The sequence below is a fragment of the Bacillales bacterium genome (assembly GCA_035700025.1).
Taxonomy (GTDB): Bacteria; Bacillota; Bacilli; order Bacillales; family DASSOY01; genus DASSOY01.
Genome location: DASSOY010000090.1, coordinates 1 through 56,758, shown reverse-complemented (window position 1 = coordinate 56,758; position 56,758 = coordinate 1). Strand labels below are relative to the sequence as shown.

Annotated in this window: 60 protein-coding genes and 1 other annotated feature (1 of these 61 cut by a window edge); of the genes, 16 read left to right on the top strand and 44 right to left on the bottom strand. The window is 49.0% G+C overall.

From position 1 onward, the window contains the following. The 5 genes from cls to VFK44_15235 form a co-directional block, all read right to left on the bottom strand. Positions 1-1,093: the 5' portion of a cardiolipin synthase gene (gene cls / locus VFK44_15255; protein HET7629730.1), read on the bottom strand. 425 nt of this gene lie to the left of the window's left edge; 1,093 of the gene's 1,518 nt are visible here — the first part of the coding sequence; it begins with the start codon at positions 1,091-1,093; the stop codon falls past the left edge of the window. Positions 1,094-1,227: 134 nt separating this feature from the next. Next, positions 1,228-1,932 carry an adaptor protein MecA gene (mecA, locus tag VFK44_15250; GenBank protein ID HET7629729.1) on the bottom strand — a complete coding sequence of 235 codons (705 nt, stop codon included), beginning with the start codon at positions 1,930-1,932 and terminating at the stop codon, positions 1,228-1,230. A 252-nt stretch (positions 1,933-2,184) separates the two neighbouring features. Further along, a complete protein-coding gene (spxA, locus tag VFK44_15245; GenBank protein HET7629728.1) occupies positions 2,185-2,580 on the bottom strand; it encodes a transcriptional regulator SpxA in 396 nt (131 codons plus the stop codon). 187 nt (positions 2,581-2,767) lie between these two features. Then, positions 2,768-2,896 carry a hypothetical protein gene (locus VFK44_15240; protein ID HET7629727.1) on the bottom strand — a complete coding sequence of 43 codons (129 nt, stop codon included), beginning with the start codon at positions 2,894-2,896 and terminating at the stop codon, positions 2,768-2,770. Between the two features lie 32 nt (positions 2,897-2,928). Then, positions 2,929-3,519 (bottom strand): GNAT family N-acetyltransferase, encoded by a 591-nt coding sequence (locus tag VFK44_15235; GenBank protein HET7629726.1) that lies wholly within the window; start codon positions 3,517-3,519, stop codon positions 2,929-2,931. 144 nt (positions 3,520-3,663) lie between these two features. Here VFK44_15235 and VFK44_15230 point away from each other — a divergent pair, with 144 nt between their 5' ends. Further along, on the top strand, positions 3,664-3,843 hold the full coding sequence (locus VFK44_15230) for a hypothetical protein (GenBank protein ID HET7629725.1): 180 nt from the start codon (positions 3,664-3,666) through the stop codon (positions 3,841-3,843). A gap of 140 nt (positions 3,844-3,983) precedes the next feature. Here the strand turns inward: VFK44_15230 and VFK44_15225 are convergent, their stop codons facing one another. Continuing rightward, positions 3,984-5,204: a putative glycoside hydrolase gene (locus tag VFK44_15225; protein ID HET7629724.1), complete on the bottom strand. Its 1,221-nt coding sequence runs from the start codon at positions 5,202-5,204 to the stop codon at positions 3,984-3,986. 100 nt (positions 5,205-5,304) lie between these two features. Next, on the bottom strand, positions 5,305-5,856 hold the full coding sequence (locus tag VFK44_15220; GenBank protein HET7629723.1) for a TlpA disulfide reductase family protein: 552 nt from the start codon (positions 5,854-5,856) through the stop codon (positions 5,305-5,307). Positions 5,857-5,917: 61 nt separating this feature from the next. Here VFK44_15220 and VFK44_15215 point away from each other — a divergent pair, with 61 nt between their 5' ends. Beyond that, entirely contained in the window at positions 5,918-6,088 is a 171-nt protein-coding gene (locus VFK44_15215; protein HET7629722.1) for a hypothetical protein, read from the top strand. 55 nt (positions 6,089-6,143) lie between these two features. Here the strand turns inward: VFK44_15215 and VFK44_15210 are convergent, their stop codons facing one another. The 5 genes from VFK44_15210 to VFK44_15190 all read right to left on the bottom strand — a co-directional run bounded on the left by VFK44_15210 (position 6,144) and on the right by VFK44_15190 (position 12,074). Further along, entirely contained in the window at positions 6,144-7,166 is a 1,023-nt protein-coding gene (locus tag VFK44_15210) for an oligopeptide/dipeptide ABC transporter ATP-binding protein (GenBank protein HET7629721.1), read from the bottom strand. Next, positions 7,166-8,185, bottom strand: a complete 1,020-nt coding sequence (locus VFK44_15205) for an ABC transporter ATP-binding protein (protein HET7629720.1) — start codon at positions 8,183-8,185, stop codon at positions 7,166-7,168. Before VFK44_15205 ends, VFK44_15210 begins: the two co-directional genes overlap by 1 nt. Positions 8,186-8,199: 14 nt before the next feature. Then, complete coding sequence (gene opp3C, locus VFK44_15200) at positions 8,200-9,216, bottom strand: oligopeptide ABC transporter permease (protein ID HET7629719.1); 1,017 nt, start codon at positions 9,214-9,216, stop codon at positions 8,200-8,202. A gap of 2 nt (positions 9,217-9,218) precedes the next feature. Then, complete coding sequence (locus tag VFK44_15195; GenBank protein ID HET7629718.1) at positions 9,219-10,148, bottom strand: ABC transporter permease; 930 nt, start codon at positions 10,146-10,148, stop codon at positions 9,219-9,221. 168 nt (positions 10,149-10,316) lie between these two features. Next, complete coding sequence (locus tag VFK44_15190; GenBank protein ID HET7629717.1) at positions 10,317-12,074, bottom strand: peptide ABC transporter substrate-binding protein; 1,758 nt, start codon at positions 12,072-12,074, stop codon at positions 10,317-10,319. 268 nt (positions 12,075-12,342) lie between these two features. On the opposite strand from VFK44_15190, the gene VFK44_15185 reads away from it, so the two are divergent. Continuing rightward, positions 12,343-12,708: a DUF3899 domain-containing protein gene (locus VFK44_15185; protein HET7629716.1), complete on the top strand. Its 366-nt coding sequence runs from the start codon at positions 12,343-12,345 to the stop codon at positions 12,706-12,708. Between the two features lie 48 nt (positions 12,709-12,756). Continuing rightward, positions 12,757-13,003 (top strand) — a binding site (T-box leader). Between the two features lie 47 nt (positions 13,004-13,050). Beyond that, positions 13,051-14,031 carry a tryptophan--tRNA ligase gene (trpS, locus tag VFK44_15180; GenBank protein ID HET7629715.1) on the top strand — a complete coding sequence of 327 codons (981 nt, stop codon included), beginning with the start codon at positions 13,051-13,053 and terminating at the stop codon, positions 14,029-14,031. A gap of 71 nt (positions 14,032-14,102) precedes the next feature. Here the strand turns inward: trpS and VFK44_15175 are convergent, their stop codons facing one another. The 5 genes from VFK44_15175 to VFK44_15155 form a co-directional block, all read right to left on the bottom strand. Further along, on the bottom strand, positions 14,103-15,677 hold the full coding sequence (locus tag VFK44_15175; GenBank protein HET7629714.1) for a hypothetical protein: 1,575 nt from the start codon (positions 15,675-15,677) through the stop codon (positions 14,103-14,105). A gap of 199 nt (positions 15,678-15,876) precedes the next feature. After that, complete coding sequence (locus VFK44_15170) at positions 15,877-16,635, bottom strand: YjbA family protein (GenBank protein HET7629713.1); 759 nt, start codon at positions 16,633-16,635, stop codon at positions 15,877-15,879. A 72-nt stretch (positions 16,636-16,707) separates the two neighbouring features. Beyond that, on the bottom strand, positions 16,708-16,917 hold the full coding sequence (locus VFK44_15165; GenBank protein ID HET7629712.1) for a hypothetical protein: 210 nt from the start codon (positions 16,915-16,917) through the stop codon (positions 16,708-16,710). Between the two features lie 116 nt (positions 16,918-17,033). After that, positions 17,034-18,278 carry a beta-ketoacyl-ACP synthase II gene (gene fabF, locus VFK44_15160; protein HET7629711.1) on the bottom strand — a complete coding sequence of 415 codons (1,245 nt, stop codon included), beginning with the start codon at positions 18,276-18,278 and terminating at the stop codon, positions 17,034-17,036. A gap of 15 nt (positions 18,279-18,293) precedes the next feature. After that, on the bottom strand, positions 18,294-19,226 hold the full coding sequence (locus tag VFK44_15155; protein ID HET7629710.1) for a beta-ketoacyl-ACP synthase III: 933 nt from the start codon (positions 19,224-19,226) through the stop codon (positions 18,294-18,296). Between the two features lie 198 nt (positions 19,227-19,424). Between VFK44_15155 and VFK44_15150 the strand changes: the two genes are divergently transcribed. Beyond that, the gene (locus VFK44_15150; GenBank protein ID HET7629709.1) at positions 19,425-19,724 is read left to right on the top strand and encodes a YppG family protein; all 300 of its coding nucleotides are present in this window, start codon (positions 19,425-19,427) and stop codon (positions 19,722-19,724) included. Between the two features lie 205 nt (positions 19,725-19,929). Here VFK44_15150 and VFK44_15145 read toward each other — a convergent pair whose 3' ends face one another. Continuing rightward, positions 19,930-20,670, bottom strand: coding sequence for a hypothetical protein (locus VFK44_15145; protein HET7629708.1), 741 nt, complete (start codon positions 20,668-20,670; stop codon positions 19,930-19,932). Between the two features lie 214 nt (positions 20,671-20,884). Continuing rightward, a complete protein-coding gene (locus VFK44_15140; protein ID HET7629707.1) occupies positions 20,885-21,742 on the bottom strand; it encodes a hypothetical protein in 858 nt (285 codons plus the stop codon). A 240-nt stretch (positions 21,743-21,982) separates the two neighbouring features. On the opposite strand from VFK44_15140, the gene VFK44_15135 reads away from it, so the two are divergent. Then, positions 21,983-22,795, top strand: coding sequence for an undecaprenyl-diphosphate phosphatase (locus tag VFK44_15135; GenBank protein ID HET7629706.1), 813 nt, complete (start codon positions 21,983-21,985; stop codon positions 22,793-22,795). Between the two features lie 38 nt (positions 22,796-22,833). On the opposite strand, the gene VFK44_15130 is transcribed toward VFK44_15135, so the two are convergent. The 6 genes from VFK44_15130 to argC all read right to left on the bottom strand — a co-directional run bounded on the left by VFK44_15130 (position 22,834) and on the right by argC (position 28,538). Further along, positions 22,834-23,082 carry a hypothetical protein gene (locus VFK44_15130; protein ID HET7629705.1) on the bottom strand — a complete coding sequence of 83 codons (249 nt, stop codon included), beginning with the start codon at positions 23,080-23,082 and terminating at the stop codon, positions 22,834-22,836. Positions 23,083-23,174: 92 nt separating this feature from the next. Continuing rightward, entirely contained in the window at positions 23,175-24,089 is a 915-nt protein-coding gene (gene argF / locus VFK44_15125; GenBank protein HET7629704.1) for an ornithine carbamoyltransferase, read from the bottom strand. A 203-nt stretch (positions 24,090-24,292) separates the two neighbouring features. Then, entirely contained in the window at positions 24,293-25,432 is a 1,140-nt protein-coding gene (locus VFK44_15120; GenBank protein ID HET7629703.1) for an acetylornithine transaminase, read from the bottom strand. After that, the gene (argB, locus tag VFK44_15115) at positions 25,429-26,262 is read right to left on the bottom strand and encodes an acetylglutamate kinase (protein HET7629702.1); all 834 of its coding nucleotides are present in this window, start codon (positions 26,260-26,262) and stop codon (positions 25,429-25,431) included. The genes VFK44_15120 and argB overlap by 4 nt, the downstream gene beginning before the upstream one ends. Further along, a complete protein-coding gene (gene argJ, locus VFK44_15110; GenBank protein ID HET7629701.1) occupies positions 26,225-27,460 on the bottom strand; it encodes a bifunctional glutamate N-acetyltransferase/amino-acid acetyltransferase ArgJ in 1,236 nt (411 codons plus the stop codon). The genes argB and argJ overlap by 38 nt, the downstream gene beginning before the upstream one ends. 40 nt (positions 27,461-27,500) lie before the next feature. Next, a complete protein-coding gene (gene argC / locus VFK44_15105) occupies positions 27,501-28,538 on the bottom strand; it encodes an N-acetyl-gamma-glutamyl-phosphate reductase (GenBank protein ID HET7629700.1) in 1,038 nt (345 codons plus the stop codon). 243 nt (positions 28,539-28,781) lie between these two features. Here argC and VFK44_15100 point away from each other — a divergent pair, with 243 nt between their 5' ends. Beyond that, positions 28,782-28,934, top strand: a complete 153-nt coding sequence (locus VFK44_15100) for a hypothetical protein (GenBank protein ID HET7629699.1) — start codon at positions 28,782-28,784, stop codon at positions 28,932-28,934. A 7-nt stretch (positions 28,935-28,941) separates the two neighbouring features. On the opposite strand, the gene VFK44_15095 is transcribed toward VFK44_15100, so the two are convergent. The 3 genes from VFK44_15095 to VFK44_15085 all read right to left on the bottom strand — a co-directional run bounded on the left by VFK44_15095 (position 28,942) and on the right by VFK44_15085 (position 30,148). Next, positions 28,942-29,178, bottom strand: a complete 237-nt coding sequence (locus tag VFK44_15095) for a MoaD/ThiS family protein (protein ID HET7629698.1) — start codon at positions 29,176-29,178, stop codon at positions 28,942-28,944. After that, positions 29,179-29,640 carry a molybdenum cofactor biosynthesis protein MoaE gene (locus tag VFK44_15090; GenBank protein HET7629697.1) on the bottom strand — a complete coding sequence of 154 codons (462 nt, stop codon included), beginning with the start codon at positions 29,638-29,640 and terminating at the stop codon, positions 29,179-29,181. 187 nt (positions 29,641-29,827) lie between these two features. Next, positions 29,828-30,148, bottom strand: a complete 321-nt coding sequence (locus VFK44_15085; GenBank protein ID HET7629696.1) for a metal-sulfur cluster assembly factor — start codon at positions 30,146-30,148, stop codon at positions 29,828-29,830. Positions 30,149-30,344: 196 nt separating this feature from the next. On the opposite strand from VFK44_15085, the gene VFK44_15080 reads away from it, so the two are divergent. Then, on the top strand, positions 30,345-31,148 hold the full coding sequence (locus VFK44_15080) for a Cof-type HAD-IIB family hydrolase (GenBank protein ID HET7629695.1): 804 nt from the start codon (positions 30,345-30,347) through the stop codon (positions 31,146-31,148). Here the strand turns inward: VFK44_15080 and VFK44_15075 are convergent. Next, positions 31,145-31,597 (bottom strand): DinB family protein, encoded by a 453-nt coding sequence (locus VFK44_15075; protein ID HET7629694.1) that lies wholly within the window; start codon positions 31,595-31,597, stop codon positions 31,145-31,147. The genes VFK44_15080 and VFK44_15075 overlap by 4 nt on opposite strands. 120 nt (positions 31,598-31,717) lie before the next feature. Here VFK44_15075 and VFK44_15070 point away from each other — a divergent pair, with 120 nt between their 5' ends. Then, complete coding sequence (locus tag VFK44_15070; protein ID HET7629693.1) at positions 31,718-31,849, top strand: hypothetical protein; 132 nt, start codon at positions 31,718-31,720, stop codon at positions 31,847-31,849. A 38-nt stretch (positions 31,850-31,887) separates the two neighbouring features. Beyond that, positions 31,888-32,463, top strand: a complete 576-nt coding sequence (locus VFK44_15065) for a spore coat protein (GenBank protein ID HET7629692.1) — start codon at positions 31,888-31,890, stop codon at positions 32,461-32,463. A gap of 45 nt (positions 32,464-32,508) precedes the next feature. On the opposite strand, the gene VFK44_15060 is transcribed toward VFK44_15065, so the two are convergent. After that, positions 32,509-33,168 carry a diphthine--ammonia ligase gene (locus tag VFK44_15060; GenBank protein ID HET7629691.1) on the bottom strand — a complete coding sequence of 220 codons (660 nt, stop codon included), beginning with the start codon at positions 33,166-33,168 and terminating at the stop codon, positions 32,509-32,511. A gap of 81 nt (positions 33,169-33,249) precedes the next feature. Here VFK44_15060 and VFK44_15055 point away from each other — a divergent pair, with 81 nt between their 5' ends. Continuing rightward, positions 33,250-33,717, top strand: coding sequence for a GNAT family N-acetyltransferase (locus tag VFK44_15055; GenBank protein HET7629690.1), 468 nt, complete (start codon positions 33,250-33,252; stop codon positions 33,715-33,717). Positions 33,718-33,754: 37 nt separating this feature from the next. Next, entirely contained in the window at positions 33,755-34,018 is a 264-nt protein-coding gene (locus VFK44_15050) for a NifU N-terminal domain-containing protein (GenBank protein ID HET7629689.1), read from the top strand. A gap of 107 nt (positions 34,019-34,125) precedes the next feature. On the opposite strand, the gene VFK44_15045 is transcribed toward VFK44_15050, so the two are convergent. After that, a complete protein-coding gene (locus tag VFK44_15045) occupies positions 34,126-34,977 on the bottom strand; it encodes a YitT family protein (GenBank protein ID HET7629688.1) in 852 nt (283 codons plus the stop codon). A 147-nt stretch (positions 34,978-35,124) separates the two neighbouring features. Here VFK44_15045 and VFK44_15040 point away from each other — a divergent pair, with 147 nt between their 5' ends. Next, positions 35,125-35,976 (top strand): DegV family protein, encoded by an 852-nt coding sequence (locus VFK44_15040; protein ID HET7629687.1) that lies wholly within the window; start codon positions 35,125-35,127, stop codon positions 35,974-35,976. A gap of 22 nt (positions 35,977-35,998) precedes the next feature. Here VFK44_15040 and VFK44_15035 read toward each other — a convergent pair whose 3' ends face one another. Then, the gene (locus VFK44_15035) at positions 35,999-37,120 is read right to left on the bottom strand and encodes a histidine kinase N-terminal domain-containing protein (GenBank protein HET7629686.1); all 1,122 of its coding nucleotides are present in this window, start codon (positions 37,118-37,120) and stop codon (positions 35,999-36,001) included. A 100-nt stretch (positions 37,121-37,220) separates the two neighbouring features. Here VFK44_15035 and VFK44_15030 point away from each other — a divergent pair, with 100 nt between their 5' ends. Continuing rightward, entirely contained in the window at positions 37,221-38,054 is an 834-nt protein-coding gene (locus tag VFK44_15030; protein HET7629685.1) for a Ku protein, read from the top strand. 59 nt (positions 38,055-38,113) lie between these two features. Then, complete coding sequence (gene ligD / locus VFK44_15025; protein HET7629684.1) at positions 38,114-39,034, top strand: non-homologous end-joining DNA ligase; 921 nt, start codon at positions 38,114-38,116, stop codon at positions 39,032-39,034. Between the two features lie 44 nt (positions 39,035-39,078). Here the strand turns inward: ligD and VFK44_15020 are convergent, their stop codons facing one another. From VFK44_15020 to VFK44_15005, 4 genes are all read right to left on the bottom strand, one after another. Beyond that, on the bottom strand, positions 39,079-39,981 hold the full coding sequence (locus tag VFK44_15020) for a cation diffusion facilitator family transporter (protein HET7629683.1): 903 nt from the start codon (positions 39,979-39,981) through the stop codon (positions 39,079-39,081). A gap of 291 nt (positions 39,982-40,272) precedes the next feature. Next, positions 40,273-42,123: an asparagine synthase (glutamine-hydrolyzing) gene (asnB, locus tag VFK44_15015; protein ID HET7629682.1), complete on the bottom strand. Its 1,851-nt coding sequence runs from the start codon at positions 42,121-42,123 to the stop codon at positions 40,273-40,275. Positions 42,124-42,426: 303 nt separating this feature from the next. Then, positions 42,427-44,391 (bottom strand): EAL domain-containing protein, encoded by a 1,965-nt coding sequence (locus VFK44_15010; protein HET7629681.1) that lies wholly within the window; start codon positions 44,389-44,391, stop codon positions 42,427-42,429. A 137-nt stretch (positions 44,392-44,528) separates the two neighbouring features. Continuing rightward, complete coding sequence (locus VFK44_15005; GenBank protein HET7629680.1) at positions 44,529-44,876, bottom strand: DUF1516 family protein; 348 nt, start codon at positions 44,874-44,876, stop codon at positions 44,529-44,531. 182 nt (positions 44,877-45,058) lie between these two features. Here VFK44_15005 and VFK44_15000 point away from each other — a divergent pair, with 182 nt between their 5' ends. Continuing rightward, positions 45,059-46,261, top strand: a complete 1,203-nt coding sequence (locus VFK44_15000) for an ornithine--oxo-acid transaminase (protein HET7629679.1) — start codon at positions 45,059-45,061, stop codon at positions 46,259-46,261. Positions 46,262-46,357: 96 nt separating this feature from the next. On the opposite strand, the gene VFK44_14995 is transcribed toward VFK44_15000, so the two are convergent. The 8 genes from VFK44_14995 to VFK44_14960 form a co-directional block, all read right to left on the bottom strand. Next, positions 46,358-46,534 (bottom strand): hypothetical protein, encoded by a 177-nt coding sequence (locus VFK44_14995; protein ID HET7629678.1) that lies wholly within the window; start codon positions 46,532-46,534, stop codon positions 46,358-46,360. A gap of 67 nt (positions 46,535-46,601) precedes the next feature. After that, positions 46,602-48,023 carry an NAD-dependent succinate-semialdehyde dehydrogenase gene (locus tag VFK44_14990; protein HET7629677.1) on the bottom strand — a complete coding sequence of 474 codons (1,422 nt, stop codon included), beginning with the start codon at positions 48,021-48,023 and terminating at the stop codon, positions 46,602-46,604. Between the two features lie 112 nt (positions 48,024-48,135). Further along, the gene (locus tag VFK44_14985) at positions 48,136-49,047 is read right to left on the bottom strand and encodes a fumarylacetoacetate hydrolase family protein (protein HET7629676.1); all 912 of its coding nucleotides are present in this window, start codon (positions 49,045-49,047) and stop codon (positions 48,136-48,138) included. A 76-nt stretch (positions 49,048-49,123) separates the two neighbouring features. After that, positions 49,124-49,897, bottom strand: coding sequence for a TatD family hydrolase (locus tag VFK44_14980; GenBank protein ID HET7629675.1), 774 nt, complete (start codon positions 49,895-49,897; stop codon positions 49,124-49,126). A 24-nt stretch (positions 49,898-49,921) separates the two neighbouring features. Continuing rightward, on the bottom strand, positions 49,922-50,638 hold the full coding sequence (locus VFK44_14975; GenBank protein HET7629674.1) for a hypothetical protein: 717 nt from the start codon (positions 50,636-50,638) through the stop codon (positions 49,922-49,924). A 4-nt stretch (positions 50,639-50,642) separates the two neighbouring features. Beyond that, entirely contained in the window at positions 50,643-51,797 is a 1,155-nt protein-coding gene (locus tag VFK44_14970) for an efflux RND transporter periplasmic adaptor subunit (GenBank protein ID HET7629673.1), read from the bottom strand. Between the two features lie 155 nt (positions 51,798-51,952). After that, entirely contained in the window at positions 51,953-54,058 is a 2,106-nt protein-coding gene (locus VFK44_14965; protein ID HET7629672.1) for an FTR1 family protein, read from the bottom strand. 147 nt (positions 54,059-54,205) lie between these two features. Further along, positions 54,206-56,758, bottom strand: a 2,553-nt coding sequence (locus VFK44_14960) for an SbcC/MukB-like Walker B domain-containing protein (protein ID HET7629671.1), incomplete at its 5' end; no start/stop codon positions are given.

The window sequence follows — 56,758 nt, the reverse complement described above, 5'->3', positions numbered from 1 at the left end:
GAATGAAATACGGGGATGCAATCCAAATCGATTTTTTTGCGGAAACGATCATTGAAAAGAACAAATGCTTAATCGATTCCCATTCTTCGTCAGGGCCGCTCGCCACCATTTGTACACCACCGAGGTTTGCTTCCTTCACGGGCCGCGCCGGCATATAGGCGGGAGACATGATCGATTCCCCAGTCATATAATACCAATCTTGCAGAAAAATAAGTTGCAAACTGTGCACAGCTTCGCCTTTCACCATCAAATGCGTATCCCGCCAAAACGGAAATCCGTTCTTCTTTTGCCCGAGGTATTCGTCGCCGATGTTCAGCCCGCCGATAAACCCGACATTGCCGTCAATGACAACGATTTTTCGGTGGTTTCGGTAGTTCACTTTATGATTCAAAAACGGAAGCTTTACGGGAAAAAAAGAAACGACTTGCGCACCAGCGGCTTCAAGTTCCTTCCGGTAGCCTTTCGAAAGCAGCCAACTGCCAACAGCGTCGTACAAAAAGCGAACTTCCACCCCTTCGCGCGCTTTTTCAATCAGCAAATCTTTAAATTTCGTGCCGACCGTATCGTCGCGAACGATGTAATACTCGAGATGGATATGGTGACGGGCCTCTTTAATGGCGCGGTAAATCGCCTCGTACGTAACCTTACCGTTCGTCAACACTTTCGTTTCCGTAGTAAACGAGATCGGACTTTTCCCTAGGCGTTTCGAAAGTTTTAAAAACGTTTGTTGATGCTCGCCGAGCAAGGCTAAATGCGCGTGATGATTCTCGCCTTCAGTCTCATATAATTGTTGCATGACATGATCGTCAAAAAACGTTCGCTTGCGAAATAACCGCCGCTTACGATAGCTCTGACCGAAAACGATATAAAAAATAAATCCAACGATCGGAAAGCTGGCCAAGACGATTAACCAAGAAATGGTTTTTGACGGATCGCGATTTTCGAAAAAAATGACTACGCCAATTAACAGCACCGTCAACGAGATAATGATGTTTAACATCTCAAGCACCCAACGGTCCCAATACCCTCTTACGAAAATCACGAGCAACAGAACGATGATAACGACCGCCAAAAGCTGCAAATTTTTCTTCATCCGACCCCCCCTTCCACTCCTCCATTGCTACTATACAAGATGACCGTGATCGATTCAATCTTTTCTGCATGAAGGGATAATCCTGATGTTTTTTTCACAAAAAAACAATCGATCTCCTGATTGGAAACCGATTGTCAAGATTGAAGCGGGAATTGCTCGCGCAACGTTTCAACCGCATGGTCTTCGATAATTTGTTTCCCGTATTCTTGCAAACGATGAATCGTTAAGTCCGTTTCAAATCCGTATTCGAGCAAGACACTTAACTGATTGTCTTGAAGATCCTCGTCCTCATCCCAATCATCGCCGGGAAAAACAACGTTCATGTAATACCGATTTTCGAAAGAATAAAGACTGGTCCGCAGCCGTTCAGATTGAAAACGGTGACTCAATTGAATCGCGTCTTCAAAATCATTGAATCCGACAAGAAAGGAGAGGTCGGCATCTTCTTCGGGATCGACGTTCACCGCCGAGATTGCCTGCAGCTTTCTTTTCTTCTTGTAAGTCATATGCTCAATCAAACTCTCCATCTTCTCATCGACTGGAATATCGATATGCTTATCGTCATTAATCGGCAATTCGAGTTTCGAACCGTCCTTGGACAGCTGCGCCTTCGTTACGATAATTTCGAGTCCCTTTTCCATTGCTTGCACTTGAATCCATAGCGGACCTTCCATCGAAAACTCTTCTTCGTTATGCGCCTCATCCATCATTTCCCAAAACAGCTCTTCGCCGCGTTCTCGATTATACCAGATTTCTTCGCGGTCAAATCCGCGTTTCTCCATGTCCATGTAAGTGATGAAAAATTTCAGCGTGTTTTCGTTCACTCGTTCAATTTTCATCGCGTTGACTCCTTTCTTAATGAGAATCACGAAAGGGGTTTTTGCAATTCTATCTTACCATGAATGGTTATGCAAGAGAAAACCATCGAAAAATCCCTTGTACATGTAGTTTATGACAAAGGAAAAAGGAGTGACATCAATACGCTCAAGGTTTTCCATCTTGTACTGTTACCTATCCTATGAGAACCTTAGAATAAAGATGTAAAAAAGCACCTTCCGAACCGGAAAAGTGCTTCGTTGAGTTGTAGTGTTCTAATTGACGATCTTTTGCGCTTCTCGCAGTTGAAACGTACGTACCTTTCTCGGTAAGAAGCGTCGAATTTCATCCTCGTTGTAACCGACTTGCAGTCGTTTTTCGTCTAAAATAATCGGTCTGCGTAACAGCCCAGGATTATCGCTGATCAACTGGAACAACTGTTGAAGCGGCATCGTTTCAAGGTGAATATCAAGTTCTTGAAACGCTTTCGATCGAGTTGAAATAATTTCGTCCGTGCCGTCCTCAGTCATTCGAAAAATTTCTTTTATCTCTTCAACCGTTAACGGTTCGGAAAAAATATTTCGTTCTTCGTAAGGAATTTCATGTTCGTCGAGCCATGCCCTCGCTTTACGGCAAGAAGTACAGCTCGGAGAAGTATAAAGCGTAATCATTCGGTCTCACTCCTTTCGGTGACATCCGTTACACTAGTTTTATTATATAATAACTTTTCTAATTTGGATAGTGGGTATTTATGTATCCTCTGTGAACATTGTGCTTGATCGATTTGGCGAGTTATAGTGTATTTACCCTAAATGTTAAATTCTAATCACAAAAAAGGAGATTTTTTAAAAATCTCCTTTAAGCGGACGTTTTCGTATTTGACGAAGGGGATTTCGGCAATTCCGGATTCCACCTTTTCAATTTCTCTTTAAGAACATCCTTTAACAAATTCTTTTTCTTCTTTTTCGCTTTATCTTTCTCTTTCATGGCCGTTCACCTTCCTTTCGTGATGGTCGACCTTACGAGGGTTTCTTCTCTTGATCAAATTCCAAAATGTTTTCGTCCTTTTCTTTCTCGATGCTAAGCACTTTCTCGACGTCTTCGTATGTTTCTCCGTACAGTTCTTCGTCTTTGTAAGTATGAATTTCTTCGTACGTTTTTTTCATCTTCTCGAGGATGCTTTCTTCGGATTCATTTTGCGGAGACCAATATAAGATTTCCATCTGGTTAATTTCGTTCGTCGCTAACGAACGGCGGCGGTATCCGATCGAAATCGCATGTTCAAAACCTTCACGTTTGTAGAAATGCAATCTCTTTTCCGTATCGCTGTCGTCGTAATCGACCGGCTCAACTTCGAGAATGATCGGTTTGTTTTTCTTTTTCAGCTTCTCGATGAGTTTATGACCGAGCCCTTGCCCTCTCGCTTTGCTCGAGACGTAAACGTAATCGACAAACACGAAATCTTTCGTTTCCGCATACATCAACACATGGTTCGGACCCTCGTCTTTATGGTACATATGACCTTTTTCTTTCAACAACAATTCCATGTGTTCCTTCGATTTCATTTCTTCGACTGGAAAATACTCATTCAACTTTTCATACCAATTCATTGAAGGACATCACCTTTTTGTTATGATTATTATACCACACGAAGTATTCCGCCATGACACTTTAAATCGTGCGAATATTTCCCATGTTCAATCTGCCGGCGGTTTGCTACAATAATAAGAAGAACGCGTTTGGAGGGAACGGTCGTGTCATCATTCATCGTTGACTTTGTCGTCATGGCTGCGGCGATCATTGGGTTGACCGCTATGCTCGGCGTCCTATCCGCCGGAATCGGCTTGCGGTTGTTCGGACGAAAACGAGGTAACCACTTTTCGGACCAAACAGCGCGATCCCAAGAAGGATGGCGAAAAATGACGCGAGAGTAATCATCACGCGCTTTAGAAATGAAGCCGTCCAAATTTGAGTTCCAACAGAGAATGCAAGACGAAAATCCTTCACTTTAAAGTGAAGGATTTTTTCGCTTTATTATTTTATAGGATTCGCTTCTAAAAGTCAATTTATTCGCTCAATTGCCAGGTGTATAATCGACGCCTGGCGTATAAGTGTTTGCCGCGTCCCAAACAAGAAACTCATGTATGCCGTTGTCTTCAAGAGCTTTGACTTGTGCTTCGACTTCCGCTTTGCCGTAATTCAAGTGGTGAGGCAGCCAAGTGGCCGTAAAGTCTTGAATCCATGGACGTGAGATCGGCGGATTTTCCAATTTCGACAGCTTTTCAGTCTCCGCTTTTGCATACGCATCTGTCAATTCATAAGGATGCAAGTCGGGATAGCGAATGCCGAAATAAGAAGTCCAATGACTCGGATAGATCATCGCCGAAATAACATCGACGTGCTGCGAGATTCTCGACATGTTTTGGCCGATTCCTGGAGCTGCCGGAAGTGTCGCGGTATAGCCGAAAATATCAACGGATACATCAACGTCAAACCGATCCAGTTGTTCGTGTGCATACGCTACGAAGTCCGTTACCGCATTCACTCGCTGTTTCACATCAAGTTTCTTGTTTTCTTCATTGTAGGCGGGGTAGGTTCCCGTCGTATAGGTCAATTTTCCGGCGCGTCTTTCAAACCCTTCGGGGAATCGGACGTAATCGAATTGTATTTCCTGAAACCCGAGTTTTACAGCTGCTTTTGCAACGCTTACGTTATAGTCCCACGTCTGTTTCAGAAAAGGATTAATGAAAGCTTCCCCGTTGCCGTTCGTCCAAATTTCTCCATTCGGCTTTTTGAATGTTGCCTCTGGGTGCTTCTCGGCATACACCGCATCCTTGAAACAAACAATACGGGCGATCGGCCAAATGTGATGCTGTTCCAGCTTTTTCATTAATGCTTCCGGATCGCCGATGATCGATTTCGAAGCAAAGGCGTACGGTGCGTTTTTGTCTTCCGGTGTGAAAGTGACTGTGCCGTGATCGTCTTTAATGTCGATGACGATTGCGTTCAAGTCGTTCGAATCAATGTAGTTAATGAGTTTGTCTAAACGCGAACCTCCGGCTGACCAGGCCGTGGAATAAATACCCCGGACATGCTTCGGCCGCTGAAAATCGTATCCCGAATCGAAAACGAAACGCGGAATCGGATCGGGCAAAACCAATGGATGTAATTGAAAATGCGCGGTACTCAGCCATTGAACCAGTTTTACGTTTTCTTTTGCACTACTCGTATCCGCTTTGAAAACGATGAATAAAAGTAAGGATGCGACGAACGACAAGACCCACTTTCTCCCCATGCAAGAACCCCCGTATGTAACATATTCATGTCTTTCTTTTCATTATAGTGTCAAAATGCAACATTTTGAAGGACGTTCCGACAAGTTTTTTAATAAAATTTTATCCAGTTCGCGCTAATGTGTTCTTAAGATCATCAAGTGTCATTTCGCCTCGGAACTTTTCGAGGATTTGTCCGCTGCGTCCGACAAGAAATGTTGTTGGTACAGCAACAATGTGATAACGTTTCATGACGGTTCCTGTCCGGTCGAGAAGAACAGGGAATTGCAAATCGTACCGTTTTACAAACTGTTTCACGTCCTTAACGCTTAACTCTTGAGACGTCATGTTGACGCCAATGATTTTCACGCGTCCCGAAAATTGTTTGTGCATCTTGTTAAGCACGGGCGCTTCATGTCGGCACGGTCCACACCACGATGCCCAAAAATTCAACAGTACGAGAGACCCGCGGTAATCGCTGAGAGATACGGGTTGTCCTGATAATGACGGTAAGGAGAATGACGGGGCGGTTTGTTCAGCTTGCTTCGCTTTCGTCGATGCAGCATCCGCCTGCGGAAATGGCGTCGTCGAAGGAAGTGGAGGCGTCTTCAAAAGCAAGAAACAACTAACAACGCCAATCCCCGCCATCCATAATCCGATCGCGGCTCTCTTCATGTTCAGTCCTCCGATCTTTTTGCGTGAATCGTGTTATAATTAAGGATTAAGGAGGGACATGATGCAAATCACCCAGGTGCTTCTCGCCGTTTGTATATTTGTACTGCTCGGCATGATTTTTTATTCTTATTCTTTGGATCAAAATCTCGGCTGGATCCTCAAAGGGTGGCTGTTCGTTTGCTTTGGCGTTTATGCTGCGAGATTGGTCATAATCATACGGAACAAAAAATAAAAAAATCGGGCATGCATGAAAAAAACCTTCTGTGATTCACAGAAGGTTTTTTACGTTACACTTCGATTTTCGGAGGCTCGGGTGGTTTCTTGCCTTCATTGAATTCCTCGTCATACAAATGACAAGCGACCCAATGGTTGTCCCGATATTCTTGCCATCTTGGTATTTCCTTTGCGCAAACGTCCATCGCGAACGGGCAGCGCGTACGGAAACGACAGCCGCTCGGAGGAGAAATCGGGCTGGGCACATCTCCTTCGATGATGATCCGCTCACGATTTCTTTCCACTTCGGGATCCGGTACCGGAATTGCCGACAGCAGTGCCTGCGTATACGGATGGAGCGGTTCGGCATAAAGATCGTCGGAAGTAGCCACTTCGGCCATATTTCCAAGATACATCACGCCGACACGGTCGCTGATATGCTTGACCATCGACAAGTCATGCGCAATAAACAAGTAAGTTAACCCGCGTTCTCTTTGCAATTTCTGCAACAAGTTCACGACTTGCGCTTGAATGGAAACGTCAAGAGCAGAAATGGGTTCATCGGCGATAATGAAGTCGGGATCGACCGCAAGAGCACGAGCAATTCCAATTCTCTGCCGCTGTCCGCCGCTGAATTCGTGCGGGTACCGGCTCGCGTGGTCGCGGTTCAACCCGACGGTTTCCAACAATTCATATACACGATCAAGACGTTCTTTACTGTTTTTTGCTAAACCATGAATGTCGATCCCTTCGGCGATGATGTCCTTAACGGTCATCCGAGGGTTCAAGGAAGCGTAAGGGTCCTGAAAAATCATTTGCATTTTGCGGCTGAACGTTTTCAACTCGCTTTTCGTCTTTTTTCCATGAACCTTCTTGCCGTCAAACGTAATTTCTCCCTCAGTTGCATTATATAAGCGAATAATCGTCCGACCGGCGGTAGATTTCCCGCACCCGGACTCGCCGACAAGTCCGAATGTTTCGCCTTTGTTTATATGAAAGCTGATATTGTCTACGGCTTTCAGCACTTGTTTTCGGCCTACTTTGAAATATTTCTTCAAATTTTTGATTTCCAGCAATCTTTCTTCCGACATCGCCATTATTCCGAACCTCCTACAACTGCGGCTTCAGGGGGCTCCACTTCCGGTGCCCGTTCATCAAGCAGCCAGCAAGCGGCCTGATGCGTTTCGGAAACGTCCGTATATTCCGGCATGTATTCCGTACACACTTTCATGGCGTGCGGACAGCGCGGGGCAAACGGACATCCTTTCGGAGGTTTTGCCAAATCCGGCGGTGTTCCCGGAATCGCCAATAATTGTTCCGATTTCGTATGCAATTTCGGCATCGAAGCCAACAGTCCCCACGTATAAGGATGTTTCGGTTGGTAAAAAATATCGTCAATGTCGCCGCGTTCGATAATTTTACCGGCATACATAACCGCCACTTTTTGCGCAAGGTTGGATACGACTCCAAGATCGTGCGTAATTAAAATAATGGCTGTCCCGGTTTGTTTCTGAAGGTCTCTCATCAAATCGAGAATCTGTGCCTGAATGGTCACGTCAAGCGCCGTTGTCGGTTCATCGGCAATCAACACTTTTGGATTACAAGCCAAAGCAATCGCAATGACGACACGCTGCCGCATTCCGCCTGAAAACTGATGCGGATACTGTTTGAATCGAGCTTCGGCATTCGGAATCTTAACCATTTTCAAAATTTCGATCGCTCGTTTTTTCGCTTCGCTTCGGCTCATATTTTGGTGCTTGCGCAACCCTTCCACAATTTGCTGTCCGACTCTCATGGTAGGGTTCAAAGATGTCATCGGGTCCTGAAAAATCATCGAAATTTCCGAACCGCGCATTTTTTCCATTTGTTTTTCACTAAGTTTCGTCAAGTCTTTGCCTTCGAACAAAATTTCTCCATTCTTGAAACGACCTGGAGGGCTTGGGATCAGCTTCATGATCGCCTTGGAGGTCACGGATTTACCGGAACCGGATTCACCGACGATTGCAAGCGCTTCCCCTTTTTCCAACTCTAAATTCACCCCGCGGACGGCCTGAACTTCAGCACCGTACGTATCAAAGGAGATTTCCAGATCTTTGACTTCCAATAACTTTGACATTCGTTACAGACCCCCTATCTACGCATTTTCGGATCAAAAGCGTCCCGCATACCGTCTGCAAGCAGGTTAAAGCTTATCATTAACAAACTGATCACTGCGGCCGGAAAGAAACAAAGGTACGGATAAATTTGCAAACTTTCATATCCCTCTCTCGTTAAGGAACCTAATGAAGCTTCCGGAGGCGCGATTCCGAGACCAATGAAACTTAAGAAAGCTTCGAAGAAGATCGCATTAGGAATCGTAAACATTGAGGTGATGATAATTTGACCAAGTGTATTTGGAACCAAGTGTTTAAAAATGATACGCGGACCATCGCCTCCCAATGTTCGGGCAGACAAAACAAATTCGTCGCTTTTCAATTTAAGAATTTGCCCGCGGACAATTCTCGCTTGACTTACCCATCCTGTTATTACGAGCGCTAATGTAATGGATAATATCCCTGGTTGCAGCCATAGGATGAACAAGATGATTACGATAAGATTCGGAATGCCGATGAGAACTTCGATAATTCGTTGCATGACGTTATCGACTTTTCCGCCGTAATACGCAGAGACGCCGCCGTAAACAACGCCGATAAGAAGGTCAATCGCTGCAGCCAAAAAGGCGATGTACAATGAAATTCTCGTTCCGCGCCATACTCGCGTCCAAACGTCGCGGCCTAACGAATCAGTACCGAACCAAAAGTAGGAATCTTCAAAGCCTCCGCGCGTTAAATACGGACTTTCGCCGCTGAAATCGACACCGTCCAACCCAAGCCAATGAATATTTTCCAGCACCGGTACGCGCGGCGGCAAGTATTGTCTGACCGGGTTTTGATCGTTGAAGCCATAATCGTTCATCGAAGGTCCGAAAATGGCCATGAAAATGGAAAAGATAATAAGAATCAACCCGACGACAGACCCTTTGTTTTTAAAGAGACGTCTCCAAGCATCACGCCAAAAACCGATGGATGGCCGTGAAATATTCTCCAAATCATATTCACTTTTTTCGACAGGCTGGAACATGTCTTTCGTCAAATGCTCTTCCTTCATGCTCACTTGTCATCGCCCCCTGCCAGTCGAATTCTCGGATCTATGACGCCGTACATCAAGTCGACCACCAATATCGAACTGATAAACAGCATGCTGTAGAATAGCGTAACGCCCATAATCATTGGGTAATCACGTTTACTAATCGAATCAACGAATTCGCTGCCCAAGCCGGGTACGGCGAATATCGCTTCGATTACAAGGGAACCGGTCATTAACGCCACGATCAGCGGACCAATAATCGTAACCACCGGTATGAGAGCGTTACGTACCGTATGTTTAAATATGACTTGCACTCGCGACAACCCTTTTGCCGTTGCGGTCATAATGTAATCTTGCCCGAGCACGTCAAGCATTTCCGTTCTCATGAAACGGGCCACCGTCGCGATTACGAGAACCGCAAGTGAAAAGACCGGCAATATATGGCCTTCGATACTGTCATGAAACGTGACGGGAAACAATCGCCATTTCACCGCAAAGTAATATTGCAAGAGCGCCCCGAGCACAAAAGCTGGAACTGATATACCGAGTACGGCAATGACCATCGCTGAATAGTCGATAATCGTATTCCGTTTTAAGGCAGCGATGATCCCTAACAATAAACCTAATATCGTCCCAAAGACAATCGCTTCCCCGCCAATGGTCGCACTCGGTCCGATCCGGTTCGAAATGATTTGCGAAACCGGTCGTCCGTCCAATGCGAACGAAACACCTAAATCTCCTTGAACAAGGCCGACCATATATTTGACGAACCTTTGCGGAACCGGCTCATCCAAATCGTATGCTTTTTTCAAGATTTCAATTTGCTCATCTGTCAATTTTTCGGAATTGAAAGGTGAACCGGGCAATAACTGCATCATCATAAACGTCATCGCAGCAATGACGAAAAATGTGACGAGCATATATCCGATTCTTGACAACGTATATTTAAGCATACTACACCTCCTCCATAAATTCGGCTCTCATTATGATAGTTTAGAGGACAATTAAATTTCAGGCAAGCGTTATAGTAATCTTCCAATTATTTTCAACTCATTAAGAAGGAGAGTACATGTCAGGACGACACATACTCTCCTGAAGACAAAGCTCAGAAGCACGTGAATTTATTCTTCGATTTCCCAATACTTCCAAGTGTAGTCTGGGCCGAACGGATGGTTCGCAAAGTTTTTCACTTTCTTGCTCAAAAGATAGGCCGATCCTTCTTGATACATCGGAATGATGGCTTGATCTTCGAACAAGATCTTCTCAGCCTCTTGCATTTTCGTCCAACGGCCTTCGGCATCTTGCGGATGCGTTTTCGCATATTCGATCCGCTTGTCGTACTCCGGATTCGAGTAACCGATGTCGTTATGACCGCCGCCCGTTACCCACAGATCCATGAAAGTCATCGGATCTTGATAGTCCGGACCCCAGCCAGCGTAAGCAATCTGATACTGACCGCTGTTTTCTTTTTCGAGCATGACTTTAAATTCTTGCTGGTTCAAAGTGGCTTCGAACCCAGGCAAGTTTTGCTCCCACTGGTTGATAACGAACGAAATGTTATCTTTAACCGTCTTACCCGGATACGCGAGTACTTCGAGTTTGATCGAATCAACGCCGAGTTCATCCAACCCTTTTTGCCAATACTCTTTCGCTTTTTCAGGGTTAAACTCGCCAAAGTTCCCGTATTTCGCACGGAAGTCTTTTCCGTCAGGACCCATTGCAAAGTCTTTCGGTACAAGGAACCATGCCGGAATCGAACCGTCGTTCAACAACACGTCGGTGAACTGCTTTTTGTTCCAAGACAATGCAAGCGCTTTGCGGATGTTAACGTTGTCCAAGAACTTGTTGTCTTCGTTCAACATGAAGTAGAACACGGCAGTTCCGAGAGCCGTATGGAACTCAGGATTGTCTTGATATTTCTTAACATATTGCGAGCTGAGACCGACGATATCGAGTTTGCCGACTTCGTAAAGATTCACGCGAGTCGACTGTTCTTTAACTACTTTGTAGTGGATTTCCTCGAGATCGACATTTTCTTTGTCCCAATACTTATCGTTCTTCTTGTACGTCCAACCTTCGTTATGCTTCCATTCGGTCATCACGTAAGGACCGTTGAACAGAAGGTTTTCAGGTTCGAGCGCATATTGGTCGCCTTGCTCTTCGGCAAAATCTTTCGGGATCGGGAAGAAGCTCGGGAATTGCATCAAGCTGAGGAGCATCTTGTCCGGTACCTTTTTCACCAAAGTCATTTGCAACGTCTTGTCGTCAACTGCTTTGACGCCAAGCTTGTCAAGCTTCCCGTAAAGATCGCTGTCTTCGTTCATGATCTCAGCGGCATTTACGAGTCCGAGCGTCGGTGCCAAATACGAATAAGTCGCGCCGCGCTTCGGATCGATCAATCTTTGCCATGCGTATACGTAATCTTCTGCCGTAACCGGTTCGCCATTGCTCCAAACGATGCCGTCACGCAGGTGGAACGTATACTGGTAGTATGTTTTCTCAACTTCTTTTCCTTTGTCGTCCTTAACCTTCACTTTAACCGGTTTAACTTCCGGCATGCCCGTTGCTTCGGCAGGCACGATTTCACCTTTCGAGTTCATCGTGAACAAGCCTTCGAAAGCAGCCGAGAATTGGTTAAACGAAACTTCGTCGTCGCCTTTGGACGTATCCATCGTCGGGATCTCCGAAGCGACCGCGATGTTGAACGTTTCAACCTTGTTTTCATCGCCACCGGTTTTATTTTCGGTACCCGAATCGCCTTCATTTCCGCTGCTGCCTTCATTGGTTGTTTCGCCACCGCCGCCGCTACATGCGGAAAGGAACAGGCTCAACACGAAAACGAGCGCGAGTAACAGGGACCATTTTGATTTGCCCTTCATGCAGGTATGACCTCCCTTAAAGGTTATGATAATTTCGTAGATTCCGGTTTCACGAACTGTCAGATTTGTTGTGCAACGGATCTACAAACAGTATTATACTAGTTTCTTCACACTTTTGCATTATTTTTTCCATGTATTTTTCAAAAAACCCTTTGTTCATTACGTTCCGATAACAGAAATTAGGTCCAAAGACCCAGTTTAACCGCGCGTAAACATTCATCTTAAATGTGTTACACTTGTAGACAAAGGACTTCTGTTGGAGGTTATTATGCAGTTTCGACAAATTTGGATATATTCGGCAATTGTTTTATTCAGCTTGATATTGGCAGCAATGTTTGCAACCGTTAATTCTTCCGAATGGAGCCTTCTTTCGGTGATCAATGCTGCCTTTCTTGCGTCGTTGTTGCTGCTCATCGTCGGCGCATCGTTGTTCGTTATTTCCGGAGGCTTTTTCAATGCGATCGTATACAGTTTCCGACGGTTTTTCAGAAAAGGAACGAAGATGGGGAAACTGCTGGAAGGCGACGATGAAGACGACATTCCGAAACCCGTTTCATTTTCGATTACTTATCCGCTTTTGATTGTCGGCGGGATCTTATTCATTGTTACGATGATACTTTCTTACATTGTTTGATTTTCCAGCGAAACTTTTGTATACTTCTTTCAAGTTAAAAACACGTTCAATTCGGCGATGATGAAGAAAGTACGCATTCAAAAGCTTGCAGAGAGCCCGTGGTTGGTGCGAACGGGAAGCGGACGGTGCGGAATGGGCTTCGGAGCTCCGAACCGAAACGATAAGGAGTAGGCTTCGGCGTCATTTTCAGGCGTTACAAAGAAAACCGGGGAAGCTCGTCGGCCTCCTCGGACTCAAGCGGTTCCGTCAAAGGACGGGACTATAAGGGTGGTACCGCGGTTCATTCGTCCCGATGTGGATGGATGAACTTTTTTATTTTGATAAGAGAAAGGACGATGACCTATGGCTGTGATTTTTTCCGGAATTCAACCAACGGCAACGCTTACGCTCGGCAATTATCTCGGCGCTTTGCAACATTTCCCCCCTATGCAGGACGATAACGAATGTTACTTTTGCATCGTCGATCAGCATGCGATTACTTTGCCTCAAGATCCTGCTGAATTGCGAAACTACATCCGGCAACTGGCAGCCCTCTATTTGGCAGCCGGAATCGATCCCGACCGATCTGCGCTTTTCATTCAGTCGGAAGTGCCCGCACACGCCCAGCTGGCGTGGATCATGCAATGTGTCGCTTATATCGGCGAACTGGAACGCATGACTCAGTTTAAAGACAAGTCGCAAAACAGAGAGGCGGTTTCGGCAGGCTTGCTTACGTATCCACCGTTGATGGCGGCCGACATCTTGTTATACAATACCGAGATCGTTCCGGTCGGCGACGACCAAAAGCAGCACATTGAACTGACGCGAGATATCGCGGAACGTTTCAATCGCCGTTTCAGCGAAATCTTTACGATGCCGGAAGGACAAATTCCGAAAATCGGGTCGCGAATCATGTCACTTGTCGAACCGACGAAAAAAATGAGCAAGTCTGACGCGAACGAAAAAGCGACGATCTATTTGCTCGACGATGAAAAAAGTATCATCAAAAAAATCAAGAGCGCAACAACGGATTCTGACATGGCCGTGCGATTCGATCCGGAGAAGAAGCCGGGAATCAGCAACTTGATGTCCATTTACTCGCTCTGTTCCGGAAAAACGATCGAAGAAATCGAAACAGCGTACGAAGGAAAAGGATACGGAGCATTTAAGACAGACGTGGCGGAGGCGGTAGTGGAAAAATTGCGGCCGTTGCAAAAACGGTATTACGAAATCATCGAATCGAGCCTGGTCGATGAGGCGCTCGACCGCGGGGCGGCAAAAGCCGGCAAAACGGCGCAAAAAACCTTGAAAAAAGTTGAAAAAGCCGTCGGGCTCGGTCGATGAAACAACCGTAAACGAAAAGCGAAAAAAAGCAAAACACCCTCGGGAGGAAACAACGAGGGTGTTTTTGTGTCTTAAATCATGTAAGGACCCATTAGAAACGCGAGCATGAGACCGTCGATACCGATAAAATAGCTCGTTCGTGCAATGACTCCCCAGTCTTCTGTCCCAACCGCGCGTAAAATAAACCATGAAGCTGCCGCCAAAATGACCGGAACGATATAGATCCCTCCGGGGAAAGTTAAATATTCGGGCGCATACCGGAAAAATGTTTCCGTCAGAAGGGTTTGGATGAAATACAACTGCATGCCTAAATATAAGGCGATCGAGACATACAGAATCCAGGACGGATTTCGTTCCATCATCGTAATGCTCGTAATCATTAAAATGACTAGAAAAAGTCCGACCGGCAATGCCCAGAGAAAACTCGCATAAAAGAACATGAGCAAAGACCCTGTTAACGTGGGCAGCATATGGTTGAACGCATTTGCCCAATCCTCGCTGCGCAGCTGCAAACTCTCCGATATGACTTCAGGATCTTGACTTGCGCCCTCTAGTCGGTACCGTTCGTAATCGTCAAAATCAAACCATAACACCGTCTGGTCGTTCAGCCAGAAAGGGTTTTCCGAAGGTCCGTTCGTGGAACTGATCCGCGACGCTGTCCATTGACCGTTTTCATTTACCGCTCGGAATACGCTGTCCGCTTCGACGCCTGTCGGCAAAATCCCTCGTCCGGTGAGCAAAATGACCGGTTCCCCTTTTACATATGAAATTCGGCTGAAGGCGGCCTCCGGAATCGCTGCCTTCGTCTCTTCATCGTGAATCGATCGAATAAGATTTACCGAAGTTTTCGGTTTCGGGCTTTGCAAGACGGCGCTGCCGAGATAATTGTCTCTCCGCGCTCCGCCTGCCCCCGCTACGTAGGCTGAATAGGAAACTTTCACTTCCTTTCCGTTGACGGCGAAATCGAAACCTGCAACACTGGTATTCGGAGATGTTGGGATCGTAAACAGCGGAAAGCGTTTATAGTTCTTCCCGGTTTTCTTGAAAAATACAGTTTGCATATGTTCGCCGTCGGGAACGGAGACGACAAGAAACGAGTCTTTTTCTTTATCCAGAACGACATGTTTGATCCAATGTTGTGTCTCACCAATTTTGTTTAATTGAAAGCTCGACACATCGACTTTGTACAATTTCGTCCCTTTCCATAGGATCAGATTGTCTCCAGCAGCTTGCATGCCGTCAACACTTGACGCCAAAACCGAATTTTTCCCTTCGTCGTTGAGCATCAATTGATCTTTTTTCAAATAAACAACCTTGTGGTTTCCTGCCCAAAACGGTTTGTCGGCGGCGATCTTCACCGCGAGTTTCGAATCGTTGACGACGTTCAGTTCAGAATCTACCACAAGACGGTGGAGTTCGGTTTTTCCTCGTGTGTAAATTTCAAATTTCCCGTCCGCTTCCCTTAAGAAGGGATAGTCCCTTCCGGATGCTATTGCGGGTAATTGGATTGAGCGGCTCCACCCCTCACTCGGAAGCACTTGTTGCAGTTGAAGATTGCGGAACAATAACAAAGCACTTAAAATCAACAGCATGGCGATCGGTATCCCGATCGTTCCCCACTTCCTGCTTTTCATGAATTTCGCCAAGTAAAAACCCCCTTTATTTGTATGACACTTGGCGTTTGCCATAACGAATCGGCTTCCCTCTCGACTCATGATACTATAAATTTATCCACTTTTCCTTCATTTTTGAAAAACCACGCATTTTTGTTTTACAGATGCGTACTTAAAAATGAGCTGAGGGCAGCAAATAAAAAAGAGCAACCGCCATTTCCGCGGCCGCTCATTAATGATTTTGTTCATTGACTCGTTTTCCGTGTTCCGCTTCCCAAAGATTTTCGAAAAAAGGTTGTCCCTTAATGATTCGCTCGCAAATGTCGTAATGGTGATCGGACCACCCGATTTGTAATTCCGCGTACAATTGGTGCCACGCTTCTTCGAAATGCATCGTCTGGATTTCAAAATACTTTTTCGGCACCCACTCGGTATACCAATACCGTACTTCGGCTGTTGTTCCCGATGCGTGAAGCTGATCGAGCGCCATGAACAACAATTGTTTCAACTTCCGTTCTCGTCTCGTCAACCCTCTCATCCAGCGGGGATCGGGAGAAAGAATGTGAAAATTCTTCAAAGCCCGGTCATTATCGAAACGATAGACGCTCGTTTTTTCATCCTTCATCTTCTCTGCAACCACCTGTTCCTGTCGCGGAATCAGACGGCTCTTGCGGACCGGAATCCGGTACCCCATTGTGTCGACCGCGAGGATCCGCATCCCGTCATATGCAATAAAACAATATTCGATGCTCTGGCGCTGATTGTTTTTCCGTATGAAGCTTTTGTTATGTACGTCTGCCAGCAAGTCGGCAGGCAAATCCGCCAAATCATTCTCGATTTGGTCAAACAAGACGGGTTCGATTTTCAAAACGGGAACTTGATCGAGCAATTCAATAACGTCTTCTTTCCGCCATTCATGAAACTCGCAAACATTGTAGCCATTTTCTTCTCCCTCAAACCAGTTGACCCAAACGTCTCCTAAATACTGCATGTGAAAACCCCTCGCTTACACGGATTTGTACCCACAGTATGGTCAGAGGAAAGTTGATTTATTCCACAATTTTCATGAACGATCCCACGGCAAAAACAAGCTCCCCCATATAAGAGACAGCCCGGTCAAGAAAATATAAAACTCCACGCGCGTCACCATAAAAAGCAAATATTGCCCGAACCCATGGCCGACGGCCATTAAATTCATGTAAAGAATGACCGTGACACCCCCGCCGACGGCAAGTCCAAATCCGATCATAAGCAAAAAGAAGCGAATAACCATAATATGCGTTCTCCCTCATTGCTCGTCCTGTTACCCAGTTTATTGAACGGCCGATCGGAATATGCCGAAAAAAAGACATCCCCTCAAGCCAGCTTCGCTTGAGGGGATGAGAATACTTAAGAATGGTATTTTTTGAAAACGAGCGTTGCGTTATGTCCGCCGAATCCGAAAGAATTGCTCATGCTTACTTCGAGGCCGTCCGCTTTTCTCGCTTCGTTCGGAATATAATCGAGATCACAGTTCGGATCGGGCGTTTCATAATGAATCGTCGGCGGCAAAATCGCGTCTTCAAGCGCCTTGACGCAAAAGATTGCTTCGACGCCTCCGGTCGCCCCGAGCAAATGCCCGGTCATTGATTTCGTGGAGCTTATCGGAAGACGGTATGCGTGTTCCCCGAACACCGTCTTGATTGCAGCCGTTTCCATTGCGTCGTTCGGCGGTGTGCTTGTCCCGTGCGCGTTCAAATAGCCGACCTCGTCGAGTTCGACGCCGGCGTCATCAAGCGCTTGACGCATCGCACGCGCTCCGCCGCTTCCATCTTCCAACGGCGCGGTAATGTGATAAGCATCGGAAGTGGCCCCGTATCCGACAATCTCGGCGTAAATGTGAGCCCCCCTGTTAAGTGCGGATTCCAAAGATTCCAGCACCATGACACCGGCTCCCTCGCCCATGACGAACCCGTCGCGGTTAGCGTCAAAAGGTCGACTGGCTGAATTCGGATCCGGATTGGTCGATAACGCCTTCATCACACTGAATCCAGCAAAGGCCATATTCGTCAGCGAGGCTTCGCAACCACCGGTAATCATGACGTCCGCGTCCCCGCGCTGGATCAACTTGAATGCATCTCCGATCGAATTCGTTCCCGTCGCGCAAGCGGTAACCGTACAGGCGCTAATCCCTTTAGCACCGATCTCCATCGAAACACGTCCCGCCGCCATGTCGGGAATGATCATCGGAACGAAAAACGGACTGACGCGGCGGTAGCCTTTTTCAACGAATACTTTCACTTGCTCTTCATAAGTAGCCATTCCGCCAATGCCTGATCCGAGCCAAACGCCGACGCGGTCGGCATTGTTTTCGTCAATCGTCAAGTCGGCATCTTTAACCGCCATGAGCGATGCAGCCATGGCAAAGTGGGTAAAGCGATCCATTTTCCGTAGTTCCTTTTTTTCAATGTACTCGGAAGGATCAAAATCTCGCGCTTCACCTGCAACTTTGGCAGGAAACTGCGAAGCATCGACGCGCGTTACTTCCGCGACTCCGTTGACTCCGGCAACTGCATTTTTCCATGTCGTTCCAACATTATTGCCGAGCGGGGTAACCGCACCCAAACCGGTAACAACCACACGTTTTTTTTCCATGACACGTACTCCTTTCTATTGTCCCCAGCGAAGGGCTATGCCGCCCCAAGTCAAGCCCCCGCCGAAACCGACGAGTACTATAAGATCCCCGTCTTTTATCGTTCCTTTTTCGAGTTCCTCCACGAGCGCGATCGGAATCGAGGCGGATGATGTGTTCCCGTATTTATGAACGGAAAAAGCCATTCTTTCTTTCGGAACGTCTAGGCGCTGCCTTGCCGCTTCCATGATTCTCACGTTCGCTTGATGCGGAATGAAGAAATTGATGTCTTCAGCTGTAAGACCGGCTTTCTCGATCACATTTACGGCCGTCTCACCCATTTGCCGGACAGCGAACTTGAACACTTCGCGTCCGTTCATTTTTATATATTCATCTTGATATAAATGTTTACCACCCGAACCGTCGGCTCCGAGTTCAAAAGATAGGATCCCTTTGCCCTCGGACACTTCGCCAAGGATGACTGCCCCGGCACCGTCCCCGAACAATACCGCAGTACTTCTATCGGTCCAATCGATGATTTTTGTTAGTTTTTCTGCGCCTACGATAAGGATTTTCGAATAGACGCCGTTTTCGATGAATTGTTTCGCTGTGATCATGCCGTACATAAATCCGGCACATGCTGCGCCAATATCAAATGCCGCTGCCTGCTTGGCACCGAGACGCTCTTGAATCATGCAAGCGACCGACGGAAACGGGTAATCAGACGTTACGGTGGCGACGATAATCAAATCAAGTTCCTGCGCCGTAAGCCCGGCCGCATCCAAAGCTTTTTTCGCTGCTTCGTACGACATGTCCGATGTATCGACACCTTCAGGTGCCACGCGCCGTTCCTCAATCCCAGTTCTCGTTCGAATCCATTCGTCTGATGTATCCATCATTCCTTCAAGGTCTTTGTTGGTTAAAACCTTCTCCGACTCGTATCTTCCGATTCCCAAAATCCCGACATTCATTCGATTTGCTCCCTCCGCTTAACGGTTGATGATGTGTTGATAGTTCATATTATGACTAGGTCATAATTTTAATAGATTTCACTCGTTTTGTCCATGGAGAACTACGCCTAATTTGTTATTTTCAGGGGTTCCCGCCCTGTATGGAAAGTTCTCATCTACATACGATGGCAGAAAGACGTACTCGAAGGAGGTTTACCAATGGCAGACGATAGAAATCAACGTCCACCTGCGGATCCGTGGTCGGATTTCTTGTTCGGAACTCCGCCGGCCCCGCCGCAACAAAACCAGCGACAAAATAACAAAGAATCGGCCAAGCCAACCAGCGATGCAAATGACACCCTTCAGTCGATTCTCAGCCCTTTCATGACGAAGGACGGCAACTTGGACATGAACAAAATTAAAGGCGGCGTCGATCAAGCAATGAAAATGGCCAACCAGGTCGGCCCCGCTTTAAAGAAACTCGGCCCCATCATCGATTTGCTTTCAAAAAAGAAATAATTCCCGCCGGAACGCCGGCGGTTTTTTCATGCCCATTGCAAGCGGGATCTTCACCTCCGAAAAAACGTGCTCAACTCGGAATAACGAAAACGTCGGCAAGAGAACGATGATTGATTCGTCAACTACGTTTATCGTATAGAAATTCCCTTACTGTTGCAACACATTCGTACACATGGCCCCGATCGTTTCGCCCAGCGATTTCCATTTACAATTCTGCCTCATGATTATGAAAAAACGCAACCAAGGGTTCGTTAAAATAAAAACGCTTTTCCGGGTAATGCAGCAGCAGACTAACGGGCGCCCCCTGCTTCTTTCTGTATGCCGCGTAAACCCTGCTGTGTACCTTGAATGGATAAACGTGACTCGATGTCGAATGCCAAATTTTTACCGGGACTTTCGCATTCAAAGCCGTTATGTCGTGCTTGTCTTCGATCACTTCGTGAATCGACTCGACAGGTAATTGATACGCATCCGCCAACTGTTTTATTAATTTTTTGTAAGACCATCGCGTTTCCGCCGCTTCATTTACATATGCTTTCAGGTCGAGACACGGATTCACGAATGCCGCGGAACGGATTTTCCGTCCGTTTCTCTCCATCAAACCTAGAGCCGTTAACGCACCGATTCCTTCGGCCAGCAGATGGATTCTTTCGTTTAAGATCCCTTTGGACAAAACATGATGAATCAAATCTTCGGACAGCTTGATGGAATCATCATTTCCCCAATGGGCTCCGTACAAGTGAGAATAGAAAACGGTATAACCGTTATCCAACAGCGTTTCGACTAGATGACGCCGCTGTTCCGATTCCTCCCACAAACTGCGCGATTCGTTCACGAAATGGTTCAAATCTCCGAGAATCATTACGCAATACCCGTTAGGATGATCCGGAAGCCGGACATGACACCATTGTTCGTCCAATTGAAATACCCGTTTCAAGTAAGTCATAGTTCCCCCTCGCCTCGCTTTCTTTGTTGTACACACTATGGCGCGGGGGACAATCATGAAACGGCATCTGGCCACTCGGGCTTTCATCTCCGCGGCAGCAAGAACCGACCGAAGCTTAAGCAACACGGCCTGCAGAGCATTGGACTTTCCGGAGTCGACCAATCTTCTTGCAAAAGAAAAGCATCAACCGCCAAAACGGTTGATGCATCGTTGATTACCAGATGGCTCCGGCCGAGAGACCTGCCAGGAATGCAAGAGGGATGACAAACGATCCGTATCCCGGGAATCCGAATCCGTAAGGGTACCCATAGCCGAAGCCGGGATATCCCCAGAGACGTTCATCTTGTTCGTCTTCGCGCTGTTCGTTCTCGAACGACTCATTCCCCTCGGGTTCGATTTCAATATATAGATTCTCCGCATCGACGTCTTTAATATATGCATTAAACTGGTTTCCATCGACCGTATTGATCGTCACATGCTGATTCATGTGTTTCTTTGCCAAGTCATACATCTTCTTTTTGTGTTCGGGACCCATATAAGCCGGACTTACCCCTTGCGGCATGAAGTTCGCTCCCATTTCCGCTGGGCTGACTCCTTGCGGCATGAAGTTCGCTCCCATCTGTGCTGGGCTGACACCCTGCGGCATGAAGTTCGCTCCCATTTCCGCCGGGCTGATCCCTTGCGGAATGAAATTCGCTCCCATTTCCGCCGGGCTGATCCCTTGCGGCATCATATTCGATTTGCCGCACGGCGATTTCATCGCCGGACTCTCAAATCCGGGCGCGCCCGAGTATGCGGGGCTGACCGCTTGCGGCATAAAATTCGCGCCCATCTCCGCCGGGCTGATCCCTTGCGGCATGAAATTTGCTCCCATGTGCGCCGGGCTGATCCCTTGCGGCAGCAAATTCGGATTTGCATTTGCTCCCATGCCCATCGGGCTGACCGACTGCGGTGCATAGCCCGTCGGGATGTTTTGCCCGAAGGCAGCGGGACTTACGTTTTGCGGCATTTCATTCGGACCGACATTTGCAGGACTTACGTTTTCTGGACTCTTGTTTTCGTATTGATCCATACATTAACCTCCTATGAAAATCCCCTTTGCGAGGTGCCTCCTGATTCAATTCCATGATATTCACCCTTAGGGCATATGTTGAAAGGACGAGCATAAAATGGGCGTATACGATGTCCGGCCATGCGCGGTCTATTTTATGGCGAAAAAAGTCTTTACAGCATCCCAATGAATCGCAATAATAATAAAGTACGGTCAAGCCCTCTTTCAATTCGACAATTCGACTGACGGACGGAGGAAAAGATGGAGTCTTTACTTGTTCTATTAAAGTACGTTTTTCTAGGTTTTGTGCAAGGGATCACCGAGCCGATCCCGATTTCTTCGAGCGGCCATCTCATCCTTGTAGAACATTTGTTAGGCATGAAAATTCCCGGCCTCAGCTTTGAAGTGTTCGTTAATACCGCATCGTTGTTGGCGGTTCTCGTCATCTACCGAGAAGATATCATTCGCCTGTTCAACCACAGCGTGAATTATGCCGTTCGCGGCCATAAAGACTCAAAAGATGAGTTCATGTTTATCGTTTATTTGATTGTCGGAACGATTCCGGCCGGTGTTCTCGGTGTATTGTTCAACGATTACATTGCCGATCATTTTAAAACGGTGACGATGATTGGTCTCATGTTGTTTGTGACCGGCATCGCTTTATGGCTCATCCGTAATTTGCGCGGCAGGAAAAACGATCAAGACTTGTCCCTGAAAGACGCTTGGATCGTCGGACTTGCCCAAGCGGTCGCCTTAATTCCCGGTATCAGCCGGTCAGGAGCCACCATCGTCGCCTCGATGGGGGTCGGCATGAAGCAAAAAACGGCTTTGCGTTTTTCCTTTTTGCTCTATATTCCTGTCAGCGTTGGAGGCATCATTCTTGAGCTGCCGAAAATGTTGGAAGATCCATCCTTTCATCGACTGCTCATTCCTTACATCATTTCTTTCCTTATTTGCTTTGGCGCGACCTACCTTTCGCTGAAATGGTTAATGGGAATCATGGAACGGGGAAACCTCGGATATTTTACGATCTACTGCTTCATTGCCGGAACCGTCGTGCTTTTCTTTTTGTAATGCGAATACCCCCGGAGCTGCTGCAGCCTCCGGGGGGTTCATTCTTTATTGTCATTTTCTGATCCGCTGCCGCTCTGCCCTGGTTCACCTTCTCCCGCCCATTTCGCAAACGTTTCGCCGTCTACTTCTCCCGTCAATCCGACGTTCATCGTCCCCTTTCGTTCGCTGACGTTCAAATCTTGAATTTTATAATGAAGGTTTTTAATGACGACAGGCTTTACGCTGTCGAGTTTTTCCATAGTTTTGTATTGCAATTGGCGAATGATTTGATCGATCGTCACGTTCACGGCCTTTCCTCCTGTTTTCAATCTTTATAAAAAAAAGACCCCTGTTTAGGGGCCGGCCGTCGATGATCGATACCGTATTGTATTAAGCTGAATCAACCAATCAATGCAGTAAGCAATGCTTTCTGCGCGTGCAAGCGGTTTTCTGCCTGGTCAAAGACGACCGAATTCGGACCGTCGATGATTTCTGCGCTCACTTCCTGGCCGCGGTGTGCGGGCAAACAGTGCATAAAAATGGGAGATTTCTTCGCATGCGCCCACAGCTTTGCGTTCACCTGAAACGGCTCCAATTTTTCAATGCGCTCGGACGTTTCTTCGTCTCCCATACTCGTCCATACGTCCGTATAAATGACATCGGCCGTCTCCACCGCCTCAACGGGATCGTTCGTCAAGGTGATTGCCGCACCGGTCCCGGCAGCCGTTTGTTTCGCATCGCCAAAGATCTTTTGACTCGGCTCGCAGCCTTGCGGAGAAACGATCGTCACGTTCATGCCGACTTTCGCCGCACCAATCATCAACGAATGCGTCATGTTATTGCAATCCCCGATGTACGCAAGCGTTTTGCCTGCAATCGTGCCGAACTTTTCTTTGATCGTCAACAAATCAGCGAGCACTTGGCATGGATGATAGTCGTTCGTCAAGCCGTTGATGACGGGGACGTCCGCCCCCTCCGCCAACTGCTCGACTTTTTCTTGTTCAAACGTGCGGATCATAATCGCGTCCACGTAACGTGACAGCACCTTTGCCGTGTCGGAAATCGTTTCACCGCGCCCGAGCTGCAAATCGGCAGGATTCAAGTACAGCGCATGACCGCCAAGCTGTGTCATCGCCACCTCAAACGAAACGCGCGTACGCGTGGAAGGTTTCTCGAAAATCATGCCGAGTGATTTGCCTATCAATAACGGCGAATAGCTCTCCTTCTTCAATTGTTCAGCAAGCTCAAGCAACCCGTAAATTTCGCCGCTGCTGTAATCCGCCAATGTCAACAAATCTTTTCCGCTCAAATTCATTATTTCGTTATCTTTCAATGCCAAAGCGATCAAGGGACCGCCTCCTTTCCATCCAATCTATTCGAAGAATTGTATTTTTATACATATATACGAATAAATTATGCAGCAATATGTGCTGCGAGTATTCTTATTTTATCTTAAAAAAACTTATTTATCAACACATTTTTTGAAATTCGGCGTTTATCTCGATTTGTATATTCTATTCATTTTTTGTCGAAAGCTTCAACGATAGCCGATACCGCTTCGCGGAGCTCGCTGTCCGTAACGATCAACGGCGGCAGCAGCCGGACAACATTCGAACCGGCAAGCAAAACGAGCAATCCTTTCTCCCTTACCTTCGTCACGATCGCCGCCGCCTCTTCGCATTCGATCCCGACCATCAACCCTTTGCCGCGGACCGCTGTCACCTCTGGAACGTCTTGCAGTTGTTCATGCAGCATTTGCATTAACCATCGCCCTTTTCTTTCTACTTCGGAAAGAAACCCGTCGCGGAAAACAACATCAAGCACCGCTGAAGCTGCAGCCATCGCCAACGGATTTCCCCCGAACGTACTTCCGTGCGTGCCAGGGCCGAACGTGTTGGCCAACTCTGCTTTACCGATCATCGCACCGACCGGAAAGCCGTTCCCGAGTCCTTTCGCTGCCGTGATGACATCAGGCGAAATTCCGTAATGCTGATACGCGAATGCTTTTCCCGTCCGCCCGATGCCGGTTTGCACTTCGTCGACGATCAATAACGCTCCGTGCTTTCGGCATTCGACTTCCACTTGCGCCAAAAAATCGGCATCGGCCGGATGAATCCCGCCCTCGCCTTGAACGGCCTCGACCATGACCGCCGCCGTTTCATCGTCGATTGCTTCTCGCAACGCTTCGATATCATTGAAAGGCACATGAATGAACGTTTCCAACTGCGGACCAAATCCGGTTTTCACTTTTTCTTGACCGGTCGCCGCAAGCGTTGCCAACGTGCGGCCGTGAAAAGAACCGGCAAAGGTGATGATTTTATGGTTGCCTGTATGTTTTCGCGCGAGCTTCATTGCAGCCTCGTTCGCTTCCGCCCCGCTGTTGCAAAACACGACTGCGTCTCCGGAACAATGCTCGGTCAACTTGCGGGCGACTTCTTCCTGCGACTCGATTTGAAACAAATTCGAAACATGCCACACTTTATGAAGCTGGGCTTGAACGGCTTCGGTGACGTCTGGATGGCAATGGCCGAGATTCGTCACGCCGATCCCGCAAATAAAATCAAGGTAAGCGTTGCCGTCGGTGTCAACGACATGAGCGCCTTTACCGGATGCAAGAGCCAACTCCCAACGGCCGTAATTCGGAAACAAGCGGCTCATCGCCTTCCCTCCAATTCTTCAATGTAAATGGCCGTACCGACGATTTTTCCTCGTTGGATGACTTTTGTTTCCCCCGACACGATCATCACCTCTCGCACACGTTGCTTCAAACAATCCAACGCCGCTTGGACTTTCGGAATCATTCCGCCCGTAATCGTTCCGTCGTCAATCATGTCGGCGATTTCTCTTTCCGTTGCCGAAGCCAAGCATTTGCTGCCCTTTAAAATACCCGGAACGTCGGTGACGAACGCCAATTTTTCTGCCCCGATGGCAGCAGCGACACCGGCAGCCGCCGTATCCGCATTGATGTTATAGCGTTCTCCGGACGGGTGAAATCCGATCGGCGCAAGGACCGGGACAATCTCTTGATCCAGCAATGCACGCAACAGCGGCTCGTTAACTTTCGCCACTTTCCCGACAAACCCAAGCCGTTCTTCATCAATCGGCTCCGCTTCGAGCAGCCGTCCGTCGCATCCCGAAAGACCGACCGCCTGAATGCCGCATTCGTTCAATTTCCGCACAAGTTTCTTATTGACGATGCCGGACAATGTCATCTCAACGACGTCCATGACGCGGGCATCCGTTTTTCGCAAGCCGTTCACAAATTCCGAAGGCACTTGGAGCCGCTGCAGCATCACGTCGATGTCCGGCCCTCCGCCATGCACGATGACCGGCGCATAGCCGGCCAGCTGCATTTCCCGAATACTTTTATAAAAATCGTCCGTCAACCGCCCGACAATGCTGCCTCCGCATTTGATCACGATCCTTTCCCGCGTTTCAGGCACCGTCTCTTCACGTGCGATAACTGGCGTTGATTCGTACGTATTCATACGTCAAGTCACATCCCCATGCTTTTGCGAATCCGTCTCCGACATGCAAATCAACGAATACGTGAATCGTTTCTTCACCTAAATAAGCGGCAGCGTCAGCTTCGGAAAATGCTGTCGTCCGGCTGTCACTCAATACTTGAATGTCCCCAAGCGAAATATCAATGTGATCCGGATCAATTTCGGCATCGCTTTGCCCAATGGCACCGATGATTCGCCCCCAGTTGGCGTCCCTCCCGAACATCGCCGTCTTGACGAGGTCCGACCCGACAATTTGCTTCGCTACTTTGCCTGCCTCCACATCGTTCTTCGCTCCGCTCACGGCCACTTCAATCAACTTAGTCGCTCCTTCACCGTCGCGGGCAATCATTTTCGCCAACGCCTCGCACGTCTGCCGAAGCATCTCCACGAACACGTCCCATTCCGGGTGCTCCGGCGATAACGCCTCGTTTCCGGCCAAACCGCTTGCCATCGCCAGCACCATGTCGTTCGTCGACGTATCCCCGTCCACCGTAATCCGGTTGAACGTCAAATCCGTCACTTCCTTTAACGCCGTTTGCAACGCGCCGCGCTCCACCTTTGCATCGGTCGTCACGAATGCCAGCATCGTCGCCATGTTCGGGTGAATCATCCCCGAACCTTTCGCCGCGCCGCCCATCGTCACTTTCTTCCCGTCGATCACCGCTTCATGACACGTCTGCTTCGTCACCGTATCCGTCGTCAAAATCGCTTCGCAAAACGCGTCCGCACCGTCTGCTGCTTCCACTTGAGCGAGCTCTTCGATGCCTTCGACAATCGTGTCAATCGGCAAATACTCGCCGATCACTCCCGTCGAATTGACGGCCACTTGGCTTTCTGGAACGCCGAAACAACGCGCTGTCGTCTGTTGCATCGTATACGCATCTTCGTAGCCGCGCTCGCCCGTGCACGCATTCGCCACGCCGCTGTTAATAACGACGGCACGCAACAAACCGTCCTTCGCCAACGTCTGCTTCGTCACTTTCAACGGCGGCGCTTGAAGCTTGCTTAACGTATACACGCCGGCGCTTTCCGCCGCGACATCGCAAAGAATGACACCGAGATCGTTTCTTCTTTTCTTCATCCCGGTATGAATGCCTCTCGCTGAAAACCCTTGCGGCGATGCTATGCTCCCATCTGCTTTTTTTACAATCGTTGTCTCCGTTCCTGTTACGATTGTCATCTCGTTCTCCTCTCCTATCCATTCGACTTGAACTTCGTGTCTATGGAAATACCGGCAACGCTTCCAGCCCCGCGGACTCATCGAAACCAAACATCACATTCATGTTCTGGACGGCTTGCCCTGCGGCTCCTTTCATTAAATTGTCGATCGCCGAAACGACCGTAACGCGTTTCGTTCGCTCGTCAAACGCCAACCCAATGTCACATTGGTTCGATCCATACACTTCTTTCGTTGACGGGAACCGGTCCTGCTCCCGGATCGTAACGAACGTACAAGAGGTGTAACTTTCAAGGAAAGCTTCCCTCAGCGCCTCCGGCGTCACGCCCGGCGAAACGGTACCGTAAATCGTCGCCAAAATCCCCCGTGTCATCGGAACAAGATGAGGACTGAACGTGACGGCAGCGACGTCGTCGTTATGGTCGTGCAGCACTTGTTCAATTTCCGGCGTATGTTTATGGCTGTTGACTTTGTAAATCGATAAATTTTCGTTCGTTTCACTAAAGTGAACGGCCGAGGACAATCCCCTTCCTGCCCCGGAAACGCCGGTCTTCGCATCGATGATAATCGATTCCGGATTCACGTATCGCCGCTTTACGAGCGGAAGCAATCCGAGAAGCGAAGCGGTTGGAAAACATCCAGGATTAGCCACGCATGCCGCCTCGGCGATCGATGGCTTGTTCCATTCCGTCAATCCGTATACCGCATGATCCAGCCATTTCTTTGCAGCCGTTTTCCGGCCGTACCATGTTTCATAAATGTGCGGATCGCGAAGGCGAAAATCCCCTGACAAATCAATCACCCGCAAGCCTTTCTCCACGAGCAAAGGGGTTAACTCGGCGGAAACACCCGGCGGCGCTGCGATGAATACGACATCCAGCTTCCCGGCCATCACCACCGGCTCAATCGGTTCAAGCTCTACTTTCCCGAGCCTCCCGAGATGAGGAAAAACGACACGAACATCCTCGCCTGCTTGCGACGATGAATAGAGATGAAGCATCTCTGTTTCCGGGTGTCGATGCAAAACCCGCAGTAATTCGGCCCCTCCATATCCTGTAGCCCCAACAATTCCAATCTGCATAACGTCCTCCTGAAATGAAAAAAGCAAACCCTCTGCCGAAGGAGAGTTCACTTGCGTTTGATCATGAATTATACATAATAACGTATAATAAATCAATATCTTTTTTAAAAATTGTGCGTTATTACTGAATTTATCGGAATAATTGTATCGGTGTTTGTATTTTTATACAAGAATATGTGTAAGCGCTTTTATGCAGGAGCAATGGCGCCGGATGGCGAATACCATAAATAAGAGGTGATAATTATGAAGGAATTCATCGGCACATGTAAAATTTGCAACAAAGCGGTGTACTGTGAAAACGGATTTTTCAACGGAATTTTGCTCCCCGGCCACGAATATTTATGTTACGACTGCGATGAGAAACAGCAGGACAATAAAAAAAAGGATAACGGCTGACACCCGCTCATCCCCCGCTAACTGGCGGAATGAGTGCCACCGTATCCCCATCGCGAATCTCCGTTTCATCATGCGCGTACTGCTCATTGACGGCGATCATGATGCCGTCAATCGACGACCCGTCGAAATAGTGCTCGCGCAATCTTTGTTTTAATTCACCGACACTAATTGGAACTTCATTCCACGGGATGGTCCCGGTGCCTGCTTTTTCCCGCAATCCGGCAAACAACAAAAGCTGTACCATTTATCCTTCTCCTTCTTCTGCGTCCGTATAAGCGACCGTTTCCTTTTGGTTGCCGACCCAGCTCGTTCCGTCGTCCCACTGTTCTTTCTTCCAAATCGGAACAATTTCTTTAATTCGTTCAATCGCATAACGACTCGCCTCAAAAGCTTCGTTCCGGTGCGGCGCAGAAACGGCGATGACGACGGCGACATCGGAAACGGCAAGCTTTCCGATCCGATGAACGATCGCTGCTTTCGTACCCGCCCATCGGCGTTCGATTTCATCTCCAATCAGCGCCAACTGTTTCTCCGCCATCGGCACGTACGCCTCATATTGCAAAGACAGTGTCCGCTTCTCGCCTGTCATTTCCCGTACAGTGCCGATAAACGTTGAAACAGCTCCCGCGTTCCGGTGAACGACTTGATCGACGACGGCTTCCATTGAAATAGTCGTTTTCGTGATCCGAAACCGATCATCGCCCATCTGCATCCTCCTTTTCAGCCGCGGCCTGCGCTAAATGTGCAGGTGCAGGCTTCGCGCCAGTATGCCTCGCGTTTTGCCGCCTTCTGTCGACTTTTACGTGCCTTGGCCGCTGTTCGACGGCTTCGCTGGCACGTCAGTGCCGTAAAGGCAAAAAAACACTCCCTCGCCGAGAGTGTTTTCCGATCGATCAATCCGGAAGACCGAGTGCGATTTTCGCATAACGAGACATGTTATCCTTCGACCATGGCGGATTCCAAACGATTTCCACTTCCGCGTCATTGATTTCATCTACGGTCGACAACGCTCGTTTGACATCTTCCTGGATCGTCGCAGCCAACGGGCAACCCATCGCCGTTAATGTCATCGTCACCTTACAATTGTTCTCTTCGTCAACGTCGACGCCGTAAACAAGTCCGAGATTGACGATGTCGATGCCGAGTTCCGGGTCAATGACGTTTTCCAACGCTTCGGCTGCTTGTTTTTTCAATTGTTCTTTTTCCTCTGCCATTGTTTCCACCTCTCTTTTCGATAACGTCTTGTTGTACTTTCAGTATAACCTTTTTGGCATGATGTTGAAACCATTTCGACGGGAACCGACGCGTTTACACATGCCTCAAAATCAGCTGTCGTGCGCAAATTCGCTTTCGTCACCGGGAAAGTTGCTTTATAATGATGAAAACGAACTAGCGATGGAAGGAGTTTCTATGGACCAGCCGTATTTGTTTGCCGTCGATTTGGACGGGACTTTGCTCACCGGGGAAAAAACCATTTCAACGAAAACGAAAAACGCATTGCTTACTGCAAAAAAAGCGGGGCATAAAGTCGTGATTGCGACTGGACGGCCATTCCGTGCGAGCGAAGCGTATTATCAAATGCTCGACCTCGATACGCCGATCGTTAATTTCAACGGAGCGTTCGTCCATCACCCGCTCGACCGCGACTGGGGAGTCATCCACCAACCGATTCCGTTGGACATCGCCAAAACAGTCATCGAAACATGCGAAGCGTTCCGTGTAAAAAATATTATCGTCGAGGTAATCGACGATGTTTACTTAAAAACGCATGACGCCTTTTTCATTGAAGCGTTTGGGGAGGGAGATCCGACGTTTCACACCGGAAATCTCGGAACGTTAGTGAAGGACGACCCGACGTCGATCGTCGTCTACCCCGAAGAAAAAAGTGCAACCGACCTTCGCGAGCTGTTGAGCGAAGCGCATGCAGAAGTGATTGAGCAGCGCTCATGGGGCGCGCCCTACCATCTTGTCGAGATCGTGCGCGGGGGCGTGAACAAGGCCGTCGGCTTGCAACGAGTCGCCGCCGCTCTCGGCATTCCGCGAGAGCGGGTCGTGGCATTCGGCGACGAGGACAACGACATGGAGATGATCGCGTGGGCCGGCCGCGGCGTCGCGATGGAAAACGCGATTGAACCGTTGAAAGCCGCCGCTGATTACGTGACGGGATCAAACGAAGAGGATGGCATTGCTCATTATATCAACCGGTTTCTTTAAGAAACCGGTTTTATCATTTGCCGCAGCGCGCCGAGGTGGTAGGCAGAATGGGCGAGAGCGGCGAGCACGTTCGTCTTGTATTCGTCTTGCCAAAATCCTGCTTGCAAATCCGCTTGCATCGCCTCATATTCCTCGCGCAACGCCTGTTGAATTTTTGACCATTCGGATTCGTCGACGTGATCGATTTTCCAACTCTTTCCCCAGTCTCTTTCATGTTCCTTGCCGCGAATATACGTCCGCGCGACCTCTAAATAATAACGAATGTGATCGGCGTGCGCGGCAATCGTAGCTCCGCCGTGTGAAATCGATGCTTGTTCGGCTGACAACTGTTCCAGCGTGCCAAATATTCCGGCATTCTTCTCCGTCGTGACGTACCAGCTTCCTTGTTCTGTCGCCCCTTGAAACGTTTCCTTCAGCAATTCCGCCGCCGCTTGTGTCAAATCGTTCATTCGTAAACCCCATTTCCAAGTCTTTTTGAGTTCATCATACCTTTTGCACGCGGATACGTCCACAAAGGTTGAAATAAAAATTCACCATTCGAGAAAAACTACGCACGGGGGGTGAAATTTTTGGACAAGGCGAGAAAACCGGCTCAGGACAGGGACGGCGAAATGAAGGAACGACAGGCGTTGAACAAACAAGCGAACAAACAGCGCAAATGGAAGCAGCAAAAGGACCAAAACAAAGGCGGAGGGTTTTAAGCCCGCCGCTCGATCGACCATTCAAAGGAGGAATTCCCATGCAATTGGCATCCCACGAATTTCGCGATTTAACGGAATTGGCGATGAGCTGTTACAACACGGTGACATTGATGAGCCGCTTCATTCAACAAGCGCAGGATCCGGAACTAAGGCAATTGCTCGTGCAACATTATCCGAAACACGTCGAAGACTACAATTTAAAAGTCGAATTTCTGCAAAGTCCGCAAACACCGGACATTACGAAGTTCGTTCCGACGCAGCTGCATCCGAAACTGCAAAATTTTGCCCAGCCCCCGTCCCAACAGTTCGTACCTGTTGACGTCCGCATGAACGCGAGCCAACTGAACGACAGGGAAATTGCCACCGCCTATTTGTTGAACCAAAAGTCCGCCGCAAAAGATTACGCAATCGCGGTGACGGAATGTGCCAATCCTTACTTGCGCACGTTTCTCGAAAACGCCTTCTTGAACAGCAACCGGCACGCTTACGACATTTGGCAGTATATGGTCGTAAAGGGATACTACCCGTTCGCGCCGGCACCCGTACAAGAGGTTCAGCAAGTCGGTACGATGTTCCCGATCGTCGATGTTCCAACGCCGGCCGCAACGTTCTAAACGATGAAAGCCGCCACACATGTGGCGGCTTCATTATTTCTCCTGTTACTCCACAACCAAATGGTGAAAACGGCCGGAATGACTCGTGAACGTATTCGAAAGTTGGAAACGGACCGGATGCCGAAAAATCGGTCCGTCGTAAACAATCGTATGAAATTCGCCGTTTTCACCGCATGGATCGACGTGATCCGGTAACCTATCGAGAAATCCCTGGTCGTATTCACTCCCGAGCCATGACGCGTCAAGCACATCGGTGTCTACGCAAACGATTTTTGCACGAAATCGTTCCGAAACGAATTGTTCCGCCAACTGCCGGCTGTCGCGCCCCCATAACGGAAATTTCGCGCTAAAGCCGATTTTCTGCAATTGCTGTTCGCGAAACGCCTTCACGTCCTCAAGAAAGATGTCGCCGTGCACGACCGTGTTCACGCCTGAATTTTTATGAACGATCAATGTTTCTTCGATTCGTTTTTCATACGTTTCGTTAGCGGCCGCTTCCGGCAAAACGACTGAAATGAGCGGAACACCGACCGCCTTCGCTTGCCGTTCAATAACTTCCGTTCGGCATTCGTGCATTGGCACGCGTCCGTTTTCGGCAGCTGTCGTCAACAATCCTCTCACGTTCCAACGGCCGGAACGTATCGTTTCGCAGAGGGCAAGCGCACTGTCTTTTCCGCCGCTCCAAGAGAACAACACATCTTCCATTCCGATCCCTCCGTTTGTTTCATTCTTCAAAATCCTGTCCGTTCCTGCTATCATTATAGTCAATAAGAGGATATCACCACAATGGAGGATGCGGCAGTGAAGATTTACGAATTGACTCAAGAAGCCGACCGAGAGGTGCGGGAGAAAGTCGCAAACTTATTTTTGCAGCAAATTTCTATGCATGGAGAAAAAGATGCTCACGAAGTCGTCCGCAGCGGGATTGATCAGGCGTTGGAGGACGTCAACCATACGCGGATTGTTGTTGCCGAAGACGACGGCGAAATGCTTGGTCTCGCTCTTATCAACATCGGCATCAGCCTTCGCGACGGCGGTAAATACATATGGTTGAACGAGTTGTATGTACACAATGACTACCGAAATCAAGGGATTGGACGCAAGCTGCTGCTGCACATTATTTACTGGGCGGAAAACGAACAGATCAAAACGATTGAATTGGAAACGGGTGTGAGCAATTCCGTCACAAAACATTTGTACAATTCTCTCGGATTTTACGATGTCGTGTCGAAAAGATACGGATTTCGCTTTTAAATCCGAAATAATGAAACGAAATGGAGATGGTGGAAAAATGAACATGAAAGCAGAACCGACCCCCAACCCGAATGCGATGAAATTTACGGCTCTCGACGGCCCCCTGTTCGAGGGGCGGGTCATGGCCAAAAAAGGCGACGACCCCGATCATGAATTGTTGAAACAGTTGCTTGCAATCGAAGGTGTCGACAATTTGTTCGGATTCCAAGACTTTTTAACGGTGAACAAAACGATGGATGCGGACTGGAACGCTTTGATGCCGAAGATCGAAGAAGCGTTTGCATCATATATAAAAGGATAAGACGGTTTCATTACGCCGGTGACGAAGTTCCGATCCTCGAACATCGAAGATCGGAACTTTTTTTATGAATATTTTACATACGATCTCCCCTCTATTTTCAGCCGCACTTATACCGTGTCAGTACGGAAAAACCCGAATATGCCTGCCGTTTGGACAATGTTCGTAAAGGCGGTCGGATCCACGGCTTTGATCGTTTGCTCGAGTTGAAACAATTCGTATCGAGTGATCACAATAATCAAGATCTCTTTATCTTCACCGTGAAAGGCGCCTTTCGCCGGCACCCGCGTAATTCCGCGCACCATCTTGTCATGAATCGCCTTTTGAATCTCCTCGCCTTTGCCGGTAATGATCATCGCGGTTAACTTTTGATGACGGGTATGGATCGCATCGATAACACGGGACGACGCATATAAGCTGACAAGCGTGAACAAAGCCTCTTCCCCGCCGAATAACAAGCCGGCAGACAACGTGATCAAGCCGTTCAAGGCAAAGAAATACAAGCCGACAGGGCGGTCCTTCATCCGGGAGAGAACAAGCGCGATGATATCCATGCCCCCAGTGGATGCACCCCATTTTAACGTGAGACCGACGCCGATAGCTCCAATGACCCCTCCGAAAACGGCATTCAGCAAAATATTGTCCGATAAAGGGTTCACCGGGATGATCGTGAGACAAATCGTCGTCATCACGACGCTGAAAAAACTGTAGAACGTAAAACGTTTGCCGACGCGTTTCCACCCTAAATAAGTCACAGGGAGGTTGAGCAGCAATAAAAGCAGACCGGTCGAAAGCGGAACAGGAGTGTTTTCTAACAAAGTCGATAAAAGCTGTGCCGCCCCCGTGAACCCGCTGGCGTACACATGCGCCGGAATTAAAAATATATTTAATGAAGCCGCGTTAAAAATTGAGCCGAGGATGACGATCGCCGTAATTTTTGATTCATTGTAGACACCGTACATTCCGTCACCTGCTTTCTCGTAAACTTGCATCTTGAACGTTTATAACACCTTGGCGTCGAAAAAGTCAACGAATGTCGAGTAATCGTTGCTTTTTATGTGCAATACCCCTAAAATTGAGTCAACATTCCTGTTTAGGCGGTGAACATGATGAGTTTGCGCATTGTGACCGACAGCGCATCGGACCTTCCGGCTTCATTGGCGGAAAAACATGAAATCGAAGTGATCCCGTTTGTGGTGATCGTCGACGGCCAAGAATATTACGATAGAGAAACGTTGAAGGCGGAACAATTGTACAAAATGATGCAGGACGGCAAATTGCCGAAGACGGCGCAAGTTCCTTACGATCGTTTGAAAACGGTATTTGAAAAGTATGCGAAACAAAACGATTCCGTGCTGTACATCGGCTTTTCTTCGGCATTGTCTGGTACGTTCCAAACAGCGGTTGCCGTAAAAAATGAACTGACCGAGGAATTTCCGGATTTCGACATGGAAGCGATCGACTCGAAAGGAGCGTCGGCAGGGCAAGCGTTAATGGCCATCGAAGCGGCGGAAATGGCCAAGCTAGGGAAAGCAAAGCAGGAAATCCTTGATCGCATCGCTTTTCGCATTGCCCATACTGCCTATTTGTTCACGGTTGATGATCTTGTTTACTTGCAACGCGGAGGCAGAATCGGGAAAGCGGCGGCGTTTTTCGGCGGACTGCTGCACATTAAGCCGCTCATCGGTCTCGAAGACGGAAAGCTCGTGCCGAAGGAAAAAATTCGCGGCAGCAAAAAAATCTACCGCAGGATGGTCGACCTGCTGAAAGAACAAGGCGCGGAAGGGGACACGATCGCCATCTGTCATGCGGAAAACCCGGAGGCGGCATCGACGCTGAAGAAACAAATCGAAGAAGAAACAGGAGCTTCCCGGGTGATGGAATTTCCGATCGGCGCTGTTCTCGGTTCCCATACGGGGCCGGGAGCGTTCGCGGTTATATTTCTCGCCGACGAACAGTAAGCAAGTAAGGCGGTAACACAAGTTACCGCCTTGGAAACTGGACGCAAAAGCTCGTGCGGTCGGCGTTGGATTGAACGAAAATTCTCCCTCCGTGTTTTTCGATAATTTGCTTGCATACAGCTAAACCGAGCCCGGTTCCGAGTTCTTTCGTGCTGATGAAAGGCTCGAATATATCGTCAAGCAAATGCGGCTCGATTTTATTTCCGTTGTTCGCGAAACAAACCGTTGCCCTCAGATCGTTGGCAAACAAATTAATTTCTATCTGTTTCCGCCCCTCGGTTTCGCACAATTCCTCGACTGCGTTGTTCAAGATGTTCAAAAACACTTGCTTAATTTGTTCAGCCGTCCCTTGAATCGAAACTTCCTCTTCGGGCATCGCTCTTTCCACTGAGATTCCCGCATCCAATAATCGCGGAGACAACAGCTCGAGAGCGTCGTCGAGCAATTGTTTCAAATCGACCGATTCTTTACGGTCGTCCAACCCTTCCCGTTTCGACAAATAAAGGAACCCCGTAACCTTGTCCTGCAAACATTCCATTTCTCTTTCCATCACTTTCAAAAACCGCATCGATTTCTCGTCTTCCTGATGCCGTTTCTTCAATAAGGTCATGAACCCTTTGATCGCCGTGAGCGGATTCCTGAACTCGTGCGCGAAGCTGGCGGCGATTTGTCCGAGAATCGTCAACCGGTCGGCGTGCATTTGCTGAATGAATCGGTTTTTTTCATGAATGATTTTCTCTTTCTGTTCTTTGAAAGCGATTACGGAATGGTATAAAAAAATATCGAAGAAACACGAAATATCAAGCAGCACTTCCGTCTTTGCCTTATCCGGTAAAGGCGCCTCGCAAATACGTTCAGATACGATTTTCCGACCGAAATTGATCGAGCTGACGATTTCGTGCAGATCGCTGTTCGCTTCGATCCGTTCCCGGACGATTTTCCGTGTCACGCGTTCAAAATATTGATGATTCGGACGGCGCAAATAGGCAACGATCATGCGCATCGTTTTCTTCCCGCTGCCGACCACTTGAAGAAAAAAAGGATCTTCCTCGTTCATCTCGATTTCAGATAACCATTGTTGAATAATTTCCTCGAAATGTGTCTCCAAATAAGCAATGAATCGGTCAAGTTCTTCCGGCTTCATAAGTCCTCCTTATAGTTTCGCGTAAAATTTCGGCATGAAATGTATCGGTTTCGGTCGTTGGGACATATTAAAAAGAAAACGTTACGAAAGGATTGTCCTTATGCACACGATGTGGAAAGGCTCGATCGGATTCGGACTCGTGCACATCCCAATTAAATTGTTTGCCGCAACCGAAGACAAAGATATTAAACTTCGCTATTTGCATAAAGAATGTCATACGCCGATTAAATATGAACGGGTTTGTCCGCAATGCAAACGAGAAGTTGAAAATGAAGAAATTGTACGCGGTTACGAATACGAACCGAATCGATTTGTTCCGCTGGAAAAAAACGAAATCGACGAACTTCGCCAAACCCGAAACAAATCAGTGGAAATTCTCGACTTCGTCAAACTGGAAGAAATCGACCCGATCTACTTTAACCGTTCGTACTTTATCGGTCCGAGCGAAAACGGCGCGAAGGCCTACAATCTGTTGAAACAAGCGATGAAACAATCCGGTAAAATCGGCATTGCCAAGGTGACGATGCATTCGAAGCAACATCTCGCCATCGTCAGGGTCTATGAAAACGGGCTGCTGCTTGAGACGATCTTTTACCCGGATGAAGTGCGAAACATCGAGCATGTGCCGGGCATCCAAGAATCCGCCGAACTGAACAACAAAGAGCTCGATACCGCGATCCAATTAATCGACCAACTGACGACCGATTTTCAACCGGAAAAATACGAAGACGAATTCCGCCGCTCGTTGTCGGAAGTCATTGAACAAAAAATCGCCGGCAACGACGTGAAGACGGCAGCACCTGCAACACGGCGGGAAAATGTTGTCGACTTGATGGAAGCTTTGCAAGCAAGCCTTGACGAGTCGAAACCGAAGAAACAAGCAACAGGTAAAACCGAGGCAAAGAAAAAGACGAAAAAGAAAGCGTCCGGTTGAAGCAGAGACTAGTTCGTTTTTCCCATAATTCGACATTTGAAAACATCGGAGGAGTTGACGTGAGCCAACGAACATTCGGTAAGCAGGAACTTGTCGTCGAAGGCCGTTCCTTAAAAATTACGCATCCGGACAAGCTTTTATGGCCGGAGAAAAACGTGCATAAAGTCGATTATTTGCAGTATTTGCTTGAACTTTCGCCGCATTTGCTGCCTTTTCTGCAAGAACGCGAATTGACAGTGATTCGTTACCCGCACGGTGTGAAAGGAGAAAGCTTTTATCAAAAAAACTGTCCCGAGTATGCACCGGATTTTATTCGCACGCATGAATCCAAAGGTGTCCGCTATATCGTTTGTTCTAACCTCGCCTCTTTGCTCTGGCTCGGCAATCAACTCGCGTTTGAACTACACGTTCCCTTTCAAACAATTCATTCGCCAAATCCGGCTGAAATCGTTTTCGATCTCGATCCTCCGTCGAGAGACGCCTTTCACCTTGCCGTCGAAGCGGCATTGTTGTTGAAAGACATTCTCGACCGGTTAAACTTGTCCTCGTTCGTGAAAACCTCGGGAAACAAAGGACTGCAAGTGTATGTACCGCTTCCTGACGACACCTTCAGTTATGAGGACACGCGCCGATTCACCCGCTTTGCAGCCGACTACTTAACGGAAAAGGAACCTAGCTGGTTCACGACCGAGCGTTTGAAAAAAAACCGCGGCAACAAGCTGTACGTCGATTATTTGCAGCATGCCGAGGGAAAAACGATCGTCGCCCCTTATTCGGTTCGCGGAAATCGCGAAGCGCTCGTCGCTACGCCGCTGGAATGGCAGGAAGTCACGCGCAGTTTGCGTCCAGAGTCGTTTTCGATCGATCAAATTCCGGAACGGCTGCGGCTGCACGGATGTCCCTTTGCTTCGTTTCAACGTGCAAAGCGCGAACAGCCATTCCAACCGGTTCTCGACTGGTTGTCCGAACAATCGCTGTAACGATGAAAACCTCTCAAAGCGCCGCGATCGCTGGAGAGGTCTTTTTACTCTTCAAAATACGGATTCACGTGGATGAATACTTCTTCCACTTCAGGATATTGTTGCTGAATGTCGTGTTTGATTTCGCGGCCGATGTCGTGCCCTTGCTTAATTGACAAATCGTGGTCGATGGAAACACGCAAATCGAGCAAGATGTAATGACCATGATCACGAGCGCGAATTTGGTCGATTCTTTTCACTTCTGGAAACCCGTTAATGATTTTTAAATATTTATCGAGCTTTTCGGTTTCGACGGTTTTCTCCATCAACACGTTTACGGAAGACTGAATGAGCTCGGCGGCGATTTTGAAAATGAGTACGGCCACGATCAAACTCGCTGCGGCATCACCGAATAGAAGAAATTCGATGTCGTATTTCGCGCCGATCATCGATAATAATACGCCTGCGGATGCCGCCAACGATGCAACGATGTCGGCTTTATGATCGTAAGCGATCGCCAAGACGGCTTTGCTGTTGTATTTCTTCCCGCGGCGCAATGAATAGCGATACAGCGCCTGTTTGGAAGCGAAAGAAATGAGCGCAGCGATGAAAGCCGCCAGTTCGGGAACCGCAGGTTCACCGCTGAAAGCGAGAAACGCCTCTCCGACAATGTAAACCGATACGAAAAATAAGATCAGCCCGACAATGCCTTCGCTGATGACTTCCGCTTTTCCGTGTCCGAACGGATGATCTTGATCAGGCGGCTTGTTGGAAATCCCGACGACCGCCAGAACGGCTACGGAAGCGACAACATCGGCTCCGGAGTGGATGCCGTCGGCAAAGACCGACTCGCTGTCGGCATAAATCCCGATCAAAATCTTACCGACGGCAAGAATAATGTTGCTGATGAGCGCGATCCACGCCACTTGCTTTCCGATTTTTCCGCGTTCGTGCAAATAATCGTTCAAAGGTTTGCCTCCAAATTACAAAGTTTCCCGAGGGCAAAAAAACAATCCGCCAGTTCAATTGGCGGATTGCAGAGTTTTATGTTGTAAGAACCGTTGATCATCATTTCGAACCATCCTCTTTTCGAAAGGCTTTTTCACTTTAACATACTCTCCCGACAAATACAAATTCGCCTGACCAGCACAACGGAAACGGCATTCCCCCTCCAGTATGAGGATGCAGCGTTCCTTCCTCGATACGCCTTCCGATATTTTGCACGCCAAAACAAAAGAAGCCTTCTGACGAGGCTTCTTCTATCGGTCAACGATTTCAATTTTATAGTCTTCCAGCCATGTATTTATTTGGGCGAGATGGGCAATCAACTGCGGTCCTTTCATAAGCTGGCCGTACCATGGCACATCGAAGGATGCCCCTTCACTCTTCACGATCTCATCCAGACGTTCGTAATTGATCAGCTGTAAAATCGGTGCGTTCGGATCGGAGATGATTTCCGACAACCATCCGACGACCGCCTTCGTATAGTCCGGGTGGAACGTCTTCGGATAGGGGCTCTTTTTCCGGTACAATACATCATCAGGAAGAACCCCTTTCATCGCCCGGCGAAATAATCCTTTTTCGCGATCATCAAGCATCTTCGTGTCCCAAGGGACATTCCACAAATATTCAACGAAGCGATGGTCGGCAAACGGCACGCGCACCTCAAGACTTGCTGACATGCTCATGCGGTCTTTCCGATCGAGCAAAGCGGTCATGAACCAATGCATATTTAAATAAAACAGCTGCCGCCGTTTTGCATCGACCGTTGACTCTCCCTCGAGCTCCGGAGTTTCATTGATCGTCTGTTGGAAGCGGTCAAGTACATAGTCACGCAAATTGAGTTTCTTTTGCCATTCTTCATTCAGCAGCGCGTGTCGCGCTTCGGTCGAGCGCATCCATGGAAACCCTTCCGCCGCCGACGTTTCCGGACTGTGAAACCATGGATATCCACCTAATATTTCATCAGCACATTCACCCGATAATGCGACCGTTGCGCCTTTTTTGATCCCTTCGCAAAACCAGAGCATTGAAGCGTCGATATCAGCATACCCCGGCATATCTCGGGCGTGAACGGCCTTTTTTAAGTAGTCGGCGAGAACCTTGTTATCGATCACAAGCCGGTGGTGATCGGTTCCGAGAAAATCACGAACTTTGTTGATCCAAGGACCATCGGCATTCGGTTGAAATTGATCACTTTTGAAAAATTGCTCGTTCTCGTCGTAATCAATCGAATAAGTAGTTAAGGGGCCTTCGCCTTTTTGTTTCAGAGCTCCGGCGGCAATGGCCGTAATGGCGCTCGAATCGACGCCTCCAGAAAGAAACGTTGCGATCGGAACATCGGCGACGAGCTGACGCTCAACCGCATCTTGAAACAAATTCCGAACCCGTTCGACGGTATCCTCTTTCCCATCGCGATGATCGGCGCTCTTCACATCCCAATACCGCCACGTTTTCAAGCCGTCACGAGTAAACAACAGCGCATGCGCCGGACGAAGTTCATCCATGTCCATGTATACGCCGTGTCCTGGTGTGCGTGACGGACCGAGTCCGAACACTTCAGCCAATCCTTCCCGATCCACACGCGCTTTCATTTCAGGGTGGGCCAAAATTGCTTTTTGTTCCGAACCAAACAACAGCCGCCCTTCGTGATGACTGTAAAACAGTGGTTTTACCCCGAGCCGGTCACGTGCCATAAACAACTCTTCTTTTTGTTCATTCCATACAGCAAAAGCAAAGATGCCGTTCAAGCGATTCAGACAATCCGGCCCCCACTCAATAAAAGCGGACAATAATACTTCCGTATCGGAATGACCGCGAAACCGGTAACCGATTGCCAGCAGTTCGCTCCGCAAATCTTCCGTATTGTACAATTCTCCATTGTACACGATCGTAAACACCCGTCCTCCGTACGTTTGCACCATCGGCTGGCTGCCGCCTTCAGGATCGACGACAATGAGCCGCGTATGCCCTAACGCCGCATGGGGAGCCGTCCACGAATTCAGATCATCCGGCCCGCGATGTTCCAATGTTTTTGCCATTTGTTTCACCGTTGCTTCTTCATTGCGCAAATCTCTTCGCCATTGTATCCATCCAGTTATGCCGCACATTCGCTACACCCTTCCTTACCGCGTGACAAAAAATCGAGCCGATCGCCCATTACTAAACGTATTCAACCAGACTGAAAAATGTGCGCACGGACATCATAAACCGGATCATCCACAAGGGATTTATTCAAAGGCAACGGGTGTGCGGGACTTAGTCATGCCGAAAACGATGAACGATTTGTTCAAAATGACGAACCTCCAGCGTAAAAAACAACCTCGCTCCCTTTCGAAACATAGAAATGGACGTTCGACAACGTCTTTTCGTTACAAAAAAAACCGCACGGAGGCGGTTATTTATCGGTTCCTTCAGGCGGTCAAAAAGCTTTCGAATTTCTTGACCGGCAGCGGCCGGCTGTAGAAGTAGCCTTGTACGCAGCGACACCCGAATTGTTTCAATACATTCAATTGATCTTCCGTCTCGACCCCTTCGGCTACTGCCGTCACGGACAAGCCTTCGCACATCGTCAAGATCGCTTTCACGATCGCTCGATCCTGCGTCTTGTCGTTCAGGCTGCGGACGAACGACTGGTCAATTTTTAAAATATCAACGGAAAACTCTTTCAAATAACTGAGCGAAGCATAGCCGGTTCCGAAATCGTCGATTGACACTTTCACGCCGAGTTTTTTCAACGCTTGCAAGTGCTGGACGCTAGAGCGAATATCGCGCAAGGTCGTACTTTCCGTCAGTTCTAAGTGTAAACAATGCGCGGGAAGTCCCGTCTTCGCCAACACCGCTTGAACATCTGCCGGAAATCCTGACCGTTCGAACTGTCGGGCGGAAACGTTCACGCTCACGGCGAAATCGTTATAACCGTCATCGTGCCACTTTTTTGTTTGCTTACATGCCGTTTCCATTACCCAGCTGCCAATTTCGTCGATGAGTCCCGTTTCTTCGGCCAGCGGAATGAACACGTTCGGAGGTACTTGTCCGAATGTCGGATGATTCCAGCGAATCAATGCTTCGCATCCGGTGATTTTCTCCTTCGTCACACACATCAACGGTTGATAGAACAAGGTGAACTCGTTTTTTTCCAAAGCTTTTCGCAAATCGTTCTCCAATTGCAGCCGGTTGGTGAAATAATGCTGCATTTCTTCTTTGTAAAAGCTGACGCATGCTTGCCCTTTCTGTTTCGCGTGCGCCAAAGCGGTATCCGCATGTTTCAACAGATCTTTCGCGTCTTTCGTGTCGTCCGGATAAAGGCTCACACCGATGCTGATTGACAAATAAAACTCTCGCTGCCCGTATTCGACCGGTCGTTCGAACGCATCCGTCAACGTCCGCAGGGTATCGGTAATTTGCTTGGTATCCTCGACTTTACGAAGCAACACGACAAACTCATCCCCATTAAAGCGGGAAAGGATATGTTCGCGTCCGATGGCGGTTTTCATTCGTTTAACCGCCCGTTTTAACACTTCGTCACCATCGTGATGACCGACGCTGTCATTGATCAACTTAAAGCGGTCGAAATCGACGAACAATACCGCTAGTTTCGAGTTTGTGCCGTCCGCCAGCTTCATCTCGCTCTCCAACGTTTTTTGCAGCAACGTTCGGTTCGGCAAACCCGTAAGTGAATCGTGATAAGCGAGGCGAATGATTTTGTCCTGTGCTTCTTTTTGCTTCGTCATGTTTTGCGCGATGCCGTACACCCCGACGACCGCCCCATTGACGAAAATTGGAACGTTCGTCACTTCAAACAGCTCGTAACTGCCGAATTTATTTTTAAAATAAATCGAAAAGTGCTGCGACTCTCCTTTCAATGTTTTCCGGAACCGTTGGATCACGCTCTCTTTTTGATCGTCGGCTACGTAATTGACGGCGGGGGTGTTGCGAATTTCTTTTGGCAAATATCCGGTTTCTTTAATGAGGGCGGGATTGACGCTCTGAATGACGCCTTGCCGATCCATCGAATAGATCAAATTCGGATGGTGCTCGAACAATGACCGGTAACGTTGTTCCGATTCCTGCAAGTGCAATTGAAGCGTCGACAGTTCTAATGTTAGATCTTGAACCGACGTCTCTTCGAAAGCCGTGATGAACAACATCGGCTTTTTTCCATATTGGCGGCGTTCGTGATCTCCCTCGGTCCCGAGATAAATCCGTGCATGAGGGACGATGCTTTTGATGAGAGCGGATACATCTTCGAAGGACGGTTGCTCCGTTTGCACAACGTAAACTTTTACAAGCAAATGACATGCGCCTTCCAGAGCATTGTTTTGAAAAAATATTCGCAGGGAATCCGGATCCTCATAGGTATACAAGTATGTTTGCAAGATTGACACCCCTTTAAGTTACGCATTGAATACAGCGACCGTTAGCGCGTTGATTTTGGCCCCGCATGAACATACGGAAAGTTATTTTTTTTCAGTCAATGAATGTGAGACTGCCTTCGTGACAGTCGTAAGATCCGTTAACCGCCGATGACGCCGTAACCGAAATAAAACACGAGAACGAGGTCGACGATAAACGCTGCCGAAAGCCAGCCGGTCCGTTCGCGGTCGCGGGCTTTGCCTGTAATCAATTCCATCAGCACGATCAATAAGATGCCGAGCGCCCCTTTGATCAACGTCGCACTTGCAAAATTGTACGATACGACGAGGCCGATGCCTGTGAGAAGTGTAAGGACGAAAAAGACGCGCAAGATCATATGGATGATCTTCTGCGGTTTCGGTGCTTTGCCCGATTTCGCAAGAATGAAAACAACGACGAATAAAAGCAATGTGATCGTCCATGAATAAATATGAACTTGCAGTTGCATGCAGAAACCTCCCAAAAAATTGATGTACCAATCTCCATAATACCATGGTCGACAAAAGACGCCAATGTTTTTTCGAAAAATCGACGCCGGCCGCCAGAAAGTTGTTTGAAAGAAGGTACCCATTCACGCTGCGTATTGTTATAATGGCGTCAGGGGATATTACTGATCAGTGGGGTGATTGAATGACGAAAACGGAAGATTTGATTCAACTAGACGATACTTACGGCGCTCGCAATTACAATCCTCTTGACGTCGTCGTCTCTAAAGCGGAAGGCGTATGGGTGGAAGACCCGGAAGGCCGTAAATATATGGACATGCTCAGCGCATATTCCGCCGTGAACCAGGGACACCGCCACCCGAAAATCATCGGCGCTTTGAAAGAGCAGGCCGACCGCCTGACGTTAACTTCAAGAGCGTTCCGAAACGATCAATTGGGACCTTTTTATAAAAAAGTAGCCGACCTTACGGGGAAAAACATGGTGCTTCCGATGAACACCGGGGCGGAAGCCGTGGAAACGGCATTGAAAGCGGCAAGACGTTGGGGATACGAGAAAAAAGGAATTCCGGAAAACAAAGCGGAAATAATCGCTTGCGTCGGCAATTTCCACGGGCGGACATTGGCCGCCGTTTCACTTTCTTCGGATCCGGAAAACAAACGCGGATTCGGTCCGCTGCTGCCGGGAATCAAAGTGATTCCTTACGGCGACGTTGAAGCGTTGAAAGCGGCGATTACGCCGAATACGGCGGCGTTTTTGTTCGAGCCGATCCAAGGCGAAGCGGGAATCATCATCCCGCCCGAAGGCTATTTACGCGAAACGTACGAAGTATGCAAACAAGAAAACGTCCTTTACATCGCCGATGAAATTCAGGCGGGACTCGGCCGTACCGGCAAAAATTTCGCCTGCGACTGGGAAGCTGTCGTTCCCGACGTATACATTCTCGGCAAAGCGCTCGGAGGCGGCGTCATGCCGGTCTCATGCGTTGCCGCGAATGAAGACGTGCTCGGCGTATTCGATCCGGGTTCACACGGTTCAACGTTCGGGGGCAATCCGCTCGCCTGCGCGGTAGCGGTGGCGTCCTTGCAAGTCATTGAAGAAGAAAACTTGGCTGAACGATCGCGCGAACTCGGCGACTATTTGTTGCAAAAACTGCGGGAGATTGAAAATCCGGCCATTAAAGAAATTCGCGGACGCGGATTGTTTATCGGCGTCGAACTTCATGAACCGGCCCGTTCGTATTGCCAACAATTAAAGGAACTCGGCCTGCTTTGTAAAGAGACGCACGAGAACGTCATCCGTTTCGCTCCCCCGCTCGTGATCGAGAAAGACGACCTCGACTGGGCGATCGAAAAAATCGAGCAAGTGTTGTCCATCTCCGTTTCTTAAATCTCAAAAAAAGGTCCCAAAAGCTCGGCTTTTGGGACCTTTTTTATAGAAGCGGACAGGAACACCATTGAAACGAAATGGGGTAATCCGCTCTTTTTATTCCAACGTACGGTTCATTTCGTCGACGGAAAACGGCTCGTCTGGTTCGGGACGCTCGTTGAGATTACGGATGCCGTCCCCGCCGCACACAGAGCACGGATATTGCCATTCTTCATCGTCCGCCTGCAATCCAGATCCGTCGCAAGCCGGGCAAATTTGTTCGTCGCGTGCCAATTCGATCTCACCTCACAAAGTGATGGATACTACTAGTATTCATCACTTTGTGTCGTTTCATGTAAAATTATAAGCCAAGCGAAATGTATTTCGTTTCGAGATAAGCTTCGATGCCTTCATGCCCGCCTTCGCGCCCGATCCCGCTTTCTTTCATGCCGCCGAACGGCGCCTGGGCTGCTGAAGGCGCACCGTGATTCCACCCGATGATGCCGTAGTCGAGCGCTTCGGCGATTTTCGTTCCGCGCGTAACACTTTCCGTGAAGAAATAGCCGGCGAGTCCGAAACGGGTTGCGTTCGCAAGTCCAACGGCCTCTTCGGCGGTTTCCACTTTTTGCACCGGGATAACCGGACCGAACGTTTCTTCATTCATGCAAAGCATGTCATCGCTAACGTTCTTCAAAACCGTCGGCGCGAAGAAATACCCGCCGTTCTTTTCTTCTCCTTTCCCGCCGCATACAACTTCCGCACCTTTGTCAACCGCGTCGTTCACGTGTTTCTGCACTTTCTCGAAACCTTCCTTATTAATGAGCGGCCCGATGTCGATACCTTCGTCCAGGCCGTTTCCGACTTTCAGCTTTTTCACTTGTTCCGTGAGTTGTTCGACAAATTTGTCGTACACGCCGGCTTCGACGTAAAAACGATTGGACGCGATACACGTTTGTCCAGCATTGCGGAACTTCGAAGCCATCGCGGCCGCAACTGTCTTGTCAAGGTCGGCGTCGTTGAGTACGATGAACGGCGCCTGTCCGCCGAGCTCGAACGAGACGTTTTTTATATGCTCGGCGCTTTGTTTCATTAGCAGGCTGCCGACTTCTGTCGAACCGGTAAACGTCAATTTGCGGACTTTCTCACTGTTTTTGATCGTTTCACTAAACGCTTCGTCCGGCGTCACGATCGTATTGACGACACCTGCCGGAAAGCCCGCCCGCTCGCAATATTCCATCAGTTTCAATGCCGTCAACGGGGTTTCCAACGGGGGTTTGACAAGAAAAGTGCAACCCGCGGCAAGCGCCGGCGCCATTTTTCTCGTGATCATCGCCGCCGGAAAATTCCACGGAGTAATCGCGGCAACCACGCCGACCGGTTGGCGAATGACTTGAATCCGCTGGTTCTTCGCTTTCCCCGGAATCGTTTTGCCGTAGATGCGGCGCGCTTCTTCAGCGAACCACTTGATGAACGAGGCCGCATACTGCACTTCCGCGCGCGATTCCTTCATCGGTTTGCCGTTCTCGAGCGTCATGATCGTCGCCAATTCATCCTCGTTTTCGATCATTAAATCGAACAACGCTTCCAAATAGCCGGCCCTCTCCTCGGCCGTAAGTTCTCGCCACGACGGCAACGCTTCATACGCTGCGTCGATCGCCTCGGCGACGTCTCGTTCCGTTCCTTTCGGAACAGAACCGATCACTTCGCCGTTTGCGGGATTGACTACGTCGTAGTTTTCGTCCGCGCCTACCCAATCTCCGCGAATATAATTAAGCAAATCCATACGTTCCAAAGCCAAGCCCTCCTTCATCATTCTATTCTTTTTGTTCCCGTAACGGACACGTCGATAAACCCTCAAATGGCAACGGATTCCGCCGCAACTGCCAACTCCCGTTTTATGTACGAGAAACCGTATTTGTCAACGTCCCAATTCCACTGACAGTAACCTCGACAACGTCCCCGTCTTGAAGCGGTTTCGGCGGATTCAACCCTTTGCCGACGCCGGCAGGCGTTCCGGTGGCGATGATGTCACCCGCTTCAAGTGTCATTCCGGCAGAAATTACGGAAAGCAATGTCGGAATGTCAAAAATCATCAAACGCGTATCGGCGGATTGCCTCACTTCTCCGTTTACCTTCGTTTCGATGTGAAGATCGTGCGGATCCCCGACTTCCTCTTTACATACAATCCACGGGCCCAACGGACAACTGCCGTCAAGACTTTTGCCGAGTAAGTATTGTTTATGCCGCTGCTGGATGTCGCGCGCACTAAGATCATTAATAATCGTATAACCGAAAATATGGTCGTACGCGTTTTCTTTCGCGATTCCACGTCCGGTCTTTCCGATGACAACCGCCAATTCCCCTTCGTAATCAAGAAAATCCGTCACCTGATTGTGAAGCGGCACCGGACTGTTTGGATTGGAAACGGTTGTCGGCGGCTTCGAAAACACGATCGGATGCTGCGGCAGCTCTTCGTCTTTGTTTAACTCTTTCGCGTGGTCGGCGTAGTTTTTTCCGACACAAAAAACGTTTTTGCGCGGTCTCGGAATCGGTGCCGCCAACCGAACGGCTTTTCGCTCATAAAAAAAAGACTGATCCTGATGATCCCTCGCCCATTCGACAACATTACGCACGTTGTCGAGCACCGTTTCCCCGCCTTCCATCCACATCAATAGTTCGCCGGGAACGGTCACGTCACCGATCATTTGCCGTTCCGCTTGCTGTACGTCGAGAATACGGCCGTCTTCGTCGAGGACACCCGGTCTCAACGTTTCCGTTTCCCCCGCGGAAAAGGTGACAAACTTCATCGCGTTCAACTCCTTTTTTTTCTCTATTCTCTCACAATGGCTGCAAAAAAAGAAGAAGACGCGATCGCCTTCCCCCTCATTTAAATTCCCCATATAACTTTTTCGTATTCCGAACCGTTGTTTCTCTCATTTCATGCATCGCACATCCCCGTAACGCGGCCATGAATTCGAGCGCGTCCTTCAAAAACAGCGGCGTCGTCATCTTCCCTTCAAACGACCCTTGAAACGGCCACGGACCATCGGTTTCGACAAGCAGCAAATGTTCTGGAACCGAGACGGCGAGTTTCTGGTCTCTTTTCCGGTAGCATACTTCAGGTGTGAGCGATAGGAAATATCCACTGTCGCAAATCGTTTTCAGATGCTTCGGATCCGCTTTCAACCAATGGAAATGCGCCTGGTTCACCTTAGCCTTTTCCAACCTTTCGAGCGCTAACCCGACTTTATCGTGTACCGCGTGCAAGGCAACAGGCAGGTCCGCTCGCTTCGCGAGCTTCAGAAAATCTTCCAACAAATCGAGCGCGGCCCCTAAACGTTTTTCTTCACCGGCTTCGAGGGAATAATGCGGGATGCCGATTTCCCCGACGGCAGCGATGGAGTCACGCTCGCAAGAAACGAGGGCGAACAACTCGTTCCGATCTGCTTCATTTGGAACCGGCTGCTCGGGATGATGGCCGACCGCCGCATATACAAAATCGGGATAACGTTGTTTCAATTCAAGCGTTCGGTAAGAGGATGCAAGATCATAGGAGACCGCAACAACGGCTTCGACACCGGATTGACGCCACGTTTCGACGAGACGGTCGAGTTGTTCCGGAGGATATTGATCCAAGTGAAGATGCGCGTCGATCAAACAATCACCACATTTCTCAGCGGATTAATCAAGCAGAAGCGGCAGTCGTTCCAAATAACCGATCCATTTGCCGGCGGCCATCGTCCAACCGCCGATAATCAACAGAAAAAACACGTTCAGCAACACAAGCTTCCAAACAATCGAGGCGGTCGAATACGAAGAAGCGCCGCGATATGCCCAATATTGGACGTACACTTTCCAAATCGTAAAAATCGACAGCCCGCCGAAAAAGGCGTTGATGAAAATCGAATCGGTAAAGAGTTGTGTCACCGCCCCGAGGCTCAAATAATAACCACGAACGAACGGGAACAACGCGGCCATGATTCCGGCAATAAAAGCGCCGATCAAAGCGATCGTCTGTAAATATAATTCGACGATGAACAACTGCTTATAACCGATTTCTTTGAAAAAAATTAAAAAAATGAACGCCATCACTGCAAGAACAGCGAACGGCTGCAGCAACCCCGCTGCCGCACTTACGGCCACCGTAAACACATCGAAAATAAGTTCGCGAAACGGCCAATGTTGCGGCAGAAATGACGTCACCGGCATATCGAAATAAAAACGGCTCACATAGGCCGATGTGCCGGCAATCATTGCGCTTAATAACGACAATCCGACAAGACGCGGCACAACCCCCGCCATCTCACCACACTCGGTAAATCGGCAAAACGCTTTTCGCGGTAGAAAAATCGCCTGCAGCACCTGAACTTTTTGGACTTCTGCCGTTCTCTCCTGCACGTAGTCATCCCTCCTTTTTCATTTCCGTTTGCCAATCGGTGACAGTCATTCCGTCCCGCAAAGAGCGAAAAGGATCAACAACGATCGTATCGCCGATGGAAAGTCCTTTACGAATCTCAGTCATTTCGCCTTTCTCCATGCCGGAAACTACACGGCGGAGCTCGAGCCTCCCATGATCGATGCGATAAACGTACGTATGTTGCTTCTTATGTATGAGCGCTTGCTTTGGCACCACCGGAACATTTTCGTGGTTCGCGAGCGTGATTTCTACCTTCACGTGATACCCTTGATGAAGCCTTGAAACCGGTTGACTAAAACGCACCTTGAACGGATAGGACGACTGTCCGGATTTCGTCTGTTCACGCACCTTTGCCGGAAAACGAGCGACCTCGGCAACCTTTCCTTGCCAGTCGCCGTCTTTGACAGCTGCCGACGTAATGGTTGCCGGTTGCCCGAATTTTACGAGCGCGGCTTGCTGCTCCGGCAATTCTCCCGTGACGATTCGTTGATGGGATCCAAGGATTAATAGCGGTTTAGCTTTTGAGGAAGGATGCTCGTTCACGTGAATAACCGTTCCTGAAAAAGGGCTTTTCACTTCAAGGGCATCGCGCTGTTGTTTCAGCGCTTCCATTTGATTCGAAAAACCGTCAAGCTCGAGTCGATCTAAGCGGTTTTCAAATGCGAGCTGCTCGATTTCATTCTCATAGGTCCGAATCATCGGTTTCGCCTCGAGGCTGGCCATCTGTTCGCGAAGCCAAACGATCCGCTCGTTGCGGTGATTGATTTGCAACTTCTTTTTCTTTTGTTCAGTTTGCAAAGCGCGGATTTGTCGTTCCAATCCCGAGCCGTCATAGCGAAGGAGCGTTTCGCCTTCTTCGACGGTATCCCCTTGACGCACAAGCACTTTCGGCCGACTGTTCTTTGATGGATCGAGATAAAAGTTCGCCGACCGTTCCGGCCGTACGATACCCTCGGCAATCAATGTCTTTGTCATTGTTTGCCCCTCAACTTTAGCCGTGGCCAGCCATTCCGCAGAAACGGCGGATCGGTTCTGATCATGATACCAACTTGCCATCACGGTTGTCGAGACGAACAATACCACGCCGAGCCACCAGGCAAGAAGAGGCCAAACCGTTCCCTTATCCTGCTCGAGACGCAACATTCTCCCTCCTTTTTCTGCTGACAAAAAAGTTAAATATTCCCTTCGATTGTCATTACTATATCACAAGCCGTGTCGTTTTCGAATGGGTTTTCCGGAAATTTTTTCAGCCATAAAAAAATCCCCGGTAGGGCAACCGAGGATCTTTTCCCTTATTATGATTGACTTTGGACCGCTTCGCGGCTTTGACGTTTCGACTCCATCATCGCCTGTTCGCGCATCGCTTTTTTCCGCTTCGCGCTCCAAATCGTTTGAACGGCGATCAACACCAGCAAGACGATTTGAGCGAGCAACGTTTGCCATGTCGGATACACGCCGAGCCAATCGATCGTCGGGAAACCGGCGATCGAATCAGCCGGAACTTGATCGACGACTTGCAACGCGTGGATGCTTTCGCCGGTAAACTTGAGCGCCAAATAGTAGATCAAAACGGTGATGCCGAGAAACAGGCCGCCGATCGGCAATTTCACACTAAACTTGATGATCGCGAACCCGAACACGAACAAGATTAAGACCGCAGTCGCCATGCCGGTAAGCAATTGTGTCGTCGAAATGTCGGAAACGATGCCGAGATAGAAGATAATCGTTTCCGCCCCTTCTCTTACGACGGTAAGGAAGGATACGAAAGCAAGCGACCATAAGCTTCCGCGCGCCAAAGCAGTGCCGACTTTTTCGTTGATAAACTTGTTCCACGAGACGATGTTCGATTTGTTGTGCAGCCAGCTGCCGACGGTAAACATTACGACGACCGCAGCCAAACCGGTAATCCCTTCAAGCAATTCTCTTTCTTTGCCGGCAACGGCAGCAGTCAAAATGGACGTTAAGCCGAACGCGAGCCCGACACTGACGAGCACGCCGGCACCAGCGCCTCCCCAAATCCATTTCCGTTTGTCGGCGTTGTTCGTTTTCTTCAAAAAGCTGAGCAATGCCGCTAAAATCAAGATGATTTCAAGACCTTCGCGCAATAAAATAATCGCGGCGTCCCAAAACGAATAGCTCGTTTGCTCGGCAAGCGGAGCAAGCTGGCTTTTCATCGCCGAGACAACCGATTCCGCTTTCTCGAACTGAGCCGGATCGCTCGCCAACAGGCCGAGCGCTTTCGTCATCCGCGTCTCCGTATCCGTATAAGCTTCCGCGGACCGTGCTTGCACTTGCCCTTCAATCGTCGGCCAAACTTGAATGAATTTCGTCATGTACTCCCGGGCTTCGGCCGCATTTTTATTCTCAATGGCCGTTTCAACCCGATTTAACAATTGGACCAATGTCGCAATGGATTGATCCCCTTCGGGTGCGGATTCGGTTTCCGCCCCTTCGGCATATTCTTCAATCGATGCAATTAAGGCTTCCGCGGCCTGTTCGACTTTTTCCGCACTCGGATTTTCGCTGTTCAACTGTGCAGCCAACAAGCTCATGTTCGTCTCAATTTCTTCGTACGCTTCGTGGTCGGCCTCGCGAATGCCGTCCTCGACGCCTTCCCAGCCTTCATGAAACGCTTCATATTCCGCTCGCGCTTCGTCCCAATTTCCCGCTTCCGCATATTCGCCGACTTCGTCCAACTCATGCGTTAAGCTGAGCAGCGCTTGCGCTCCCGGACGTGCTTTCGTTCCTTCGTCCGCATAAGCGTTGATCGCTTCTTTCAATTCATGCACAGCCGTTTCCACTTGTTCGCCGTCACGGGAATCACCGTACAATCCCGCTTTCAAAAGACTCATCTTCGTCTCGATTTGTTCGTAAGCCTCGTGATCCGCTGCGCGTATGTCGGCTTCGACCGTTTCCCAACCTTCATGAAACGCTTCGTATTCCTCAACGGCCTCGTCCCACTTGCCGCTCTCCGCGTATTCAGCGACTTCGTCCAATTCATGTGTCAAACCAAGCAACACCGCCGCTCCCGGACGGTCGCCCTCAGCTGCATTTCCGCCGTTCGTATACGACGTAACGGCCGCTTCCAATGCGGCAACCGCTTCTTCCACTTGTTCGGCATCCGGCTGATCAACGTTCACGGCAGCAACCGCTTGCACATAGGCCGATTCAATCGCTTCATACGCTTCGGCCGAATCTTCCTTAATGTCTGCCTCTACCTCTTCCCACTGCTCATGAAAAGCTTCGAGATCTTGTTTCACTGCTTGAAATTCATGCTCGTCTGCATGATGTTCCGCCTTCTCGGCAAGCTCTGCCAACCCGTCTGCATCAGCCGCATGAGCCGGTGATACGTAAACCATTAAAAACAATCCGATAATCCCGAGTTTCAAAAAAAGTCGCAATGCTTTCTCCCCCTGCATCGTATTCAAACATTCTCATTGAGAATGATTATTACTGATAACGATTCTCATTATAGGCGAATGGAGAAACAGTGTCAAACGAAATCCAAAAAAAAAAATAGACCAACCGCGTAAAGCGCGATGGTCTTGTCATAAAATCTTCAAATGTGTGCGGCTTCCTTCGCCCGAAGGTTCCGGCGGTTCAACAAGCAACTGTACCGGAAGACGGCTTTTCAATTCGGGGACATGACTGATCACTCCGACAGAAAAACGTTCAAACCGAAGTTTTTCCAGCGCTGTCACAACCGTATCAAGCAGTTCTTGATCAAGCGTGCCGAACCCTTCATCGAGAAAGAAAAACTCAAGCGGGTACCGGCCGCGCAACTGAATTTGCGCCGACAACGAAAGCGCAAGCGCAAGCGATGTCAAAAACGTCTCGCCGCCGGACAATGTCGTCACCGGCCGGCGCACGCCGCCGTTGGCGTCGTCCCGCATGATGAAGCCGCCGGACGAATCGACTTCGATGCCATACCGCTGCCGCGTTAAGGCTCCAAGCCTTTCCGAAGCCTCGCGGCTCACATTCATCAGCTGCTCTTCCGCAACGAATTCTACGAATCCGTTGCCGCGGAATACCGTGCGCAGCTGATTTAATTTTTCAAGCATCGCTTCCGTTTCTTTGCGTTCCGCATCGAGACGTGCAAACGTCTCGTGCTTCGCTTGCAAATCATCGAGCTTCTGCTTCGCATTGCCGCGCGCTTCACGCGCCTCCCCTTGTTCCGCTTTCGCTTTTTCAAACGCTTCGCGCGCCGCCTGCCACTGCGCTTCATCCATTTCACGCCCTGCGAGCTTTTCTTCATACTGGCGCGCCTCGTGTTCGAGCCTTTTTTTCTCATCATAAAATTGCTCGATGCTTCGTTCCCATTCCGTTTGCACGGCCGCTTCGGCTTTCGCCTCTTTTACGTCCTCTGAAGTTGCGAAAGCACTTTCACTTAAATACTTCATCCATTGCTGCTCGGTATCATGCGCCTGCTTTTTAGCGTCGATTAACGCATCTTTTGCCGAAGACGCCTGTTTTTGCGCCTCAACATAGCCGTTTTCGGCCGATTTCCGCTGTTCTTCATGCGTTCTCTCGTCTTCGGCAAGCTGCCTCAGCGTTTTCTCGACGTCTTTCAGAAGCTCGCTTGCCGTCTTGTCGCCGACGATTTCCTTCAGCTGCGCTCGCGACGTTTTCAGCGTGCGCTCGAGCTCAGCCACCCGATGGTCAGCTTTCGTTTTTTCAAGTTCTGTTTGATGACGATCGGTTTTTACCTTTTCGATCGTCTGCGATTTCGCCTCGATTTGCGGCACGCTTTTTTCAATTCTTTGCTGCAGAGACGACTCTCGTTTTTCGTTTTCCGACATCTGTTGTTCTTTCTCAGCAATCGTCTCCAATGACCATTCCGAGTAAGTCTCTTGCCAATGAGATTCCTGAGTTTTCATCCGTGATTGCAAGTCTTGCATTTTTTTATCAGCCGTTTGCCATTCTTGCTTTTTCGAATCGAGCATCGATTGCTTTTGCGTCACGCTCTCCTTCAATGCGGTCATGTTTCTGAGTTCAGTCGACCGGCTTTTTTCCCAATGCCCGAACGTTTCCTTTAAACGCTGCAACTGCTTATTAAGCTCGGAAATCTCAAGATATTCCTCGTTTTGAGCAACCTCAGCGGTCGCAGCCGTCAACGTTTCGTATTGCTTGTCGTCCAGCCATTCGGCAATTCTGCCTGCGATTTGTTCAATTCTTACTTTCAACGAGCCAACATCCATCGACCGTCCGGTCTCGATCTGCTTGCGAATTCTTTCAAGCTCGCTGCGATCCATTTCCATTTCCGATTCTGCCGCCAATGCCGGATGCTCCGTCGCCCCGCAAACCGGGCACGGTTCACCGTCATGCAAATGCTGCGCCAGCTCCCCGGCCAGCTGCCGCTCACGTTGCTGATCCCATGCCTCAAGCGCTTCGGCTTCCTGTTTCCGCAGCACGGCCATCGCCAGCTCGCGAAGTTTATCAATCTCGCACACTTCGTTATAGCGTTCAAGCACATACTCATACGCTTGGCGAAACTGTTCCAGCCGCTTCTCATGCTCCTGCGCGAGTTTTTCGGCTTCCTTTTGAAGCGTTTCAACCGCTTGACGCTTCTCGTCCCGCTCTTTTTCCGCTTCCTTCACCGCTTCACGCTGCGAAGCAACCGCCCGCGCCGCTTCCGCGGCTTTCCGAATGCGCGTCTTCTCTTCATACGGCATCCGAATCGCCTCAAACTCACGCTTCAAAACCTTTTGCGCCTCGAGCCAGCGCGCCAATTCACGTTCCTCAGCCTCAATCGCTTTCGTTTGCTTTTGCCACACACTTTCCGCTTCGCTCGCCTTCTCGCGCTCACGAGCGAGCTCCTTTTCCACCCCGCCAATCTCTTCCTCTTGGCGCAGCGCCTGCTTCAGCTGCTCTTTGCGTCCGAACAGCCGCGGCTCGTGCTCCGCCCGCGCCGTCTTCGCCCGCGCATGCGCTTCCTCCGCGCGCGCAAACCGCGCTTTCGCTTCCGCTAACGCCCGCTCCGCTTCGCCCACGCGCGCTTCGCACGCGTTCAGCCGCTCCGCCGCGCGCTCCGCTTCCGCCAAATACGGCGCAAGCTTGTCCGCCTCCCGCGCTTCGCGCAGCCGGCGTTCCAGCCGCGCCGT

Excerpts from the sequence above, each read along its gene's own strand:
- mecA (HET7629729.1), bottom strand. The coding sequence starts at position 1,932 with ATGAAAATTGAACGAGTGAACGAAAACACGCTGAAATTTTTCATCACT.
- spxA (HET7629728.1), bottom strand. The coding sequence starts at position 2,580 with ATGATTACGCTTTATACTTCTCCGAGCTGTACTTCTTGCCGTAAAGCG.
- VFK44_15240 (HET7629727.1), bottom strand. The coding sequence starts at position 2,896 with ATGAAAGAGAAAGATAAAGCGAAAAAGAAGAAAAAGAATTTGTTAAAG.
- VFK44_15235 (HET7629726.1), bottom strand. The coding sequence starts at position 3,519 with ATGAATTGGTATGAAAAGTTGAATGAGTATTTTCCAGTCGAAGAAATG.
- VFK44_15225 (HET7629724.1), bottom strand. The coding sequence starts at position 5,204 with ATGGGGAGAAAGTGGGTCTTGTCGTTCGTCGCATCCTTACTTTTATTC.
- VFK44_15220 (HET7629723.1), bottom strand. The coding sequence starts at position 5,856 with ATGAAGAGAGCCGCGATCGGATTATGGATGGCGGGGATTGGCGTTGTT.
- VFK44_15215 (HET7629722.1), top strand. The coding sequence starts at position 5,918 with ATGCAAATCACCCAGGTGCTTCTCGCCGTTTGTATATTTGTACTGCTC.
- VFK44_15210 (HET7629721.1), bottom strand. The coding sequence starts at position 7,166 with ATGGCGATGTCGGAAGAAAGATTGCTGGAAATCAAAAATTTGAAGAAA.
- VFK44_15205 (HET7629720.1), bottom strand. The coding sequence starts at position 8,185 with ATGTCAAAGTTATTGGAAGTCAAAGATCTGGAAATCTCCTTTGATACG.
- opp3C (HET7629719.1), bottom strand. The coding sequence starts at position 9,216 with ATGAAGGAAGAGCATTTGACGAAAGACATGTTCCAGCCTGTCGAAAAA.
- VFK44_15195 (HET7629718.1), bottom strand. The coding sequence starts at position 10,148 with ATGCTTAAATATACGTTGTCAAGAATCGGATATATGCTCGTCACATTT.
- VFK44_15190 (HET7629717.1), bottom strand. The coding sequence starts at position 12,074 with ATGAAGGGCAAATCAAAATGGTCCCTGTTACTCGCGCTCGTTTTCGTG.
- VFK44_15185 (HET7629716.1), top strand. The coding sequence starts at position 12,343 with ATGCAGTTTCGACAAATTTGGATATATTCGGCAATTGTTTTATTCAGC.
- trpS (HET7629715.1), top strand. The coding sequence starts at position 13,051 with ATGGCTGTGATTTTTTCCGGAATTCAACCAACGGCAACGCTTACGCTC.
- VFK44_15170 (HET7629713.1), bottom strand. The coding sequence starts at position 16,635 with ATGCAGTATTTAGGAGACGTTTGGGTCAACTGGTTTGAGGGAGAAGAA.
- VFK44_15165 (HET7629712.1), bottom strand. The coding sequence starts at position 16,917 with ATGGTTATTCGCTTCTTTTTGCTTATGATCGGATTTGGACTTGCCGTC.
- fabF (HET7629711.1), bottom strand. The coding sequence starts at position 18,278 with ATGGAAAAAAAACGTGTGGTTGTTACCGGTTTGGGTGCGGTTACCCCG.
- VFK44_15155 (HET7629710.1), bottom strand. The coding sequence starts at position 19,226 with ATGAATGTCGGGATTTTGGGAATCGGAAGATACGAGTCGGAGAAGGTT.
- VFK44_15150 (HET7629709.1), top strand. The coding sequence starts at position 19,425 with ATGGCAGACGATAGAAATCAACGTCCACCTGCGGATCCGTGGTCGGAT.
- VFK44_15145 (HET7629708.1), bottom strand. The coding sequence starts at position 20,670 with ATGACTTACTTGAAACGGGTATTTCAATTGGACGAACAATGGTGTCAT.
- VFK44_15140 (HET7629707.1), bottom strand. The coding sequence starts at position 21,742 with ATGGATCAATACGAAAACAAGAGTCCAGAAAACGTAAGTCCTGCAAAT.
- VFK44_15135 (HET7629706.1), top strand. The coding sequence starts at position 21,983 with ATGGAGTCTTTACTTGTTCTATTAAAGTACGTTTTTCTAGGTTTTGTG.
- argF (HET7629704.1), bottom strand. The coding sequence starts at position 24,089 with ATGAATTTGAGCGGAAAAGATTTGTTGACATTGGCGGATTACAGCAGC.
- VFK44_15120 (HET7629703.1), bottom strand. The coding sequence starts at position 25,432 with ATGAGCCGCTTGTTTCCGAATTACGGCCGTTGGGAGTTGGCTCTTGCA.
- argB (HET7629702.1), bottom strand. The coding sequence starts at position 26,262 with ATGAATACGTACGAATCAACGCCAGTTATCGCACGTGAAGAGACGGTG.
- argJ (HET7629701.1), bottom strand. The coding sequence starts at position 27,460 with ATGACAATCGTAACAGGAACGGAGACAACGATTGTAAAAAAAGCAGAT.
- argC (HET7629700.1), bottom strand. The coding sequence starts at position 28,538 with ATGCAGATTGGAATTGTTGGGGCTACAGGATATGGAGGGGCCGAATTA.
- VFK44_15100 (HET7629699.1), top strand. The coding sequence starts at position 28,782 with ATGAAGGAATTCATCGGCACATGTAAAATTTGCAACAAAGCGGTGTAC.
- VFK44_15095 (HET7629698.1), bottom strand. The coding sequence starts at position 29,178 with ATGGTACAGCTTTTGTTGTTTGCCGGATTGCGGGAAAAAGCAGGCACC.
- VFK44_15090 (HET7629697.1), bottom strand. The coding sequence starts at position 29,640 with ATGGGCGATGATCGGTTTCGGATCACGAAAACGACTATTTCAATGGAA.
- VFK44_15085 (HET7629696.1), bottom strand. The coding sequence starts at position 30,148 with ATGGCAGAGGAAAAAGAACAATTGAAAAAACAAGCAGCCGAAGCGTTG.
- VFK44_15080 (HET7629695.1), top strand. The coding sequence starts at position 30,345 with ATGGACCAGCCGTATTTGTTTGCCGTCGATTTGGACGGGACTTTGCTC.
- VFK44_15075 (HET7629694.1), bottom strand. The coding sequence starts at position 31,597 with ATGAACGATTTGACACAAGCGGCGGCGGAATTGCTGAAGGAAACGTTT.
- VFK44_15065 (HET7629692.1), top strand. The coding sequence starts at position 31,888 with ATGCAATTGGCATCCCACGAATTTCGCGATTTAACGGAATTGGCGATG.
- VFK44_15060 (HET7629691.1), bottom strand. The coding sequence starts at position 33,168 with ATGGAAGATGTGTTGTTCTCTTGGAGCGGCGGAAAAGACAGTGCGCTT.
- VFK44_15055 (HET7629690.1), top strand. The coding sequence starts at position 33,250 with ATGGAGGATGCGGCAGTGAAGATTTACGAATTGACTCAAGAAGCCGAC.
- VFK44_15050 (HET7629689.1), top strand. The coding sequence starts at position 33,755 with ATGAACATGAAAGCAGAACCGACCCCCAACCCGAATGCGATGAAATTT.
- VFK44_15045 (HET7629688.1), bottom strand. The coding sequence starts at position 34,977 with ATGTACGGTGTCTACAATGAATCAAAAATTACGGCGATCGTCATCCTC.
- VFK44_15040 (HET7629687.1), top strand. The coding sequence starts at position 35,125 with ATGAGTTTGCGCATTGTGACCGACAGCGCATCGGACCTTCCGGCTTCA.
- VFK44_15035 (HET7629686.1), bottom strand. The coding sequence starts at position 37,120 with ATGAAGCCGGAAGAACTTGACCGATTCATTGCTTATTTGGAGACACAT.
- VFK44_15030 (HET7629685.1), top strand. The coding sequence starts at position 37,221 with ATGCACACGATGTGGAAAGGCTCGATCGGATTCGGACTCGTGCACATC.
- asnB (HET7629682.1), bottom strand. The coding sequence starts at position 42,123 with ATGTGCGGCATAACTGGATGGATACAATGGCGAAGAGATTTGCGCAAT.
- VFK44_15005 (HET7629680.1), bottom strand. The coding sequence starts at position 44,876 with ATGCAACTGCAAGTTCATATTTATTCATGGACGATCACATTGCTTTTA.
- VFK44_15000 (HET7629679.1), top strand. The coding sequence starts at position 45,059 with ATGACGAAAACGGAAGATTTGATTCAACTAGACGATACTTACGGCGCT.
- VFK44_14990 (HET7629677.1), bottom strand. The coding sequence starts at position 48,023 with ATGGATTTGCTTAATTATATTCGCGGAGATTGGGTAGGCGCGGACGAA.
- VFK44_14985 (HET7629676.1), bottom strand. The coding sequence starts at position 49,047 with ATGAAGTTTGTCACCTTTTCCGCGGGGGAAACGGAAACGTTGAGACCG.